Source organism: Streptomyces sp. SolWspMP-5a-2, from assembly GCF_900091845.1.
GTDB classification, from domain to species: domain Bacteria; phylum Actinomycetota; class Actinomycetes; order Streptomycetales; family Streptomycetaceae; genus Streptomyces; species Streptomyces doudnae.
On the sequence record NZ_FMCI01000110.1, the window covers coordinates 1 to 56,194 of the forward strand.

General features: G+C 70.6%; 49 protein-coding genes, 1 tRNA gene and 1 riboswitch (1 of these 51 cut by a window edge). Of the genes, 31 read left to right on the top strand and 19 right to left on the bottom strand.

From position 1 onward, the window contains the following. Together GA0115242_RS10295 and GA0115242_RS10300 are read left to right on the top strand one after the other, a co-directional pair. On the top strand, nt 1-625 hold a 625-nt coding region (locus GA0115242_RS10295), incomplete at its 5' end, for an RDD family protein (protein WP_093826851.1). Between the two features lie 295 nt (nt 626-920). Continuing rightward, complete coding sequence (locus GA0115242_RS10300; protein WP_093826853.1) at nt 921-1,682, top strand: RDD family protein; 762 nt, start codon at nt 921-923, stop codon at nt 1,680-1,682. A gap of 24 nt (nt 1,683-1,706) precedes the next feature. Here GA0115242_RS10300 and GA0115242_RS10305 read toward each other — a convergent pair whose 3' ends face one another. Then, nucleotides 1,707-1,976: a hypothetical protein gene (locus tag GA0115242_RS10305; RefSeq protein ID WP_093826854.1), complete on the bottom strand. Its 270-nt coding sequence runs from the start codon at nt 1,974-1,976 to the stop codon at nt 1,707-1,709. 416 nt (nt 1,977-2,392) lie between these two features. Between GA0115242_RS10305 and GA0115242_RS10310 the strand changes: the two genes are divergently transcribed. Both GA0115242_RS10310 and GA0115242_RS10315 read left to right on the top strand, forming a co-directional pair. Then, nucleotides 2,393-4,741 (top strand): immune inhibitor A domain-containing protein, encoded by a 2,349-nt coding sequence (locus GA0115242_RS10310; protein WP_093826856.1) that lies wholly within the window; start codon nt 2,393-2,395, stop codon nt 4,739-4,741. 120 nt (nt 4,742-4,861) lie between these two features. Beyond that, a complete protein-coding gene (locus GA0115242_RS10315) occupies nt 4,862-5,200 on the top strand; it encodes a hypothetical protein (protein ID WP_093826858.1) in 339 nt (112 codons plus the stop codon). Between the two features lie 117 nt (nt 5,201-5,317). Here the strand turns inward: GA0115242_RS10315 and GA0115242_RS10320 are convergent, their stop codons facing one another. Both GA0115242_RS10320 and GA0115242_RS10325 read right to left on the bottom strand, forming a co-directional pair. Continuing rightward, nucleotides 5,318-5,905 carry an isochorismatase family protein gene (locus tag GA0115242_RS10320; RefSeq protein ID WP_093826860.1) on the bottom strand — a complete coding sequence of 196 codons (588 nt, stop codon included), beginning with the start codon at nt 5,903-5,905 and terminating at the stop codon, nt 5,318-5,320. A 235-nt stretch (nt 5,906-6,140) separates the two neighbouring features. Next, the gene (locus GA0115242_RS10325; protein WP_093826862.1) at nt 6,141-7,487 is read right to left on the bottom strand and encodes a nicotinate phosphoribosyltransferase; all 1,347 of its coding nucleotides are present in this window, start codon (nt 7,485-7,487) and stop codon (nt 6,141-6,143) included. A 108-nt stretch (nt 7,488-7,595) separates the two neighbouring features. On the opposite strand from GA0115242_RS10325, the gene clpS reads away from it, so the two are divergent. The 7 genes from clpS (at nt 7,596) to GA0115242_RS10360 (ending at nt 12,345) form a co-directional block, all read left to right on the top strand. Continuing rightward, the gene (gene clpS / locus GA0115242_RS10330; RefSeq protein ID WP_093826864.1) at nt 7,596-7,913 is read left to right on the top strand and encodes an ATP-dependent Clp protease adapter ClpS; all 318 of its coding nucleotides are present in this window, start codon (nt 7,596-7,598) and stop codon (nt 7,911-7,913) included. A gap of 40 nt (nt 7,914-7,953) precedes the next feature. Next, nucleotides 7,954-8,559, top strand: coding sequence for a DUF2017 domain-containing protein (locus tag GA0115242_RS10335; protein ID WP_093826867.1), 606 nt, complete (start codon nt 7,954-7,956; stop codon nt 8,557-8,559). Between the two features lie 344 nt (nt 8,560-8,903). Then, nucleotides 8,904-10,349, top strand: a complete 1,446-nt coding sequence (locus GA0115242_RS10340) for an amino acid permease (protein WP_093826869.1) — start codon at nt 8,904-8,906, stop codon at nt 10,347-10,349. 77 nt (nt 10,350-10,426) lie between these two features. Continuing rightward, entirely contained in the window at nt 10,427-10,849 is a 423-nt protein-coding gene (locus GA0115242_RS10345) for a Mov34/MPN/PAD-1 family protein (RefSeq protein WP_093826871.1), read from the top strand. Nucleotides 10,850-10,928: 79 nt separating this feature from the next. After that, on the top strand, nt 10,929-11,024 hold the full coding sequence (locus tag GA0115242_RS42450) for a putative leader peptide (RefSeq protein ID WP_311636697.1): 96 nt from the start codon (nt 10,929-10,931) through the stop codon (nt 11,022-11,024). 85 nt (nt 11,025-11,109) lie between these two features. Further along, complete coding sequence (locus GA0115242_RS10355) at nt 11,110-11,388, top strand: MoaD/ThiS family protein (RefSeq protein ID WP_093826874.1); 279 nt, start codon at nt 11,110-11,112, stop codon at nt 11,386-11,388. Between the two features lie 6 nt (nt 11,389-11,394). Further along, entirely contained in the window at nt 11,395-12,345 is a 951-nt protein-coding gene (locus GA0115242_RS10360; RefSeq protein ID WP_093826875.1) for a PLP-dependent cysteine synthase family protein, read from the top strand. Nucleotides 12,346-12,429: 84 nt separating this feature from the next. On the opposite strand, the gene GA0115242_RS10365 is transcribed toward GA0115242_RS10360, so the two are convergent. Further along, the gene (locus GA0115242_RS10365) at nt 12,430-12,888 is read right to left on the bottom strand and encodes a type II toxin-antitoxin system PemK/MazF family toxin (RefSeq protein WP_093826877.1); all 459 of its coding nucleotides are present in this window, start codon (nt 12,886-12,888) and stop codon (nt 12,430-12,432) included. Nucleotides 12,889-13,138: 250 nt separating this feature from the next. Here GA0115242_RS10365 and GA0115242_RS10370 point away from each other — a divergent pair, with 250 nt between their 5' ends. Then, nucleotides 13,139-13,891 (top strand): MBL fold metallo-hydrolase, encoded by a 753-nt coding sequence (locus tag GA0115242_RS10370; RefSeq protein ID WP_093826879.1) that lies wholly within the window; start codon nt 13,139-13,141, stop codon nt 13,889-13,891. 84 nt (nt 13,892-13,975) lie between these two features. On the opposite strand, the gene GA0115242_RS10375 is transcribed toward GA0115242_RS10370, so the two are convergent. Beyond that, nucleotides 13,976-15,244, bottom strand: coding sequence for a PTS transporter subunit EIIC (locus GA0115242_RS10375; protein WP_093826880.1), 1,269 nt, complete (start codon nt 15,242-15,244; stop codon nt 13,976-13,978). A 244-nt stretch (nt 15,245-15,488) separates the two neighbouring features. After that, on the bottom strand, nt 15,489-16,778 hold the full coding sequence (locus GA0115242_RS10380; protein WP_093826882.1) for a PTS transporter subunit EIIC: 1,290 nt from the start codon (nt 16,776-16,778) through the stop codon (nt 15,489-15,491). Nucleotides 16,779-16,884: 106 nt separating this feature from the next. Here GA0115242_RS10380 and GA0115242_RS10385 point away from each other — a divergent pair, with 106 nt between their 5' ends. The 4 genes from GA0115242_RS10385 to rdgB all read left to right on the top strand — a co-directional run bounded on the left by GA0115242_RS10385 (nt 16,885) and on the right by rdgB (nt 19,225). Continuing rightward, nucleotides 16,885-17,187, top strand: a complete 303-nt coding sequence (locus GA0115242_RS10385; RefSeq protein ID WP_093826884.1) for a glucose PTS transporter subunit EIIB — start codon at nt 16,885-16,887, stop codon at nt 17,185-17,187. A gap of 89 nt (nt 17,188-17,276) precedes the next feature. Beyond that, nucleotides 17,277-18,014: a ribonuclease PH gene (gene rph, locus GA0115242_RS10390; RefSeq protein ID WP_093826886.1), complete on the top strand. Its 738-nt coding sequence runs from the start codon at nt 17,277-17,279 to the stop codon at nt 18,012-18,014. A gap of 145 nt (nt 18,015-18,159) precedes the next feature. Next, nucleotides 18,160-18,552: a hypothetical protein gene (locus GA0115242_RS10395; RefSeq protein ID WP_093826888.1), complete on the top strand. Its 393-nt coding sequence runs from the start codon at nt 18,160-18,162 to the stop codon at nt 18,550-18,552. Between the two features lie 67 nt (nt 18,553-18,619). Further along, the gene (rdgB, locus tag GA0115242_RS10400; protein ID WP_093826890.1) at nt 18,620-19,225 is read left to right on the top strand and encodes an RdgB/HAM1 family non-canonical purine NTP pyrophosphatase; all 606 of its coding nucleotides are present in this window, start codon (nt 18,620-18,622) and stop codon (nt 19,223-19,225) included. 56 nt (nt 19,226-19,281) lie between these two features. Here rdgB and GA0115242_RS10405 read toward each other — a convergent pair. Continuing rightward, nucleotides 19,282-19,365: transfer RNA gene (locus GA0115242_RS10405), tRNA-Leu, on the bottom strand. Nucleotides 19,366-19,657: 292 nt separating this feature from the next. Then, nucleotides 19,658-20,125, bottom strand: a complete 468-nt coding sequence (gene bcp, locus GA0115242_RS10410; RefSeq protein WP_093826892.1) for a thioredoxin-dependent thiol peroxidase — start codon at nt 20,123-20,125, stop codon at nt 19,658-19,660. A 93-nt stretch (nt 20,126-20,218) separates the two neighbouring features. Between bcp and GA0115242_RS10415 the strand changes: the two genes are divergently transcribed. From GA0115242_RS10415 to GA0115242_RS10425, 3 genes are all read left to right on the top strand, one after another. Next, entirely contained in the window at nt 20,219-20,548 is a 330-nt protein-coding gene (locus tag GA0115242_RS10415; RefSeq protein WP_093826894.1) for a DUF3618 domain-containing protein, read from the top strand. 97 nt (nt 20,549-20,645) lie between these two features. Then, the gene (locus GA0115242_RS10420; protein ID WP_202555156.1) at nt 20,646-20,948 is read left to right on the top strand and encodes a GroES family chaperonin; all 303 of its coding nucleotides are present in this window, start codon (nt 20,646-20,648) and stop codon (nt 20,946-20,948) included. A 55-nt stretch (nt 20,949-21,003) separates the two neighbouring features. Then, nucleotides 21,004-21,076, top strand: a riboswitch (guanidine-III (ykkC-III) riboswitch). 32 nt (nt 21,077-21,108) lie between these two features. Next, entirely contained in the window at nt 21,109-21,429 is a 321-nt protein-coding gene (locus GA0115242_RS10425; protein WP_093826898.1) for a quaternary ammonium compound efflux SMR transporter SugE, read from the top strand. Between the two features lie 43 nt (nt 21,430-21,472). Here GA0115242_RS10425 and GA0115242_RS10430 read toward each other — a convergent pair whose 3' ends face one another. Continuing rightward, complete coding sequence (locus tag GA0115242_RS10430) at nt 21,473-23,890, bottom strand: transglycosylase domain-containing protein (protein ID WP_093826900.1); 2,418 nt, start codon at nt 23,888-23,890, stop codon at nt 21,473-21,475. Nucleotides 23,891-24,091: 201 nt separating this feature from the next. On the opposite strand from GA0115242_RS10430, the gene GA0115242_RS10435 reads away from it, so the two are divergent. Genes GA0115242_RS10435 through GA0115242_RS10450 form a run of 4 tightly spaced genes read left to right on the top strand, consistent with a single transcriptional unit; the run spans nt 24,092 to nt 27,600 of the window. After that, nucleotides 24,092-24,892, top strand: coding sequence for an ABC transporter permease (locus GA0115242_RS10435; RefSeq protein ID WP_093826902.1), 801 nt, complete (start codon nt 24,092-24,094; stop codon nt 24,890-24,892). Next, entirely contained in the window at nt 24,885-25,715 is an 831-nt protein-coding gene (locus GA0115242_RS10440; protein WP_256089399.1) for an ABC transporter permease, read from the top strand. The genes GA0115242_RS10435 and GA0115242_RS10440 overlap by 8 nt, the downstream gene beginning before the upstream one ends. Before the next feature lie 57 nt (nt 25,716-25,772). Then, the gene (locus GA0115242_RS10445) at nt 25,773-26,807 is read left to right on the top strand and encodes an ABC transporter ATP-binding protein (protein WP_093826904.1); all 1,035 of its coding nucleotides are present in this window, start codon (nt 25,773-25,775) and stop codon (nt 26,805-26,807) included. Nucleotides 26,808-26,817: 10 nt separating this feature from the next. Continuing rightward, complete coding sequence (locus GA0115242_RS10450; RefSeq protein WP_093826906.1) at nt 26,818-27,600, top strand: DUF1707 SHOCT-like domain-containing protein; 783 nt, start codon at nt 26,818-26,820, stop codon at nt 27,598-27,600. Between the two features lie 31 nt (nt 27,601-27,631). Here the strand turns inward: GA0115242_RS10450 and GA0115242_RS10455 are convergent, their stop codons facing one another. Both GA0115242_RS10455 and GA0115242_RS10460 read right to left on the bottom strand, forming a co-directional pair. Next, nucleotides 27,632-29,212, bottom strand: a complete 1,581-nt coding sequence (locus GA0115242_RS10455; RefSeq protein WP_093826908.1) for an eCIS core domain-containing protein — start codon at nt 29,210-29,212, stop codon at nt 27,632-27,634. Between the two features lie 350 nt (nt 29,213-29,562). Further along, complete coding sequence (locus GA0115242_RS10460) at nt 29,563-30,903, bottom strand: SGNH/GDSL hydrolase family protein (protein ID WP_093826910.1); 1,341 nt, start codon at nt 30,901-30,903, stop codon at nt 29,563-29,565. A 187-nt stretch (nt 30,904-31,090) separates the two neighbouring features. Between GA0115242_RS10460 and GA0115242_RS10465 the strand changes: the two genes are divergently transcribed. From GA0115242_RS10465 to GA0115242_RS10475, 3 genes are all read left to right on the top strand, one after another. Beyond that, entirely contained in the window at nt 31,091-32,506 is a 1,416-nt protein-coding gene (locus GA0115242_RS10465) for a DUF445 domain-containing protein (RefSeq protein ID WP_256089400.1), read from the top strand. Nucleotides 32,507-32,559: 53 nt separating this feature from the next. Next, nucleotides 32,560-34,017, top strand: coding sequence for an MFS transporter (locus GA0115242_RS10470; protein WP_093826912.1), 1,458 nt, complete (start codon nt 32,560-32,562; stop codon nt 34,015-34,017). A gap of 140 nt (nt 34,018-34,157) precedes the next feature. Continuing rightward, nucleotides 34,158-34,517, top strand: coding sequence for a VOC family protein (locus GA0115242_RS10475; RefSeq protein ID WP_093826915.1), 360 nt, complete (start codon nt 34,158-34,160; stop codon nt 34,515-34,517). A 242-nt stretch (nt 34,518-34,759) separates the two neighbouring features. Here GA0115242_RS10475 and GA0115242_RS10480 read toward each other — a convergent pair whose 3' ends face one another. Continuing rightward, nucleotides 34,760-35,062: a hypothetical protein gene (locus tag GA0115242_RS10480; protein WP_093826917.1), complete on the bottom strand. Its 303-nt coding sequence runs from the start codon at nt 35,060-35,062 to the stop codon at nt 34,760-34,762. A gap of 126 nt (nt 35,063-35,188) precedes the next feature. Further along, a complete protein-coding gene (locus GA0115242_RS10485) occupies nt 35,189-35,794 on the bottom strand; it encodes a DUF5753 domain-containing protein (RefSeq protein WP_093826919.1) in 606 nt (201 codons plus the stop codon). Nucleotides 35,795-36,463: 669 nt separating this feature from the next. On the opposite strand from GA0115242_RS10485, the gene GA0115242_RS10490 reads away from it, so the two are divergent. Together GA0115242_RS10490 and GA0115242_RS10495 are read left to right on the top strand one after the other, a co-directional pair. Next, nucleotides 36,464-37,705 carry a Twin-arginine translocation pathway signal gene (locus GA0115242_RS10490; RefSeq protein WP_093826921.1) on the top strand — a complete coding sequence of 414 codons (1,242 nt, stop codon included), beginning with the start codon at nt 36,464-36,466 and terminating at the stop codon, nt 37,703-37,705. 2 nt (nt 37,706-37,707) lie between these two features. Continuing rightward, nucleotides 37,708-38,040: a 4a-hydroxytetrahydrobiopterin dehydratase gene (locus GA0115242_RS10495; protein WP_093826923.1), complete on the top strand. Its 333-nt coding sequence runs from the start codon at nt 37,708-37,710 to the stop codon at nt 38,038-38,040. A 384-nt stretch (nt 38,041-38,424) separates the two neighbouring features. On the opposite strand, the gene GA0115242_RS10505 is transcribed toward GA0115242_RS10495, so the two are convergent. The 5 genes from GA0115242_RS10505 to GA0115242_RS10525 form a co-directional block, all read right to left on the bottom strand. Continuing rightward, nucleotides 38,425-38,622, bottom strand: a complete 198-nt coding sequence (locus GA0115242_RS10505) for a DUF397 domain-containing protein (protein ID WP_093826925.1) — start codon at nt 38,620-38,622, stop codon at nt 38,425-38,427. A 157-nt stretch (nt 38,623-38,779) separates the two neighbouring features. After that, nucleotides 38,780-40,645 carry a DUF1998 domain-containing protein gene (drmB, locus tag GA0115242_RS10510; RefSeq protein ID WP_093826927.1) on the bottom strand — a complete coding sequence of 622 codons (1,866 nt, stop codon included), beginning with the start codon at nt 40,643-40,645 and terminating at the stop codon, nt 38,780-38,782. Continuing rightward, nucleotides 40,642-43,881 (bottom strand): helicase-related protein, encoded by a 3,240-nt coding sequence (locus tag GA0115242_RS10515; protein WP_093826929.1) that lies wholly within the window; start codon nt 43,879-43,881, stop codon nt 40,642-40,644. The genes drmB and GA0115242_RS10515 overlap by 4 nt, the downstream gene beginning before the upstream one ends. Further along, a complete protein-coding gene (locus GA0115242_RS10520) occupies nt 43,878-45,782 on the bottom strand; it encodes a UvrD-helicase domain-containing protein (RefSeq protein WP_093826931.1) in 1,905 nt (634 codons plus the stop codon). The genes GA0115242_RS10515 and GA0115242_RS10520 overlap by 4 nt, the downstream gene beginning before the upstream one ends. Then, nucleotides 45,779-50,527, bottom strand: coding sequence for a DEAD/DEAH box helicase (locus tag GA0115242_RS10525; RefSeq protein ID WP_093826933.1), 4,749 nt, complete (start codon nt 50,525-50,527; stop codon nt 45,779-45,781). Before GA0115242_RS10525 ends, GA0115242_RS10520 begins: the two co-directional genes overlap by 4 nt. A gap of 761 nt (nt 50,528-51,288) precedes the next feature. On the opposite strand from GA0115242_RS10525, the gene GA0115242_RS10535 reads away from it, so the two are divergent. The 3 genes from GA0115242_RS10535 to GA0115242_RS10545 are packed head-to-tail and all read left to right on the top strand — an operon-like array spanning nt 51,289 to nt 55,304. Further along, nucleotides 51,289-53,439: a helix-turn-helix domain-containing protein gene (locus GA0115242_RS10535; protein ID WP_093826937.1), complete on the top strand. Its 2,151-nt coding sequence runs from the start codon at nt 51,289-51,291 to the stop codon at nt 53,437-53,439. A gap of 3 nt (nt 53,440-53,442) precedes the next feature. Beyond that, nucleotides 53,443-54,438 (top strand): hypothetical protein, encoded by a 996-nt coding sequence (locus GA0115242_RS10540; RefSeq protein WP_093826939.1) that lies wholly within the window; start codon nt 53,443-53,445, stop codon nt 54,436-54,438. Next, nucleotides 54,435-55,304 (top strand): DUF6339 family protein, encoded by an 870-nt coding sequence (locus GA0115242_RS10545; protein WP_093826941.1) that lies wholly within the window; start codon nt 54,435-54,437, stop codon nt 55,302-55,304. Before GA0115242_RS10540 ends, GA0115242_RS10545 begins: the two co-directional genes overlap by 4 nt. Nucleotides 55,305-55,313: 9 nt before the next feature. Here the strand turns inward: GA0115242_RS10545 and GA0115242_RS10550 are convergent, their stop codons facing one another. Further along, nucleotides 55,314-56,194, bottom strand: partial view of a DNA cytosine methyltransferase gene (locus tag GA0115242_RS10550; RefSeq protein ID WP_093826943.1) — the 3' portion only. 658 nt of this gene lie beyond the right edge of the window; the window shows 881 of its 1,539 coding nt (coding positions 659-1,539); the start codon falls outside the window, past its right edge — the gene reads right to left on this strand; the stop codon is at nt 55,314-55,316.

Below are 56,194 nucleotides of genomic sequence, written 5' to 3' on the forward strand. Positions count from 1 at the left end.
CATGGCCGGTGGTCAGGGCGGCGGCCAGCCGTCCTGGGCGCAGCAGGTGCACCGGCTCGCCGGGGACGACGGCGACCAGCCCGTGGTGCCCTGGAAGCCGCCGGTGGAGGACGTGTTCCAGGCGACGGCGCGGCGGCGTGCCGAGGCCAGGCCCGCCCCGCTCGGCAAGCGGCTCGCGGCCCGGCTGCTGGACACCGTCGTGGTCGCCGCCGTCACGGGCGCCGCCGCCGTGCCGCTCGGCACCCGGGCGGTCGACCACGTGGACGAGAAGATCGACGCGGCGAAGCTCTCCGGCGAGACCGTCACCGTCTGGCTGCTCGACGGCACCACCGCGGTCTACCTCGGGATCGTGCTGGCCGTGCTGCTGCTGTTCGGCGTCGTGTACGAGGCGCTGCCCACCGCCCGTTGGGGCCGCACCGCGGGCAAGCGGCTGTTCGGCCTGGAGGTCCGGGACATCGAGGGGCACGAGCCGCCCGGGTTCGGCGCCGCGCTGCGCCGCTGGCTGGTCTACAGCGTGCCGGGGCTGCTGGTGTTCGGGGTGGTCGGCGTCCTGTGGTGCCTGTTCGACCGCCCGTGGCACCAGTGCTGGCACGACAAGGCGGCGCACACGTTCGTCGCGGGCTGACGACGGGCTGACGACGGGCTGACGACGGGCTGGCGCCGGTCTGACGCCGGTCTGACGCCGGGCTGACGGAGGTCCGACGGGCGGGCCGAGCGCGTCCCGACGGCGTCCTGACGGCGAACCGGACGTGCCCCGCTGACCAGCCCCGCGGACGCGCCCTGCTGACCAGCCCCGCTGCCGCGCCCCGCTGAACAACCCCGCGGACGCGCCCCGGGGGACGAGCCCCGCGGGGACGCCGCGTCCCCCGGACGGACGCTCGCCGGATGCGGAGCCGGGGTGTTCGCGGTCGACTCGGGCCATGAGCACCGAACCGCCCCCCGGCTCCGGCGGGACCCCGGAAGACGACCCGTTCAGGAAGCAGCCCCCGCCGTCCGGCGGCACCCCCTCCGGTCCCGGACCCGAGGGCGGCAGCCCCTGGGGCGGCGGAGCCGCGGGCGGCGGCGATCCCTACGGCGGCGGCGCTCCGGGCGGCGGCAACCCCTACGGCGGTGCCCCGGGCGGCGGCGGTCCCTACGGCAACGACCCCTACGGCGGCGGTCCGTACGGGGGCGGCGGTCCCGGGGGCGGTCCGTACGGCGGGGGCGGGCCCTTCCCCAACGATCCGCTGGCGGGGATGCCGCCGCTGGCCGACAGCGGCAGGCGCACGCTGGCCCGGATCATCGACCTGATCCTGGTCGGCATCGTGGTGTGGCTGGTGACCTGGCCGATCGGCGTGCACGAGTACAACGTCAGCGGCAACAACGTCGCGTTCGGGCGGTCGTTCGTGCAGTCGCTGATCGCCGCCGTGCTCTACGTCGGCTACGACACCGTGATGATCAGCCGCACCGGTCAGACCCTCGGCAAGAAGTGGCTGAAGATGCGGGTCGCCAACCTGGACGACGGCGCGACGCCCTCCGTGCAGACGACGCTGATCCGTTCCCTGGTGCTCTGGATCCCGTTCGCCTTCTGCTGCGCCTGCATCTGGACGGCGATCGCGGGCGGTTGGAGCTTCTTCGACCGCCCCTACAAGCAGGGCCTGCACGACAAGGCGGCGAAGACGGTGGTCGTCAGCACCGCCTGACGCGCACAGCCGTCCGCCCGGTGGTCAGCGCCGGTGCGAGGAGCCCGTGGCCGGGACCGGCACGGGCTTCTCGGCGTGCCGCCCGGCGGGCGCCCGCTCCCCGGCGGGCGCGTCGGCCTGCGCCCTGGGCACGGGGACGGTCATCGCGACGAGCAGCCCGAGCGCGAGCGCCGCGAACGCGATGACGGCGACGCCCACCCCCGAACTCGTCTGGGACAGCAGCAGCATGGCGACCGTGGAGAGCACCACGGTGCACGAACCGTAGGCGAGCTGTGCGGCAGTCGGACGAGGCATGGCAATCGTGTCCTCGGAAGTGGGGGTCACGGGGGTTTGACCTGGCTTTCCGCCGTAGCGCGGGCGTCCGCCAATCGACTCTAAACGCCTGCATGCCCGACTGGGGCGAACAGTAAGCGTGACCTAACCGACCGTACCGGTGCACGGGGGGCGCACGGGTTCATGCGGTCCGCCAGGCGGACCGGCTCACGCGCCTGTTCGAGCCTGGCCGGATGTGGGTCACGTTACGGTCATGTGTCCGCAATGCGAACCCCGGCTCTCGATAATGCACTTGATCTGTTCAAGTCAAGGTCTGTTTTTCTCGTAAACCAGTAGTCAAATGGCGTCACTTGACTACACGCGTATACCGCGCGCGGACCTACCCCCAGAGGGATCCCCCTGTCCGCGCGGACGGACGCGTCAGGGGAGGCCATCAAGTGACCAGCAGATCCTGGACGTTCAGAACGGCGGCCACGGTCGTCGCGATAGCGGCCGCGTCGGCGACGTTCACCACGTTCGCCGTCGCGCAGGCCGCCGAGGGCGGCGCGGCACCGGTGGCGGCCGACCAGCACGACCCGCAGCCGGCCAAGGCCAGGGAGCACGACTTCGACGGGCCGCTCACGCGGACGCAGTCGGCCCAGCGGGAGGAGGCGCTCAAGCAGGTCATATCCGGCGAGGCGTCGGTCAAGAACCGCGGCGGTTCCAAGGTCGTCCAGCTCAAGGGCAAGGACCGCAAGGGCGGCAGCAAGTACGTCGAGCTGGGCCGGGAGAAGACCGACAAGATCTTCACCATCCTGGTCGAGTTCGGCGACCAGGTCGACAGCCGCTACGGCGGCACCCCCGGCCCGCTGCACAACGAGATAGCCGCGCCGGACCGGAGCAAGGACAACTCCACGGAGTGGAAGGCCGATTACAACCAGGCCCACTACCAGGACCTCTACTTCGGCACCGGCAAGAAGACCGAGTCCCTGAAGAAGTACTACGAGAAGCAGTCCTCGGGCCGCTACTCGGTCGACGGGGTGGTGACCGACTGGGTCAAGGTCCCCTACAACGAGGCCCGTTACGGCTCCAACGACGCCCCCACCGGCGCCTGGTACGCGGTGCAGGACGGCGTCAACGCCTGGGTCGCCGACCAGAAGGCCAAGGGCAGGACGTCCGCCGAGATCAAGGCGACGCTGGCCGAGTACGACCAGTGGGACCGCTACGACTACGACGGCGACGGCGACTTCAACGAGCCCGACGGCTACATCGACCACTTCCAGATCGTGCACGCGGGCGAGGACGAGTCCGCGGGCGGCGGCGCGCAGGGCGAGGACGCGATCTGGGCGCACCGCTGGTACGCGTTCGGCTCCGACGCGGGCGCGACCGGTCCTGACACCAACAAGCTCGGCGGCACCCAGATCGGCGACACCGGCATCTGGGTCGGCGACTACACGATCCAGCCGGAGAACGGCGGACTCGGCGTCTTCGCCCACGAGTACGGCCACGACCTCGGTCTGCCGGACGAGTACGACACCTCCGGCGGCGGCGAGAACTCCACCGGCTTCTGGACGTTGATGTCCTCCGGTTCCTGGCTCGGCACCGGCAAGGAGTCGATCGGCGACCTGCCCGGCGACATGAACGCCTGGGACAAGCTGCAACTGGGCTGGCTGGACTACGACGTCGCCACGGCGGGCAAGCGGTCGAGCCACACGCTGGGCGTCGCGGAGTACAACACCAAGAACCCGCAGGCGCTCGTGGTGAAGCTGCCGGACAAGACCGTCACCACCGAGATCGTCGCCCCGGCCGAGGGCGCCACCCAGTGGTGGAGCGGCAGCGGCAACGACCTGAAGAACACGCTGACCCGGTCCGTCGACCTGACCGGCACGTCCTCCGCGAGCCTGACCCTGGACGCCTGGTGGGACATCGAGCAGGACTACGACTTCCTCTACACGGAGGTCTCCACCGACGGCTCCAACTGGACGCCGGTCGACGGCACCCTGGCCGACGGCAGCGCCGTCCCGCGTGACGGCAGCGGCAAGCCCGCGCTCACCGGCTCGGTCGACGCGTACCAGAAGCTGACGTTCCCGCTGGACGCGTACGCGGGCAAGAACGTCCAGCTGCGCTTCCGTTACGCCACCGACGGCGGCCTCGCGCTGCAGGGCTTCACGGCCGACGAGATCAAGGTGACCGCCGACGGCGCCACCGTCTTCTCCGACAACGCCGAGACGGCCGACCCGGCGTGGACCGCCAACGGGTTCTCCCGCATCGGCGCGTCCATCACGGACGACTACCCGCAGTACTACATCGCGGAGAACCGCCAGTACGTCTCCTACGACAAGACCCTCAAGACGGGCCCGTACAACTTCGGTTCGGCGGCGCGTCCCGACTGGGTCGAGCACTACGCGTACCAGAACGGCCTGTTGATCTGGAAGTGGGACACCTCGCAGGCGGACGACAACACCAGCGAGCACCCGGGCGTCGGCCAGATCCTCCCGATCGACGCGCACCCGGCCGCGCTGAAGTGGTCCGACGGCACCCTGATGCGCAACCGCGTGCAGGCCTTCGACTCCACCTTCAGCTGGTACCCGACGGACGCGATCACGCTCCACAAGGCGGACGTCAAGACCAAGATCAAGGCCCGTCCGGGCGTCCCGGTCTTCGACGACGGGCGGTCGACGTACTACGACCCGTCCAACCCGCTCGCGGGCGTCAAGATCACTGACACCAACACGTCGATCAAGATCGTCAAGGAGCCGCTGGACGGCTCGACGATCGGCCTGAAGGTTGGACCTTCCTCCAAGTAGCGACGTTTTAGCAGGTCAGACGCGTATCGGCGGCAACCCCTTGGCGGGTCGCCGCCGATCGTGTTTAGGTGCGTCCTGTGACTTTCTTATTGACACCGACGCACACGGGGGTGTGACCGCATGGCCGCAGGAGGTTTCTGCAAGCTGCCGACCGGCAGTGTCGTGGTGGCGATGAACCTGCCGAGCCCGACCGCCGACGGCACCGGGGTCCGGGTCCTGGTCCACGCCCACAACCGGGCCCGCGCGCTGACCCGGCTGCGCAACCTCGGCCTGCGGTCGGTCTACCTCCGCGGCAACGCGGCCCCGCCCACCCCGGACGAGATCACCGCCGTCCTGCACCATCCCGACGGCCTGATATGGCGCGGCGCCCCGGGCGGGGCGGTGGCCAAGGGCATCACCATGACGGAGCTGTGGCACCCGATCAGAGCCCTGCCGAGAGGCCGGGCGGTCCGGGCCTGAGCCCCGCCGGCGGTCCTCCGCGTCCAGCGGGGGCGATGCCCGTCCCCCTCGCCGCGCGCCCCGGCAGCGCTGCGGCTCCACCGCGGCCGGCGGGCGCCCGCGGCCGCTGACGCCGGGCTACACCACCGGCTTCCCCGTCAGCTCCACCCCCGCCGCGCGCAGCTCCTCCACCGCGCGGTCCGTCGTCTCCTTCGCGACCCCCGCCGTCAGCTCCAGCAGCACCCGGGTCGCGAAGCCCTCGCGGGCCGCGTCCAGGGCCGTCGCGCGGACGCAGTGGTCGGTGGCGATGCCCACCACGTCGACCTCGGTGACCTCGCGGGCGCGCAGCCAGTCGGCGAGCGAGGCGCCGTTCTCGTCGGCGCCCTCGAAGCCGCTGTAGGCGGCCGAGTACGCGCCCTTGTCGAAGACGGCGTCGATCGCGCCGGAGGCGACCGCCGGGGCGAAGTTCGGGTGGAAGCCCACCCCCTCGGTGCCCGCGACGCAGTGCGCGGGCCAGGAGTGGACGTAGTCGGGGTTGTCGGCGAAGTGGCCGCCGGGCGCGATGTGGTGGTCGCGGGTGGCCACCACGTGCCGGTAGCCGGGGCCCGCCGTCTGACCGATCAGCTCGGTGACGGCGGCGGCGACGTCGGCGCCCCCGGCGACGGCGAGGCTGCCTCCCTCGCAGAAGTCGTTCTGGACGTCCACGACGATCAGTGCGCGGCGCATGGTCGGTGTCCTTCGGGTGAGGTTGAGGGGGACGAGCCTATTGACCGGGCGGCCCGCACGGGAGGGGGCGGACGGTACGCGGACAGGAGGCGGGCGGGGGCGGACGGGAGGCGGGCGAGGCGGAGGGGGCGGACGGGGCGCGGCCGGGACGGTGCCACGGCGCACGGGGTCCTGATGCCCGTGCGCCGCCCCGGCACACCCCGGCCCGCGCCCCCCGGGACGCGCGCCGGGCGCGTCAGCCGCCGTCGACGTCCTGGACGTACTCCGTCGGCAGAACCGGTTCTCCTCGCGAGAGCTGCGTCGCGGAGAGGGGCAGGCCCGCGCGGGCCCGGGTGTGCCGGTCACGGACCGCGTCCAGCGGCTCACGGGCCACCACCGTGCCGCCCTTGACCAGCTCGACCAGGAGCTGCCGGTCGGCCAGCCCGGCGGGGACCTCACCGGTGCCGACGACCTCGGCCTCCGCGACCCCGTCCGCGTCCAGGCGGCGGGCCGCCCACTTGCGTCCGCCCATCGACGTCTTGCCGCCGGTGGACCTCTTCGCCACCGGCACCAGCGGCGCCTTCGGGTCGGCGGACTCCGCGCGGGCCACCAGCTTGTAGACCATCGAGCAGGTCGGGTGCCCGGAGCCGGTCACCAGCTGGGTGCCGACCCCGTACGCGTCCACCGGGGCCGCCGCGAGCGACGCGATGGCGTACTCGTCGAGATCGGAGGTCACCACGATGCGGGTGCCGGTGGCGCCCAGGTCGTCGAGCTGCTGGCGCACCCGGTGCGCGACCAGCAGCAGGTCACCGGAGTCGATGCGGACGGCGCCCAGCTCGGGACCGGCGACCTCGACGGCCGTGCGGACCGCCTCGGCGACGTCGTAGGTGTCCACCAGCAGCGTGGTGCCCCGGCCCAGCGAGTCGACCTGGGCGCGGAAGGCGTCCCGCTCGTGGTCGTGCAGCAGGGTGAAGGCGTGCGCCGAGGTGCCCACGGTCGGGATGCCGTAGCGGAAACCGGCCGCCAGGTCGGAGGTGGTGGCGAAACCGCCCACGTAGGCGGCGCGCGCGGCGGCCACCGCGGCCAGCTCGTGGGTGCGGCGGGCGCCCATCTCGATCAGCGGACGGCCACCGGCCGCCGACGACATCCGGGAGGCGGCCGCGGCGATCGCCGAGTCGTGGTTGAGGATGGAGAGGATCACCGTCTCCAGGAGCACGCACTCGGCGAAGGAGCCCTCCACCCGCAGCACGGGGGAGCCGGGGAAGTACACCTCGCCCTCCGGGTAGCCCCAGATGTCGCCGCCGAAGCGGTAGGAGGCCAGCCATTCGAGCGTCGGCTCGTCGACGATGCCCCGCTCCCGCAGGAACCCGATGACGTCCGGGTCGAAGCGGAAGTTCTCCACCGCGTCCAGGACCCGCCCGGTCCCCGCGAGCACGCCGTAGCGCCGCCCCTCCGGCAGCCGCCGCGTGAAGACCTCGAAGACGCTGCGCCGTTCGGCGGTCCCCGCCCGCAGCGCCGCCTGGAGCATCGTCAGCTCGTACTGATCCGTGAACAGCGCCGTGGAGGGAACGTCCACCGGCAGCCCAAGGTCCGCTACATCCACGACAACTCTCCTAGCCATGACTCGCCCGTTCTCCCCCGATCCGGGGGGCATGGCTGGGGATGCTACTCCCTTTTCGTCGGTGTGACGATTTCTGGGTTGCGTGGCAGCATGGGCGATGTGACGTCACCCGCTCCCCTAGAGACCGAACGGACCGAGCCGGCGGAGGAGGTCTTCGCCGTCCCCGAGCCGGACGTCCCCTGGGTCACGATCGTCCACAACGACCCGGTCAACCTCATGAGCTACGTGACGTACGTCTTCCAGACGTACTTCCACTACTCCAAGGACAAGGCCACCAAGCTCATGCTCGACGTGCACCACAAGGGCCGCGCGGTGGTCTCCAGCGGCAGCCGCGAGGAGATGGAGCGCGACGTCCAGGCCATGCACGGCTACGGTCTGTGGGCCACGCTCCAGCAGGACCGCACATGACCCGCACCAGCCAGCAGGACCGGGAGTAGCGACCGTCCCCATGCCAGGACACTTCGAACCGACCTCCGGTGGCGGCGCCGCCGTGGCCCTCGACGACGTCGAGATCTCCATCATCCGCTCGCTCGCCGTCCAGCTCCTCGAACTCATCGGTCCCGGACCGGCCGAGGACGCCCCCGACGACCCGCTGGCCGAGCTGTTCGCCGACGGACCGACCGAGCCGCCCCGGGACCCGGTGCTGCGCCGCCTCTTCCCGGACGCCTACGGCGACCCCGAGCGGGCGCCCGACTCGCCCGCGCAGGCCGAGGAGCGGCTCGCGCACTCCGCCGAGTTCCGCCGCTACACCGAGAACGACCTGCGGGCGGGCAAGCGGGAGAACGCCCTCGCGGTGATCCGCACCCTGGACTCGCTGACCCCGGCGGGCGACGGCGGCGCGATCCTGCGGCTGACCCCGCAGGAGTCCCGGCAGTGGCTGACCGCCCTGAACGACCTGCGCCTCGCGATCGGCGCCCGGCTCGGCATCACCGCCGAGGAGGACACCGACGTCCTCTACGGGCTCCCGGACGAGGACTCGCGCAAGCCGATGGTGATGGCCTACCTCTGGCTCGGCGGGCTCCAGGAGACCCTGGTGGGCACCCTGACGCCCTGAGCCGCGACGCTCCGGCGGTCGCTCAGAGGACACTCAAATCCGGATAACGATCACGTCACCGCCGTCGACCGCTATGGTCCACGGCGGTGCTTTTTGTCCGCTTCTCTCTGTGGCGTGCGCCACATCCGCTCCCGTCGACCATTGTTGCGGGCGTGATAAATCTTCACGATCGCCCGGCGGACACCACCCAGGTCCGGCCGGGTGCGCCACCGAGCCGATGACCGTCGGCCAGGCACGAGCGGGCTCCGAGGAGGCCGCTCAACTCCATCAATCCGGGGGGATCGAGACCGACCACGGGCCGACGAGAGGCCACGGGCCGGTATGGAGAAAGGCGCACCACAGACATGACCTCCGCTCAGGTCGACACGGAACGGACCCCCGAGGAAGAGGGGTACGAACGGGGACTCGGCAGCCGCCAGGTCCAGATGATCGCGATCGGCGGCGCCATCGGCGTCGGTCTCTTCCTCGGCGCCGGGGCGAACATCGCCAAGGCGGGCCCCAGCCTCATCCTCATGTACGCGCTCGCGGGCGCGATCATCTTCTTCATCATGCGGGCCCTCGGCGAACTGCTGCTCTACCGCCCGGTCTCGGGCTCCTTCGCCGAGTACTCCCGTGAGTTCCTCGGCCCGTTCTTCGGTTACTTCACCGGCTGGACCTACTGGCTGATGTGGGTCGTCACCGGCATGGCCGAGCTGACGGCCGCCGCGATCTACGTCCACTACTGGTTCCCGGCCGTCCCCCAGTGGGTGACCGCGCTGGTCTTCCTGGTGGTCCTCTTCGGGGTCAACCTGATCTCCGTGAAGGTCTTCGGAGAGCTGGAGTTCTGGTTCTCCATGGTCAAGGTCACCGCCCTGATCGGCATGATCGTGATCGGCCTCGGCGTCCTCACCTTCGGCTTCAGCAGCGCGGGCGACACCGCCGCCGTCTCCAACCTCTGGGAGTTCGACGGCTTCTTCCCCAAGGGCGTCGGCTCGTCCCTGATGACCCTCCAGGGCGTCATGTTCGCCTACCTGGCCGTCGAGCTGGTCGGCGTCACGGCGGGGGAGTCCGAGAACCCGGAGAAGACCCTCCCCAAGGCCATCAACACCCTGCCCTGGCGGATCGCCCTCTTCTACGTCGGCGCCCTCACCGTCATCCTCTGCGTGGTCAAGTGGACCGAGTTCGCCCCGGGCGTCAGCCCGTTCGTCGCGGCCTTCGCGAAGATCGGCATCCCGGCCGGCGCCGGCATCGTCAACTTCGTCGTCCTCACCGCGGCCCTTTCCTCCTGCAACTCCGGCATGTACTCGACCGGCCGGATGCTGCGCAACCTGGCCGCCAACGGCGAGGCCCCGGCCCGCTTCCGGAAGCTGTCCGGCACCAAGGCGCCCGCCTTCGGCATCACCGTCTCCGTGCTGTTCATGGGCATCGGCGTGGTCCTGAACTACGTCGTCCCGGAGAAGGCGTTCGGCTACGTCACCTCGATCGCCACCGCCGCGGGCATCTGGACCTGGCTGATGATCCTGGTCAGCCACGTCCTGTACCGCCGCGCGGTGGTCGCGGGACGGCTGCCCGCCTCGCGCTTCCCGGCCCCGGGCGGCTCGGTGTGCAGCTACATCGCCATCGCGTTCCTGCTCTTCGTCACCTGCCTGATCGCCTACGACGCCGACGCCCGCGTCTGCCTCTACGTGATGGCGGGCTGGGCCGTCGCCCTCGGCATCGGCTGGACGGTCCTCAAGAGCCGCAACCCGGAGGTCACCGCCCGCCGCGACCCGTCGGCCGAGCAGGCCGAGCCGTCGCAGAAGGTCGGCTGACCGCCCCGCGTCCGGCATCCGGGCCGTTCCGTACCACCCCTCGGTACGGGACGGCCCGTCTGCTTATCCTTGCCCGCATGCTGACCCTCACCCAGGAGCTGTACGACCGGATCGTCGCCCACGCGCGCGAGGACCACCCCGACGAGGCCTGCGGGATCATCGCCGGACCCGAGGGCTCCGACCGGCCCGAGCGGTACGTGCGGATGCTCAACGCCGAACGGTCGCCGACCTTCTACAAGTTCGACGACACCGAGCACAAGAGGCTGCACGACGAGATGTGGGACCGCGACGAGGAGGCGGTCGTCGTCTACCACTCGCACACCGCGACCGAGGCGTACCCCTCCCGCACCGACATCTCGTACGCGAACGAGCCCCAGGCCCACTACGTCATCGTCTCCACCGCCGACACCGACGGGTTCGGCGACTTCCAGTTCCGCTCGTACCGGATCGTCGAGGGCGTGGTGACGGAGGAGGAGATCACCGTCGTCGAGACGTACTGATCTCATACCGTGGATGAATTCGGTCCGAAGCGTGAGATCACACTCCGGGGGCCCGGCCGGGAATCGATACGATGAACCCATGGTTCTGAACGACGTGAGCGAGAAGACGCCGGGCGCCCTGCTCGTGGCGCGGCTGCACGTCGATCTGTGCAGGCTGAACAGCGCCATCTGTTGACGCGTTCCCGCCGCCGGAGGCCGTGCGCCGGGCGGCGGAGCGCCGTGCGCCCACCCTTCCCATCCTTTCGACAGGAGCCGCAACCATGGCCATCGAGGTCCGCATCCCCACCATCCTGCGCCAGTACACCGACGGGCAGAAGGCGGTGGAGGGCCAGGGCGAGACCCTCGCCGACCTCTTCGCGGGACTGGAGAGCGCCCACCCCGGCATCCAGGCCCGGATCGTCGAGGACGGCCGGCTGCGCCGCTTCGTCAACGTCTACCTGAACGACGAGGACGTCCGCTTCGTCGACGGCATCGACACGAAGCTCACCGACGGCGACACCGTCACGATCCTGCCGGCCGTCGCCGGCGGCATGGCCTGATCGTCGATGCGGTACGACTCCCCGCTGGCCGCGGTGGGCAACACCCCCCTGGTGCGCCTGCCGCGGCTCTCGCCGTCCCCCGAGGTCCGGATCTGGGCCAAGCTGGAGGACCGCAACCCGACCGGCTCCGTCAAGGACCGCCCGGCCCTGCACATGATCGAGCAGGCCGAGAAGGACGGCAGGCTCACCCCCGGCTGCACCGTCCTGGAACCCACCTCGGGCAACACCGGCATCTCGCTCGCCATGGCCGCCAGGCTCAAGGGCTACCGCATGGTCTGCGTGATGCCCGAGAACACCTCGCAGGAACGGCGCGACCTGCTCGCCATGTGGGGCGCCGAGATCATCCCGTCGCCCGCGGCGGGCGGCTCCAACACCGCCGTCCGGATCGCCAAGGAGCTGGCCGCCGAGCACCCCGACTGGGTGATGCTCTACCAGTACGGCAACCCCGACAACGCGGGCGCCCACTACGCGGGCACCGGCCCGGAGATCCTCGCCGACCTGCCCTCCATCACCCACTTCGTCGCCGGGCTCGGCACCACCGGCACCCTGATGGGCGTCGGCCGCTACCTGCGCGAGCAGAAGCCGGACGTCCGGATCGTCGCCGCGGAACCGCGCTACGACGACCTCGTCTACGGCCTGCGCAACCTGGACGAGGGGTTCGTCCCGGAGCTGTACGACGCCTCCGTCCTCACCACCCGCTTCTCGGTCGGCTCCGCCGACGCCGTCACCCGCACCCGTGAACTCCTGCAGCAGGAGGGCATCTTCGCGGGCGTCTCCACCGGCGCCGCCCTGCACGCCGCGATCGGCGTCGGCACCAAGGCCGTCAAGGCGGGCGAGAGCGCGGACATCGTCTTCGTGGTCGCCGACGGCGGCTGGAAGTACCTCTCGACCGGCGTCTACACGGCGGCCACGACGGAGGAGGCCATCGCCACCCTCCAGGGCCAGCTCTGGGCCTGACCCGGCCGCGCCGGCCGCACCGCCCCGGTCGCCCGGAGACCCTCCGGGCGACCCGCGCGCAGTCCTGCGGCGGACCGGGCGGGATCAGCGGGTCAGGCGCCTGACCTGGTCCCACAGGGCCCGGTCCACCTCGCCGACCCGCCGCCTGAACTCCCGCACCGGCACCTGGCGCAGCTCGTCCGTCTCCAGGAAGCTCGCCCGCCCCCGCGCGTCGCCGACGGTGCCCGCGGGCAGCGCCAGCACCCCCGGCCGCTCACCGTGGTCCTTGCTGGTGATCTTCGCGACCGTCGCCCGGCCGCCGCGCACCGCCAGCACCAGACACGGCCGGTCCTTGGCGCCCGGACCGTCCTCGAACGGCACGTTCGCCCACCAGATCTCGGCGGGCCTCGGCCGTGCGCCGTCCCCGCCGCGCCGCTCCGGACGGCCCGGCGGCCGGGTCCGGCCGCGCGCCGGCCGCCGTCCCCGCCCCCAGCCGTCGACGAGCGCGGCGATCAGAGCGAGCAGGACGACCGCGGCAAGCGCCAACCACCAGGACGTGTTCATGCCGACGACCGTACCGGCGTGCGCGGGCCGGTGCGCAACCTCCCGCGCGCCCCTCCCGATCCGCTTCCAGCCGAACCGGTGACAGCACAGGTGAGTTCGCCCACAACAGCCCTTGGCGGAGGAGCCGCCGCGCGTTTCGCGCCTTACGCTCGACGGACCGCACGACCCCCGACGCCCCATTTCCCCGACCTTCCGGACGGTCCGGTTCCCGGATCCTCCCGGTCTTCCCGCCAGCGGAGGTTTCTGCTTTATGAAGCTCACCGTCGTCGGCTGCTCGGGGTCGTTCCCGTCCGTGGAATCGGCCTGTTCGAGCTACCTCCTAGAGGCCGACGGCTTCCGGCTGCTCCTCGACATGGGCAACGGCGCCCTGGGCGAGTTGCAGCGCCACTGCGGTCTCTACGACCTCGACGCGATCTTCCTCAGCCATCTGCACGCCGACCACTGCATCGACATGTGCGCCTACTTCGTCGCGCGCTACTACCGGCACGACGGCGGCCGCTGCGACCCGATCCCGGTCTACGGACCCGAGGGCACCGAGCACCGGCTGACCACCGCCTACGCCGACACCCCCTCGGCCTCCTCGATGAGCGAGGTCTTCGACTTCCACACGGTCAAGCCGTCCACCTTCGACATCGGCCCGTTCACGGTGCACACGGAACGCGTGGCCCACCCCGTCGAGGCGTACGGCATCCGGGTCGAGCACGGCGGCCGGTCGCTGACCTACTCCGGTGACACCGGCGTCAGCCCCGCCCTGGACGGACTGGCCCGGGACACCGACCTGTTCCTGTGCGAGGCGGCCTTCACACACGGCAAGGAGGACATCCCCGACCTGCACCTCAACGGCCGCGAGGCGGGGGAGTCCGCGGCCCGCGCGGGCGCCAGGCGGCTGGTCCTCACCCACATCCCGCCGTGGACGGACCCGCAGATCAACCTGCGGGACGCGCGGACGGCGTTCAGCGGTCCCGTCGAGCTGGCGGTGCCCCGCCGGACGTACGAGATCTGACCCCGCGCACGGACGCGGAAAGGGCTCCGGAACCCTGTACGGGTTCCGGAGCCCTTTCCGCGTATCGGGCCCTGTGGCGCGGGCCTACTTCGCCTCGGCCTTCTGCAGCTCGGCGAGTTCCTCGTCGGTCTCCCGGCCCGGGGTGGGCAGGTTGAACCGGGTGATCGCGAACCGGAAGATCACGTAGTAGACGACCGCGAAGCACAGGCCGACCAGCACCAGGCCCCACGGGTTGCTGGCGATGCCCAGGTTCAGACCGAAGTCGACGGCGCCCGCCGAGAACCCGAAGCCGTCCTTCATGCCCAGCGCCCAGGTCAGCGCCATCGAGACACCGGTGAGGACCGCGTGGATCGCGTAGAGGACCGGCGCGATGAACATGAACGTGAACTCGATGGGCTCGGTGACACCGGTCACGAAGGACGTCAGCGCCAGCGAGAACATCATGCCGCCGATGACCTTGCGGCGCTCGGGCCGCGCGCAGTGCACGATCGCCAGGCACGCGGCCGGGAGGGCGAACATCATGATCGGGAAGAAGCCGGTCATGAACTGGCCCGCGGTGGGGTCACCGGCCAGGAAGCGGCCGATGTCACCGCTCTTGCCGTGGTACTCGCCCGCCTGGAACCAGGGGAAGGAGTTCAGCAGGTGGTGCATGCCGATCGGGATCAGCGCGCGGTTGGCGACACCGAAGATGCCCGCGCCGACGGCGCCCGAACCGACCAGCCACTCACCGAAGTTGTGCAGACCCGTGCCGAGCACCGGCCAGATGTAGCCGAAGACGACGCCTATCAGCAGGCCCGCGAAGGCCGACAGGATCGGCACCAGGCGGCGGCCGCCGAAGAAGCCCGCCCAGTCGGGCAGCTTGGTGCGGTGGAAGCGCTGGTACAGCAGGGCCACCACGATGCCCATGACGACACCGCCGAGGACCTTCGCGTCCACCGGGGCGTCCACCATGACGACCTTGCCGTCGACGGCGGTCGCCACCTTCGGCAGGTTCTTGTCGGTGAACGTGGCGAGGACGTTCTTGAAGACCAGGTAGCCGACGACCGCGGCGAGCGCGGTGGAGCCGTCCGACTTCTTGGCGAAGCCGATCGCGATGCCCACGGCGAACAGCAGCGCCATGTTGTCGAGGATCGCGTTGCCGCCCGCGGCCATGAAGGACGCGATCTTCGTCAGGAACGTGGGAAAGGAGGGGCGTCCCAGCATGTCCGTGTTGCCGAGGCGCACCAGGAGCGCGGCGGCGGGCAGCACGGCCACCGGCAGCATCAGGCTGCGGCCGATGCGCTGGAGGACAGCCATCGCGCCGGCGCCCTTCTTCTTCTCGCCGGCCGCGGGAGCGGCGCTGGCCGTGGTCACAACTTCCTCCAGTGGGCAGGGCGCCGCCCGGAGCCCAAGGGGGAGAGGGACGGCGGCGTCTCTGGTCTACACCACTTAGTGGTGTAGACCTGTTGTAGCACGATGAAGGCTGGATAAGGAACCCACTGCCTCTGCGACCGCGGCGCTACCCCGCGTGCCCGCCCGACCGCCCCGGCCGCCCATGGCGAAGGCCCCCCGACCGGTGGCCGGAGGGCCGTGGGAGCCGCGCCGCGCGCGGCCGCCGTCAGGCCTTGGTGACGTCCTCCCGCACGTCCTCCGCCTCCCGGCCGGGCGTCCGCAGATCGAACCGCGTGATCGCGAACCGGAAGACGACGTAGTAGGCGGCGGCGAAGCACAGGCCGATCGGTACGATCGCCCACGGCCGCGTCGCCAGGTTCCAGTTGATCGCGTAGTCGATCAGCCCCGCCGAGAAGCTGAAGCCGTCGTGCACCCCGAGCCCCCACGTCACCGCCATCGACACCCCGGTCAGCACCGCGTGGACCGCGTACAGCGCCGGTGCCACGAACAGGAACGAGTACTCGATCGGCTCGGTGATCCCGGTGACGAACGACGTCAGCGCCACCGACAGCATCAGCCCGCCGATCTCCTTGCGGCGCTCGGGGCGGGCGCAGTGCGTGATCGCCAGCGCCGCCGCGGGCAGCGCGAACATCATGATCGGGAAGAAGCCCGAGGTGAACTGCCCGGCGTTCGGGTCGCCCGCGAGGAACATGTTGATGTCGCCGTGCACCACCGTCCCGTCCGGCTCCGTCCAACTGCCGAACTGGAACCAGATGGGCACGTTCAGGAACTGGTGCAGCCCCACCACCAGCAGCGCCCGGTTCGCCACCCCGAACACCCCGGCGCCCCAGGCACCCAGGCCGTCGAGCCAGTCGGAGAAGCTCTCCAGCGCGTAGCCGACCGGCGGCCAGACCCACAGGCAGACCGCCGCCACCGCGATCCCCACGAACGCCATGATGATCGGCACCAGCCGCCGCCCGTTGAAGAAGCCGAGCCAGTCCACCAGCCGGGTGCGGTGGTAGCGCGCCCAGAAGAACGCGGCCAGCAGCCCCAGCACGATCCCGCCGAACACCCCCGGGTTCTGGTAGGTGAACGCCGACACCGAGTTGTCCGGGGCCTGGCAGCCGATCCCGGCCACCGACTTCGCGCCGCGCACGCAGTCCTTCGGGAACTGGTGCAGCACGTTGTAGTAGACGAGGAACCCGGCCAGCGCCGCCAGCGCCGTCGAACCGTCCGCCTTCCTGGCCATCCCGATCGCCACGCCCACGCAGAACAGCAGCGGCAGCCCCAGCGAGCTGTCCAGCAGCGCGCCGCCCGCGCCCGCCATCACCTTGGAGACGTTCGTCCAGCCGAGCCCCTGGTCCCCGAACACGTCCGGCTGGCCGAGCCGGTTGAGGATGCCGGCCGCGGGCAGCACCGCGATCGGGAGCTGGAGGCTGCGGCCCATCTTCTGGAGCCCCTGGAAGAGGTCGCTCCAGCGGCCGCGGCCGGAGGCGGCGGTGCTGTCGGCGGTCATCGGGCGATCCCTCCGGACTCCGCGTTTGGCGGCCGTACCCCCTCTGGTGTAGACCAGTTGGCGGACGGCTCCGCTGTCGTGAACGCCATCATTCGGCACCCGCGACATGACCGCTCGCGAAGTTGGGCCAACTGTGGGTTACTGCGACAAAGCGGTTCGGATCAGGGAGAAAAGCATGGCCAGCAAGGCTGAGAAGATCGTCGCCGGCCTCGGCGGCATCGACAACATCGACGAGATCGAGGGCTGCATCACCCGCCTCCGCACCGAGGTCCACGACGCGAGCAAGGTCGACGAAGCCGCCCTCAAGGCCGCGGGCGCCCACGGCGTCGTCAAGATGGGCACCGCGATCCAGGTCGTCATCGGCACCGACGCGGACCCGATCGCCGCGGAGATCGAAGACATGATGTGAGCGGCGCGCGCGTCCCGCGCGCTCCGCCGGAAGGGCCCCTTTCCCCCGCGGGAGGGGCCCTTCCGGCTGCTGCGGCTAGGCTCCTCGCCATGTCTCGTATCGACGGCCGCACGCCCGAACAGCTCCGCCCGATCACCATCGAACGCGGTTGGAGCAAGCACGCCGAGGGCTCCGTCCTCGTCTCCTTCGGCGACACGAAGGTCTTCTGCACCGCCTCCGTCACGGAAGGCGTCCCCCGCTGGCGCAAGGGCAGCGGCGAGGGCTGGGTCACCGCCGAGTACTCCATGCTCCCGCGCGCCACCAACTCCCGCGGCGACCGCGAGTCCGTGAAGGGCCGCATCGGCGGCCGCACCCACGAGATCTCCCGCCTCATCGGCCGCTCGCTGCGCGCCGTCGTCGACTACAAGGCGCTCGGCGAGAACACCATCGTCCTCGACTGCGACGTCCTGCAGGCCGACGGCGGCACCCGCACCGCCGCCATCACCGGCGCGTACGTCGCCCTCGCCGACGCCGTCACCTGGGCGCAGGAGCGCAAGCTCGTCAAGCACGGCCGGCGGCCCCTGGTGGGCACGGTCTCCGCGGTCTCCGTCGGCATCGTCGGCGGCGTCCCGCTGCTCGACCTCTGCTACGAGGAGGACGTCAGGGCCGACACCGACATGAACGTCGTCTGCACCGGCGACGGCCGCTTCGTCGAGGTCCAGGGCACCGCCGAGGCCGAGCCGTTCGCCCGCGACGAGCTGAACTCCCTGCTCGACCTCGCCGTCGCCGGGTGCGCCGACCTCGCGGCCGCCCAGCGCGCGGCCCTCGCCGCCGTCCTCGAAAAGTAAAGGAAAGACCAAGAAAAGCGGACGGCGGGGGCAACCCCCGGGTCCGGCACGGCGTCTTCGCCAGTGCGGGCGCACGGCACACCACCGTGCGCCCGACCAGATCACGGGGCCCGCGGGCCCGGGAGACAGGGGAGGGAACACCGCCATGGCCGTGAGCCGCCGTCGCCGTTTCGCCGTCATCGCCGCCGCCGCGGTGGCCCTGACCGCGGGAGTGACCACCGGCTGCGACGCCGTCGACAAGGCCCTGGACTGCGTCCAGACCGCCGACACCATCGCCGACAGCGTCACCCGCCTCCAGCAGGCCGTGGAGAACGCGTCGGACGACCCGGGCCGCCTCGACGAGACCCTCACCTCCATCGACAAGGACCTCGCCTCGATAGGCGACAAGACCGCCAACGCGGACGTCAACAAGGCCGTCGAGAGCCTCGGCGACGCGGTGGACAACGTCCGCGCGGCCGTCAGGGACGGCGACACCACCCCGGACGTCGGCCCGCTCACCGACGCGGCGGGCGAACTGACGAAGGTGTGCACGGCGTAGCGGACCCGCCCCGGCCGCACACCCGCCCCCGGGCTGGGCGGCCCGGGGGGAGCGGAATACTGGTCCCATGACCAGCCGCCTCATCCTCGCCACCCGCAACGCCGGAAAGATCACCGAGCTGAGGGCGATCCTCGCCGAGGCCGGGCTCCCGCACGACCTGGTCGGCGCGGACGCCTTTCCCGAGATCCCCGACGTCCGGGAGACCGGCGTCACCTTCGCGGAGAACGCCCTCCTCAAGGCCCACGCCCTGGCCCGCGCCACCGGCCTGCCCGCCGTCGCCGACGACTCGGGGCTCTGCGTCGACGTCCTGAACGGCGCCCCCGGCATCTTCTCCGCCCGCTGGGCCGGACGGCACGGCGACGACCGGGCCAACCTCGACCTGCTCCTCGCCCAGCTCTCGGACATCGCCGACGAGCACCGCGCGGCCCACTTCGCCTGCGCCGCCGCCCTGGCCCTCCCGGACGGCACCGAACGCGTGGTCGAGGGCCGCCTCACCGGCACCCTGCGCACCGCCCCGTCCGGCACCAACGGCTTCGGCTACGACCCGATCCTCCAGCCCGACGGCGAGACCCGCACCTGCGCGGAACTGACCCCGGCGCAGAAGAACGCGATCAGCCACCGCGGCAAGGCGTTCCGGGCGCTGGTGCCGGTGGTGCGGGAGCTGGTGGGCTGAGCCACGGCACGAGAGACGGCCTGCGCATCGATGGACGATGCGCAGGCCGTTCCCGGTGCGGCGGAAGGGATTCGAACCCTCAAGCCCGATCAGGGGCCACAGATCCTAAGTCTGCTGCGTCGCCATTGCGCCACCGCCGCCAGCCGTCCGACATCGTACCGGGAGCCGCTCACCGCCTTCTGCCGCCCCGGCACCAGGGATCCGGCGGGCGTGATCGGGAGGCAGCTCCACCAGCCCGCGCTCCGGGGTCCGGCGGAACCGCGGTACTCCCCGCCGACCCGGACCCGACCCGCGCCCATCGGCCCCTCCGTTTTCGGCCACCGCGTTCGTTGCTCGTACGGAACAGCGAGGCGGCCGTCGTGCGGACACACGAACGGCCCGCGCCGGGAGGTCGTCCCGGCGCGGGCCGTCGGGGGAGGGGCCGGGGGTCGCTCAGACGCCCAGATCCTTGATGATCTTCGCCACGTGGCCGGTCGCCTTCACGTTGTACAGGGCCCGTTCCACCCGGCCCTCCTCGTCCACCACCACGGTGGAGCGGATGACGCCGACGACCGTCTTGCCGTACAGCTTCTTCTCGCCGAAGGCGCCGTACGTCTCCAGGACCGTCTTGTCCGGGTCGCCGACGAGAGTCACCCGCAGGGACTCCTGCTCGCGGAACTTCGCCAGCTTCTCCGGCTTGTCGGGGCTGACGCCGATGACGTCGTAGCCCGCGTCCGCCAGCAGGTCGAGGTTGTCGGTGAAGTCGCAGGCCTGCTTGGTGCAGCCTGGTGTGAGGGCCGCGGGGTAGAAGTAGACGATGACCTTGCGGCCCTTGTGGGCGGACAGGGTCACCTCGTTGCCGTCGGCGTCGGGGAGGGTGAAGTCGGGGGCAACGTCCCCGGGCTGGAGTCGCTCGCTCATTGGGCCAGCGTAACCGGGGGTCCTGACCGTGCGGCGACGGCTGGAACTGACAGACTGTCCAGAACAGCGACAGCAGACTTCGGAGGCCGAACGGTGGCGGACACGTCGGACACCAGAAACCCGGCGCAGATCGAGGCGGACATCAAGCGCCGCCGCGAGGTGCTGGCCGAGACCCTCGACGAGATCGGGGTGCGCGTGCACCCGAAGACGATCGTCGGGGACACGAAGGCCAAGGTCGTCGGCAACATCGATCACACGGTCGGACGCGCCTACGTCGGCGTGAACCGGGCGGTGAGCCAGGTACGGGCCCAGTTCGTCGACGAGGAGGGCGCCCCGCGTCTGGAACGCGTCGTCCCCGCGGCCCTGGTGGTCGTCGGGGTCGTCGGGCTGCTCGCCCTCGGTGCCCGGCGCCGCGGGCGCTGACCCGGCGGCGTACGCACGCGGTGAGGACAGGTAGGTTCAGGGCGTGAGCGCAAGCAGAGACGACCACAGCACCCACCCCGACAAGCTGCCCATCCGGATGCTGCACGACCGCGTCCTCGTCCGGCAGGACGCGGCCGAGGGCGAGCGGCGCTCCGGCGGCGGCATCCTCATCCCGGCGACGGCGGCCGTCGGCCGGCGCCTCGCCTGGGCCGACGTGGTCGCCGTCGGCCAGAACGTGCGCACGGTGGAGCCCGGCGACCGGGTCCTGTACGACCCGGAGGACCGTGCCGAGGTCGAGGTGCGGGGCGTGGCGTACGTGCTGATGCGCGAGCGCGACCTGCACGCCGTGGCCGCGGACCGGTTCGAGGGGTCCGAGGACTCGACCGGCCTCTACCTCTGAGACGGCCGCGAGAAGGGCCGGTGACCCTGGTCACCGGCCCTTCTCGCGCGCTCGGGCGGTTTGCTAGCGTGGGAGGACCCCGACGAGACGCGCCGTACCGGGCTGCACCACGGCAAAGACGACGCACCCCCGTACCCGTCACGTCCCGGAGGTGCCTCTCATGGCCTGGGTCCTGCTCGTCGTCGCCGGTCTGCTGGAGGTCGGCTGGTCGATCGGTATGAAGTACACCGACGGCTTCACCCGCCTGGTCCCCAGCCTCTTCACCGGCGCGGGCATCATCGCCAGCATGCTGCTGCTGTCCTACGCCACCCGCACCCTGCCCATCGGCACCGCCTACGGCGTCTGGGTCGGCATCGGCGCCGCCGGGGCCGCGGTGCTCGGCATGGTCGTCCTGGGCGAGCCCGCCACCGCCGCCCGGATCTTCTTCGTCTGCCTGCTGCTGGTCGCCGTCGTGGGTCTGAAGGCGACCTCCGGTCACTGACCCGGTCCGTGCCGGTGCCCCGCGGCACCGGCACGGACCGCGCTCACTCCTCGTCCCTGAACGCCGAGCTGAGCGGGCCCGCCGCGGTGCCCGTGGTGCCGGTGCCGCCCGGCCCCCCGGTGCCTCCGGTGGCCGGGCCCGTCGTCCCGCCGGTGTCGGCGCCGGACGTCGTCCCGCCCGTCGTCCCGGTGGCGCCGCCCGTGGTGCCGCCGGTGTCGGTGCCGCCGGTCCCGCCGGTGGTGTCGGTGCCGCCGTCCGTGGGGGTGCCCCCGGTCGGGGTGCTGCCGGTGGTGCCGTCGGTGGTGGCGCCGCCGTCGGTGCCCGTGCCGCCGTTGTCCTGGCCCTGGGTGGCGCCCTGGTCGCCCTGGCCGCCGTCGGTGCCGCCGTCGTCGCCGCTGCCGGGGGGCGAGGGCTCCTCGGACGACGGGGCGACCTGGTCGGCGCCCTCCTGGAGCTGCAGGTCGAAGTCCTTGACGGCCTTCCCCTTCAGCGCGGCCTTCGTGTACTGCGCCCAGATCTGGGCGGGCGGTCCGCCGCCGTTGACGCGGGCGAGACCCATCGCGCCGTAGAGCGGCTTGTGCTGCGCGGTCACCGGGTCCTGGCCCATGACGGCGACGACGGTCGCGAGGTCGGGCGTGTACCCGGCGAACCAGGCGGCCTTGTCCTCCTCCGCGGTGCCGGTCTTGCCCGCCGCGGGGCGGCCCGCGGCCTGCGCGGCGCTCGCGGTGCCGTTCTCGACGACGCTCTGCAGGACCGACGTGGTGGTGTCGGCGGCCTCCCGGGTGACGGCCTGGTGGACGTCGCGCTCGGGCAGCTCGACCTTGTCCCTGCCGTCCCGGGTGATCGAGTCGATCATCGTGTACGTGCCGCGCTTGCCGTGGTTGGCGAGGGTCGCGTACGACTCCGCCATGTCCAGGACGCTCGCGGTCGCGGTGCCGAGCGCGATGGCCGGGCCGGGGCTCAGGTCCGGGGTGTCGGACGGGATGCCCAGCTCGATGGCGGTCTTCTTGACCTTGGCCGGGCCGACGTCCGCGGCCATCTGCGCGTAGACCGAGTTGACGGACTTGTCGGTGGCGGTGCGCACGGTGATCCGGCCGTAGGAGACGTCGTCCTCGTTCTCCGGGGCGTAGGGGCCGCCGTTCCAGCCCTGCACCGGACGCTTGTTGGTGCCGTCGTAGTAGGTGTTGGGCGAGATGGTCTGGCCGCTCTGGGTCCGCGAGCCGTTCTGCACGGCCGAGGTGAACACGAACGGCTTGAAGGTCGAGCCGACCTGGAAGTCGCCGCGGGTCGCGCCGTTGGTGTACTGCTGGACGTAGTCGACGCCGCCGTACATCGCGACGACCCGGCCGGTCTTCGGGTCGACGGAGGCGCCGCCCGCGCGGACGTAGGTGTCGACCTTGCGGCCCTTCTTGTCGAGCTTCTTCATCACCTGGTCGTCGACGGCCGCGACGAAGGCGTCCTGCTTGGCGCGGTCCAGCGTGGTCGTGATGCGGTAACCGCCCGCCTCCAGGTCCTCCTTGTCGACGATCTTGTTCTCGGTGAGGTAGTCCTTGATCGCGTCCACGATGTAGCCGCGCTGCCCGGAGAGACCGGTGGAGATCGTCTGCTCCTTCGGCATCGGGAACTTCAGCCCGGTCCGCTTCGCCTCGCTCAGCCAGCCCTTCTTGACCATGCCGTCCAGGACGTAGTTCCAGCGGGCCAGCGCCGCCGGCTTGTTCTCCGGGTGGGCGACGACGTCGTACTCGCTCGGCGCGTTCACCAGCGCGGCCAGGTACGCGCCGTGCGCCGGGTCCAGGTCGGTGGCGTCCATGCCGTAGTACGCCTGCGCGGCGGCCTGCACGCCGTACGCGTTGCGGCCGAAGTAGCTGGTGTTGAGGTAGCCCTCCAGGATCTGGTCCTTGGACTCCGTGCGGTCCAGCTTGATCGAGATGAAGAACTCCTTCACCTTGCGGGTGACGGTCTGCTCCTGGCCCAGGTAGTAGTTCTTCACGTACTGCTGGGTGATCGTCGAACCGGACTGCTTGCCCTTGCCGAGCGCCGTGTTCCAGCCCGCCCGCAGCATCGCCTTCACGTCGATCGCGGACTCGGTGTAGAAGTCCCGGTCCTCGGCGGCGAGCACGGCGTGCTGGCCGTCCTTGGAGACCTGCGCCAGACCCACGTTCTCGCGGTTGATCTCACCGTCCCTGGCGAGCTGCGAACCGTCCGCGTACAGGTAGACGTTGCTCTGCTTCACGGCGAGCGCGTTGGCGGGCGGGATCTTCACCAGCGAGTAGCCGAGGAAGAACAGGCCCACCAGGACCAGCACCCCCAGCACGAGGGTGCCGAGCACCACCCGCCAGCTCGGGACGATCCGGCGCCACCCGGTGCGCTTGGGCCGCTTGGGCTTCGCCCCGTCCCCCTCCTCGGCAGCCTGCGGCTCTCTCGGTGCCCAGCCCTCGGCCGGCTGCTGCTCGTCACTCATGCGTGCACGGACTCCTGTTTCGCGTCGTACGTTCCCGTACGCCCTCGTAACGCCACTGCGCCCCCTCCTGAAGACTCTCGCACCAGCCGTTCCGTTCCCTTCTCGCGGCGCGCTTCCGGTCCGGAAAACCCGTGGCGTACGTCACCACCTGCGGACTAGGCTCCTGCGCTTCGGTGTCGGAACGGTCTGGGAGGGCTTCTGATGGGCTCGGGACGGTTGTACACGGCCGTCGCGGCGGGCGGCTTCAGACGGTACGCGACCTACCGGGTCGCCACCGCCGCCGGGGTGTTCACCAACACGGTCTTCGGGCTCATCCTCGCGTACACCTACATCGCCCTGTGGGACCAGAAACCCCACCTCGGGGGGTACGACCGGACGCAGGCCGTCACCTATGTGTGGGTGGGACAGGCGCTCCTGTCGACCCTCGCGATCGGCGGCAGCCGGGTCGAGACGGAGCTGATGGAGCGGATCAGGACCGGGGACATCGCCGTCGACCTGTACCGCCCGGCCGACCTCCAGCTGTGGTGGCTGGCCACCGACCTGGGCCGGGCCCTGTTCGAACTGGTCGGACGGGGAGTGCTGCCCTTCCTGTGCGGCGCGCTGCTGTTCCCGATGGCGCTGCCCGGCGGCTGGACGACCTGGGCCGCGTTCCTGGTCGCGGTGGTCCTCGGGATGGTCGTCAGCTTCGCGATCCGCTACCTGATGGCGCTCTCCACGTTCTGGCTGCTGGACGGCACGGGAGTGGCACAGATCACCCTGCTCGCGGGGATGTTCGCCTCCGGGATGATGCTCCCGCTGAACGTGTTCCCGGGGGCGCTCGGCGACGTCGTCCGGCTGCTGCCGTGGTCGGGGCTGCTCCAGCGGCCCGCGGACGTGCTCCTCGGCGAGGCCGACCTGTGGGCCACCTTCGCCTTCCAGGGCGCCTGGGCGGTGGCGCTGCTCGCGCTCGGGCGGCTGGTGCAGTCGGCGGCGACACGGAGGGTGGTCGTGCAGGGTGGCTGAGACGGCGGAGCGGTCCAGGACGGTGACCGCGGTGCGGACCTACGGACTGATCAGCGCGATGTGGATCCGCTCGACCATGGCCTACCGGGCGTCCTTCGCGCTGACCACGGTCACCAACTTCGCGGTGACCGGCCTGGACTTCGTGACGATCCTGCTGATGTTCTCCCGGGTCGGCTCGCTCGGCGGCTGGCCGCTGCCCGAGGTCGCCCTCCTGTACGGGATGTCGAGCGTGGCCTTCGGGATCGCGGACCTCGCCGTCGGCTCCATGGAGCGGCTCGGGCAGCGGGTGCGCGACGGCACCCTGGACACCCTGCTGGTGCGGCCCGCGCCGGTCCTCGCCCAGGTCGCCGCCGACCGGTTCGCGCTGCGCAGGCTCGGCCGGATCACCCAGGGCGCGCTGGTCCTCGGGTACGCGCTGACGGCCGTCGACATCGACTGGACCGTGGCGAAGGCGCTGCTGCTGCCGGTGGCGGTGGTGAGCGGCGCGGGGATCTTCTGTGCGGTGTTCGTGGCGGGCGCGGCCTTCCAGTTCGCGGCGCAGGACGCGTCGGAGGTGCAGAACGCGTTCACCTACGGCGGGACGACGCTGCTCCAGTACCCGCCGACCGTCTTCGGGCGGGAGCTGGTGCGCGGGGTGATGTTCGTGCTGCCGCTGGCCTTCGTCAACTGGGTCCCGGCGGCGTACCTGCTCGGGCGCCCGCTGCCGCTGGAGCTGCCGGGGTGGGTGGCGGCCGGGTCGCCGCTGGTGGCGGGGGTGTCCCTGGCGCTCTCCGGGCTGGCGTGGCGGGCGGGGATCAGGTCGTACCGGAGCACGGGGAGTTGACGCGTGGACGGCGGGCGGAGCGCGCTCGGCGGGGACGAGGGAGAGGACGGTCGGTGCATGGGCGAGGGTGACGGGGGCGGCCGCGCCTTCATCGAGCTGGACCGGGTCGAGAAGGTCTTCGAAGTGCGCCGCAGGACCGGGCTGTTCACCCGCCGGCGGCACGAGGTGCGGGCCGTCGACGCGATCTCCTTCACGGTGGCGCGCGGCGAGATGGTCGGCTACATCGGGCCGAACGGCGCCGGGAAGTCGACGACCATCAAGATGCTGACCGGCATCCTGACGCCCAGCGGCGGGCGGCTGCGGGTCGCGGGCATCGACCCGGCCCGTGAACGGATGCGTCTGGCGCACCGGATCGGCGTGGTGTTCGGACAGCGCACGACGCTCTGGTGGGACCTCCCGCTGATCGACTCCTACCGGCTGATGCACCGCATGTACCGCATCCCGGACGGGCGTTACCGGGAGAACCTCGACCGCTGCGTCGAACTCCTGGAACTGGAGGACCTGTTGAACACTCCGGTGCGGCAACTGTCGCTCGGGCAGCGGATGCGCGGCGACATCGCGGCGGCGCTGCTGCACGACCCCGAGGTGCTGTACCTGGACGAGCCGACGATCGGCCTCGACGTCATCTCCAAGGCCCGGGTGCGGAGGTTCCTGCGCGAGCTGAACGCCGAGCGCGGCACGACGGTGCTGCTGACCACGCACGACCTCCAGGACATCGAGCAGCTCTGCTCCCGGGTGATGGTGATCGACCACGGCCGGATGATGTACGACGGCCCGCCCGCCGGGCTGCACGAGGTGGGGCGGAGCGAACGGACCCTGGTGGTCGACCTGGAGCGGGAGGCGCCGCCGATCGTGGCGCCGCCCGCCCGGGTGGTGCGGGTGGAGGGGCCGCGGCAGTGGCTGGCGTTCCCGGCGGACGCGTCGGCGGCGCCGCTGGTGGCGCGGATCGCCGCCACGTACCCGCTGGTGGACCTCTCGGTGCGGGAGCCGGACATCGAGTCGGTGATCGCCACGATGTACGCGGGCGGGGCGGGCGGGGCCGCTGATCCGGAGCAGGGCGGACTCGTAGCCGACGGCCGGGCGAACTCGTAGGCTGCTGAGCATGACCGACGACGCAGTACCGGAGCTCCGGGCTTCCGACGCCGACCGTGACCGGGTCGCCGAGATCCTGCGGGACGCCCTCGCGGAGGGCCGCCTCGACATGGAGGAGTTCGAGGAGCGTCTGGAGGCCGCCTACCGGGCCCGCACCTACGGCGAGCTGACGCCGCTCACCCGGGACCTGCCGGTGCCCGGGGTGCCGGTGCCGCCGGTGCCGCTCGCGTCGGCGGGGCAGCCGCACCCGTCCGTCGACCTGCGCAAGGAGCCGGTGGCGGACGGGAGTTGGGCGAGCCGGATCGGCCACGACGAGCACTCCTCGTCCTGGGCGGTCGCCGTGATGTCCGGCTTCCAGCGCCGGGGCCGCTGGACCATGCCCCGGCGCTTCACCTGCTTCGCCTTCTGGGGCGGCGGCGAGATAGACCTGCGCGAGGCGGACTTCGCGGCGGGCGAGGTGCAGATCAACTGCGTCGCGATCATGGGCGGGTTGCATGTGATCGTGCCGCCGGGCATCCCGGTCGTGGTGCGGGGCATCGGCGTCATGGGCGGCTTCGACAGCCGCGAGGAGGGCGTCCAGGGCGACCCGGGGGCCCCGCGCGTCGTCGTCAGCGGGTTCGCGTTCTGGGGCGGCGTGGGCATCGAGCGCAAGGTGACGAAGGCGGAGCGGCAGCGGCTGAAGGAGGAGCGCCGCCAGGAGAAGCTCGACCGCAGGGCGGCGGGGCGCGAACTGCCCGCCTCCTCCCCGGCGGACGTCCACCCGCCGGGACCCGATTCGCCCCGGCGGGGGTGAGGCCGCTTCCACCGGGGCGCACTCCAGGGCGTCACTCCGGGTCGGACTCCGATTCCGATCCCATTTCTGGAACCTCCACGCCCCGCTTCGTCACCGTCACGTACGTGTTCTCGACCACGCTGTTGATCTTCTGGAACATCGACCGTGCCCGGGTCTCCTCGCTTCCCAAGTCACCGTGGTCGTACTCGGGGAAGCCGATGTTGGAGACGTCGTCGGAGCGGAAGATCCCCGGGTGCACGTCCGGGTTCCCCGCGGGGTAGAGCGCCGCTGCGCACGACGGGCAGGGGCGCTTGGTTCCGCCGAGGTGATCCGGGGTGACGCCGCCGTTGCGAGCGGCGATCCGGCGCTCCGCGTGCAGACCGGGCTCGCCGTCCGTCGCCACCGTGACCCCGGTGGCCAGCGCGCCCTGGAGGGCCGGGAGGTTCAGGGGCGAGCTGGCCTGCGGTTTCACCTTCGTGTGCTGCCGGATGCCGCGGCCGTGTATCGCCTCCTGATTCCTGGGCTCGGTGGGAAGGCCCTTCTGGCGGGTGTCCTCGATCATGGTGCCCAGGACCTGAGCGCCGCTGGCCCTCGTGAACAGGCCCTGCATGTGCTCGTTCGACCTGGCGTCGTTGGCCGCGACGAGGAGGCCGCCGTGCGTGCCGATGGCGGCCTGCACCTCCACGGGGTTCAGCCTCTGGTTCTGGAGATAGGTCTTGACGGCTATCGACACCCGTCGAAGTTCCTTCACCTCCGGTGTTTCCGAGAAGGACCTGGGCCTCGAACGCTTCTTCGGCCGCTTCGACGCCGTGAAGTGGGTGATGGTGTTGTCGCGTCCTTGCGTGCCGCTCAAGTCCCACTGGTTGGAACGGTCGAACTCTCCGTAGAGGAGGGTGATGAACCGCGCGCGGCTACCATCTCTGAAGTCCTGCTCAGTGACACCATCGTCGCCGAACTCGTCCGAGGAACTGCCCGGCGCACGCTGGACGTGGTGGGTCTGCGCCGCCTGGGGGTGTGCCGCCGACCGCGCCGGTGCGCGGCCATCGGTGTGCCGGTGCTCGCTCACCGGCTCGGACATCACCCGCCGCGCGGTGGCTTCGGCTTCGCGCTCGAAACGGTCGGACGGGTCGCTCACTCGCAGGCCGTGCCCGTTGTCCGTGCCAGCGACAGGGCCCCGGCGCTGCTGGACGACGTGGGTCAGCTCGTGGGCCAACGTGTGCTTGTCCGCGCCGCCTTCGCCGACGACGATGTGGCTTCCAGAGGCATAAGCACGGGCGCCGATCTCGCTCGCCGAGTGCCCGGCAGCGACATCCGAATGCACGCGTACATCGCTGAAGTCCACACCCCCGAAACGGGCCTCCATCTCCGTGCGCAGCCGCTCGCCCAGCGGCTGCCCTGCCGAGCGAAGGACATCGTGCACCGCAGGCCGCGGCGCTGCCTGCTCGTGCCCCCGGCCTGTGCCGCGCCGCTCTGCGATCATCCGTGCCACCGCCGCGTTTCCGACGGTGCGTTGCAAGGACGCGACCACCTGAGCCGACATGCTCCCGACGGCGGGCTGCGCCCTTGCGGCGGTCTGTCGCGTCGGGTCAGGCAGGCTCCGTTGACCGTTCTCCGGCCGCTTCTTGGCGCGCATGCAGGGACGACCCTCCTCACGGCTTGGTACTCCTCCTCTGTACAGAAGAGGAAGCCGTCCGGGAAAGGTACGGACGGGCAGCCCCGGGGGCAGAATGGACCGCCCTTCTCCTCACCGAGGCCGACGGCATCGGGTACGAGCGCCTGCGGTGGCACCGCACAGTGACAAGGTTGCCTCCCCCCTCTCGGTCCCCGTGGACGGTCCGGTCAGGACTTTCCGCCGCAATACCCGCTGATCCGCGAGTTCGCCCAAGAGAGGAGCACGTCGAGCGGCACCGGCGGCGGCGCGAGGAGCGGGAGGACCGCCGCTTCGGCGACCGTTGAGGGTCCGCTCCCCGCGTGCCCCGCGTCCTACAGCTCCGCCGGGGCGGAGCCCTTCAGGCTGGTGAGGTCGAACGTCTGGGCCATCCGCGCGTAGCCCCTGTCGCTGGGGTGGAGGTGGTCACCCGAGTCGTACTCGGGGCGCAGCCTGCGCGGGTCGAAGGGGTCGCGCAGCGCCTGGTCGAAGTCGACGACCTGGTCGAAGACCTTCCCCGACCTGATCACGGCGTTGACCTGGCGGCGGACGTTCTCGCGGGCCGGGGTGTAGCCGCGGTGGCCCTGGAACGGCATGAGGGTCGCGCCGATCACCTTGATGCCGCGGGCGTGCGCCTGGCGGACCAGGGAGCGCAGCCCGGTGACGATGGCGTTCGGGTCGGCGAGCTGCGGGTTGCGCAGGATGTCGTTGACGCCCAGGTCGATGACGACGACCTTCACGTTGGTCCGGCCGAGGACGTCGCGGGAGAAGCGGCCGAGCCCGTTCTGGTTGTCGGCGGGGCGGCCGAGGCCGTCGGCGAGGATCTGGTTGCCGCTGATGCCCTCGTTGACGACGCTGTAGCGGGGCAGGTCGGTGCCGGACTCGATCGCCGTGCGCAGCCGCTCGGAGAGGACGTCGGGCCAGCGGTGGTTGGCGTTGAGGGTGGAGGTGATGCCGTCGGTGAGCGAGTCGCCGAAGGCGACCAGGGTGCCCTCGGAGTCGTTGCTCAGCACGTCGAGCGAGGTCAGGTACCGCCAGTACGGGGTCTGCTCGGTGTACCCGGCGCCGGTGACGTCCTCGGTGAGGTCGCCCTGGCCGAGGTAGGAGAGCTGGCGGGCGTGCGGGTGGTAGGTGACCGGGCCCGAGGCGGTGGGGGAGTAGGTGGTGACGAGGAGGTCGCTGTCGTGCGGGACGAGCAGCCGCACCGCGTCGCTGAGCACCTGCTGCCCGGCCGGGACGACGACCGCGGTGCTGCCGTCGAAGGTCAGCCGCCGCATGGTCTCCGGGGCGGCGGAGGCGGTGCCGGTGCGGGCGGCGACGGCGATGGTGGCGTGTCCGATGGTCAGCGCCGACTGGCCGTAGAGGTTGGAGAAGGTGACGCGGGCGCTGCTGCCGCCGATGCCGGTGTGCACGACGTTGCGGACCGAGCGCCCCGCGTAGCCCTCGGTCTCGGTGCCGGGTTCGGCGCCCGCCGGGGAGGCGGACCAGGCGCCGACCCAGGTGCCGGTGGAGGCGGGTGCGGCGGAGTTGTGGGGCCTGCCGCCTCTGGTGAGGCTGCTCCTGCTGGTGTCGCCACCGTCGTCCTTCGCCGCTGCCCCTGCGTATATGGCGGCCGACAGGCCCACGACCAGCGCGATGATCGCGGAAAGCAGGGCATAACCGTGACGCCTGGTCATGCGGTGCGTGTCTCCTCGAGCGAACGGGAGCCCCAGGCTCCGATGTGATCATCCCATGATGCGTCATGAGATGAGGGGTAGTGGAACAGGACCCCCCATTGGGTCACCGGAGTTCACGGATGAGCTCCCCCTCCAGCATGACGCGGGGAACTCCTGTTCCGTTCCAGTAGTCGGTCAGGAAGGGACAATGTGTGCACGAGATCACGAACGGGTGGAGCGGATGGAACGCACGGAACCAGATCAAACCGGTGCAGGTGAGCAGGGCGGCACGGACGGCGGGCGCCCCGGCGGCCCCGCGCCCGGCGGCCGGGACGGCGCCGCCCCGGCCCCCGTCCGCACGATGACGACGTTCAGCGCGGCCGACGAGGAGAAGCAGCGCGGGGTGCGCCGCATGAAGCTCACGGCGACCGGCCTGCTGCTGTTCGTCGCGCTCGTCTACGTCGTCGCGAAGTGGGCGCAGAACTCCGGCGCGGGCGCCTGGGCGGGGTACGTCGCCGCCGCGGCCGAGGCCGGCATGGTCGGCGCCCTGGCCGACTGGTTCGCCGTCACGGCCCTCTTCCGGCACCCGCTCGGCCTGCCCATCCCGCACACCGCGATCATCCCGACCAAGAAGGACCAGCTCGGCGTCTCCCTGGGCGAGTTCGTCGGCGAGAACTTCCTCTCCGAGGACGTCGTGCGCGGGCGGCTGCGGGCCGTCGGCATCGGCGGCAGGCTCGGCACCTGGCTCGCCGACCCCGAGCACGCGGACCGCGTCACCGCCGAGCTGTCGGCGGCGCTCCGGGGCGCCCTGACGGTGCTGCGCGACTCCGACGTCCAGGCCGTGGTCGGCGAGGCGATCACCCGCAGGGCCGACGCCCAGGAGATCGCGCCCGGCATCGGCAAGATGCTGGACCGGGTCGTCGCCGACGGCGGCCACCGCAGGGTCGTCGACCTGGTCGTCGCCCGCGCGCACGACTGGCTCGTCCTCCACGACGAGCAGGTCATGGACGCCGTCCAGGGCGGCGCCCCCGGCTGGACCCCGCGCTTCGTGGACAAGCGGGTCGGCGAGCGCGTCTACAAGGAGCTGCTGCGCTTCGTCACCGAGATGCGCGACATGCCCACCCACCCCGCGCGCGGCGCCCTCGACCGCTTCCTGGCCGACTTCGCCACCGACCTCCAGTCCGACACCGAGACCCGCGCCCGGGTCGAGCGGCTCAAGACCGAGGTGCTGGGCCGCGGCGAGGTCCAGGACCTCATCGCGTCCGCCTGGACGGCCGTACGGTCCATGATCGTCTCGGCGGCCGAGGACGAGCGCAGCGAACTGCGGCTGCGGGTGCGGGCCTCGCTGCTCTCCCTGGGCGCCCGGATGGCCCACGACGCCAGGCTCCAGGCCAAGGTGGACGGCTGGGTGGAGGGCGCCGCGGTCTACGTCGTCACCACCTACCGGGGCGAGATCACGTCCCTCATCACGGACACCGTGGCGGGCTGGGACGCCGAGCACACCACCCGGAAGATCGAGGCGCACATCGGCCGCGACCTGCAGTTCATCCGGATCAATGGCACGGTGGTGGGATCACTGGCGGGACTGCTGATCTATACGGTGTCACGGGCGCTGGGGGCGTAGTCCCTCCGCTCGGGGGCATCCGGCAGGGGTTCCGCTCAATGAGGAGGGAGCCCATGACCGAGACGCGGGCCGAGCGCGGCCACACCCTCACCACCGACATCCCGGCACGCCTGGACCGTCTGCCCTGGTCGCGCTGGCACTGGACGATCGTCATCGGCCTCGGCACGGTGTGGATCCTCGACGGCCTGGAGGTCACGGTCGTCGGGAACATCGCCGGCCGGCTCTCCGAGCCGGGCAGCGGGCTGTCCATCAGCTCCGGCCAGATCACCGGCATCGCCGCCGCCCTGTACGTGGCGGGTGCCTGCACGGGCGCCCTCTTCTGGGGGCGCCTGACGGACCGGTGGGGCCGCAAGAAGCTGTTCATGATCACGCTGGCGGTCTACCTCGTGGCGACGGCGCTCACCGCGGTGTCGTTCTCCAGCTGGTGGTTCTTCCTCTTCCGCTTCCTCACCGGCTTCGGCATCGGCGGCGAGTACGCGGCCATCAACTCCGCCATCGACGAGCTGATCCCGGCGAAGTACCGCGGCCGGGTCGACCTCGCCATCAACGGCAGCTTCTGGGCGGGGGCGGTGATCGGCTCGCTGCTGGCGATCCTCGCCCTCAACGAGTCGGTCTTCCCCAAGGACCTCGGCTGGCGGCTGACGTTCGCGCTCGGCGCGGTCCTCGCCTCGGTGATCCTCCTGGTCCGCAGGCACGTCCCGGAGAGCCCGCGCTGGCTGCTGATCCACGGGCGGGAGGCGGAGGCCGAGGAGATCGTCACGTCCATCGAACGCAAGGTGGAGGCGGAGACCGGCACGGCCCTGCCGCGCCCCGAGTCGCAGATCACCATCCACCAGCGCGGCAGCGTCGGCTTCGGCGAGATCGCCCGCACGGTCTTCTCCACCTACCGCAAACGGGCGGTGCTCGGCTTCTCCCTCTTCATCGGCCAGGCGTTCCTCTACAACGCGATCACCTTCGGCTTCGGCGCGATCCTGACCACGTTCTACGACGTCCCGACCGGCAACACCGGCTACTACTTCGCCGTCATCGCCGTCGGCAACTTCTTCGGCCCCCTCCTGCTGGGCAAGCTGTTCGACTCGGTGGGCCGCCGGATCATGATCTCCTCGACGTACCTGCTCTCGGGCGTGCTGCTGTTCGGGACGGCCTGGCTCTTCGACCGAGGCTCCCTGGACGCGACGACCCTGACGGCCTGCTGGTGCGTGGTCCTGTTCTTCGCCTCCGCGGGGGCGTCCAGCGCCTACCTCACGGTCTCGGAGATCTTCCCGATGGAGACGCGGGCGATGTCCATCGCGTTCTTCTACGCCCTCGGCACGGCCGTCGGCGGCATCAGCGGCCCGCTGGTCTTCGCCGACCTCACGGAGTCGGGCGTGGTCGGCGACACGGTCCTGGCCTTCCAGATCGGCGCGGGCCTGATGTGCGCGGCGGGCCTGGTGGCGGCCTTCCTCGCGGTGAAGGCGGAACGCCGCGCCCTGGAGGACGTGGCGAGGCCGCTGTCGGAGGTGGGGTCCTAGGAGCCGTCAGCGGGCGGCTCTGAGGCGGTGCGGGAGGCGCACGCGTGGGCGGGCGGACGGGTCGACGGCTGGATGTGCGGAAGGACCGATGCGGTGAAGGGGCCGGCTCAGGTGCCGATGACGAGGAGAAGACCGGGGCGATGACCGTACGCAGAGTGGTGCCGGACATCAGGGTGGGGTCCGAGGAGGAGATGCGGGCGAGCAAGGACTTCTACGCCACGCTGGGCCTGGAGGAGGCGATGGACCTGGGCTGGGTGTCGACGCTGGCGTCACCGTCGAACCCCACGGCGCAGATCACCTTCTCCCTGCGGGACCGCACGGCACCCGTGGACCCGGACCTGAGCGTGGAGGTGGCGGACGTGGACGAGGTCTACGCCCGCTGCCGCGCCCGGGGAGCGGAGATCGTGCACGACCTCCGTGACGAGGAGTGGGGAGTACGCCGCTTCTTCGTCCGGGACCCGACGGGGAGGGTGGTGAACGTGGTGTCGCACCGGGGGTGACGGGCACTCGGGGGAGTGAGGGCGAGGGGGAGTGGGACGGGCCCGAGTTCGTCACCCGCGGCGGTCGGCTCCGGTGACGGTGGCAGCGGGACGGGCTCCGGTGTCAGCCACGGCGGTCGGTGACGGTGGCAGCGGGACGGGCTCCGGTGTCAGCCGCGGCGGTCGGTGACGGTGACAGCGGGACGGGCTCCGGTCTCACCCGCGGCGGTCGGTGACAGTGACAGCGGGACGGGCCCGGGGTGTCACCCGTGCCGGTCGGCGACGGCCCAGGAGGCGAGAGCGACGGCGCCGGTGACCCCGAACACGGCGGGCCAGGCGCCGACCTTCTTCGCGAGGGGATGGGAGACCCCGAAGGCGACGAGGTACCCGGCGGTGAGCGCCCCGGCGGCCCTGACCCCGGCCCGCTGCCGCCACTGCCACGCGGCGGCGGCCCCACCGAGGGCGAGCACACCTCCACCGAGTTCCCGCCGCCCGCTCCACCGGGCGACGCCATAACCACCGATGAGCCCGACGGAGGCTACGAGGGCGGTGGGGATCTTGGGCATGGGGGTCTCCTGGATCACAAAAAACATCCGACTCCAGGCATTGTCCCTCTCGCCTGGCCGCATCCCCGGCAGTCGCCATGCTCGCTGAAGCCGGGCGGCCAGACCCGCAGCACAGCCGACGTGAGGTCAGACGTCCCTCCAGAAGGCCAACGCCTGCCTGATGAGTTCCTCGGCGGCGTCCCCGTAGCAGGCGGCGGCGCTCAGCGCGCCGAACGCCTTCTCATGCAGGTCCACTTCAGCAGGGTCAACGATGTCGACGCTGCCCGACACGAGTTCGTAGTGAGCGCGGCCATCACCGTGGAGGTTGAACCCTGGTGCGGGCACGCACGCCACCTCGGCGGCACGTGGCAGGACCCCGAGCGAGAGAGAGGGCAGACCGATGTCCCGCAGGAGCCGTTCCAACTGCTCTGTCATCACCTTCGGCCCACCGATGTCGGTGTAGAGGGCCTGCTCACCGAGGACCACGTCGTAGTGGTGCTCGCCGTCGTAGAGCACCTGCTGCCGCTCCATGCGCTTGGCCGCTCCAGCGGCTACGTCGTCCGGCACATCGAGGAACGCCACGACGCGCCGCAGGACGATGGTTGCGTACGCTTCCGTCTGGAGGGTGCCCCAGACCATGGCGGGGACGTATCCCTTGCCTCGGGGAGTCTCGCGGTACCAGCCGTTCACCTCCTCCTGTGCGACTGCTGTGCCGGTGGAGAGTCGCTGGCGCCAAGCGTGTGATGCGTGCATGGATCCTCCCGAAGCCGCTGATGTCCCGCGTCGATCAACTCCCGTACCGCCTGCGGTCGGCAGAGGTCACCGTCATAGCGCGGCAGTACAGCCCAGTAGGTTCCTGGTGGCCCTTGGCGGCCGAGAGAAGGAACCCCAAGACAGGTCTCGCCTTCCAGACAAGGTGCCAACTCGTCGCGATCCCAGACCAGTCCGGCGTGCCACTGGATGAGCGCGTAGTAGGTGGGTCCTGCGACACGGTGGTCGTGGATCACCGGACCCCGAAGGCGCAGGGAGAGCGCGACGGCTACGACGAACGGGTCGTCGGACCCCACGGCCGCGTACACCAGGGCGCCCGTGAGTCGGACCGCTGCGAACTGTCGTCCAAGAGGCAGAAGGGCCACGCCTTGGTTCGACCACTCGGCCCGAGCCTGTCCGGGAACGGGATGCGCTCGTGAGAGCCACTCGATGATCGCTTGCTCGGTGGCTCGGTCGATTCGGCTTCTGTCGTCTCCGTACCTTTCGTCGCTCAGATCGCTTGCCGCACGCGCGTCGCGCTGGGGATCTCCAGTGACCATGTGCCGATCATCCTGTTGCGCAGAGTGACGGAGCCAGGTCGCGGTGCGGCCATCCTCGGCCACGTGACGGCCATGACGGAAGAAGTGCCGCTGCACAGGCCAGACTGAACGCATGAGCCACAACGACGCGTTGCGAGCGGCGCGGTTGCATGCGGGCTGGCGGACCATCGAACAGGCGGCGCAGAAGCTCTCGGAGCACGGGCAACGGATGCTCGGTGACCGCCACTTCAACGTCTCCCCGCGCACATGGCGCCGTTGGGAAGGCGCTTCCCCCGGCTGGCCTCTGGAGGAGACTGCGGCGGTCATCCAGGACGCGTTGGGACGCTGGCCGGAGGATCTGGGCTTCTCGACGCCGCCTGGCTGGATTCGTCCCGAACGCCGCGAAGAGGAGCAAGTGAAGAGGCGAGAGTTCCTCTCCGTCACGGCTGCCGCCCTCGTCGCCGGACCCGTTGCCCCGCAGTACGTCGATCCTGCGCTGATTGACTACTTCCAGCAGCAACTTGAGGGCCACTACCGGGCGGACATGTTCCTCGGCCCGCACGACCTGATCGGCACGGTGTCCGCGCAGTACCAGTTGATCGACAAGCTGGTGCGCTCGGCCACGGGAGAAACCCGCCGGGGGCTTCTGCGGGTGGGAGCCGCTTATGCCGCGTTGGTCGGATGGCTGTATCAGGACGCGGGTGACCTGAACGGCTCGGCGTTCTGGCGGGGTGTCACTCAAGAGATGGCGATACGCTCCCGCGACCCTCACCTCATCGGGTACGCCCTCGTGAACCAGGCACAGGTGCGCACGGACATGGGTGACGGTGCCGCGGTCGTCGAGCTCTGTGAGGCGGCACTGGACTCCCGCAGGCTGCTGGCCAAGGTGCGGGTCATGGCGTTGCAGCAGCAGGCCCACGGTTCCAGTCTCATGGGGGACCGGGGGGCGGTGGACCGCTTGATCGACACCGCGGATGGGCTTCTCGATCAGGTGGATGACGACTTGCCTTGGGGCAACGCCTGCCGCCGTACCCCTGGCTATCTGGAGGTTCAGCGAGCCACTTGTTACGGCAGACTCGGGCTGGGCGTGGAGGCCGTGGCGTTGTGGGTCCAAGTGCTGCGCCATGTACCGGAGTCGGCGCGTAGGGATCGCGGGGTGTACCTCGTCCGCCATGCAACGGCGGCGGCGCATGCGGGTGATCCGGACCAGGCCGCCGAGATTGTCGGCGCGGCCGCGAGCATCGCCGTGGAGACCCGCTCCGCGCGCATGTGCAGGGAACTGGACGTATTTCAGCGCTCGATGCATCCCTGGCGGGACTCTCCGGTAGGTCGTGGAATTCGCGAGACTCTCACCCCTGTGATGAATGGAGGCTGACCATGACGGACGCCCCGGTACCGCTGACCGAATCAGAGATCGACGTCGCGCTGTCGACAACCCCCGGATGGCGGCGCGTGGAGAACGAAATCACGCGCACCTACGGCATCCGCTACCACGGGGGCGTGGCGATGATCGTGCACGTCGCCGACGTCGAGCGGCTGATCGGCCATCACGCGGACATCGATCTCCGCTGGGACCACATCCGCTTCGGCATCACCACGCACGACGCCGGTCACAGGCTGACGGCAGCGGACTTCGACCTGGCCCGGCGGATCGACGCCATCGCGACAGCGCACGGCGCCGAATCCGTCGAGGGATCACCCGAGGTGTAGAAGGCGACAGACGTCGGACCTTCACGCGCGGTGGTCGCGATGACGCTGAAGGCGGGCCCGGTCGATGACGCGCTCAGGGCGGACGCGACGCCTCTGACCGACCTCCAGTGGGGGGTGGTGATGCGCAGACCGCGAAATGTGCCGCTCGTGGCCGTGCCGGTCGGCGACGGTCCAGGAGACGAGGGCGACGGAGCCGGTGACCCCGAACACGGCGGGCCAGGCGCCGACCTTCCTCGGGAGCGGACGGGAGACCCCGAAGGCGACGAGACACCCGCGGTGAGCGCGTCGGGCGGCCACGGGGGACGTCACGGCCGACGCGAGGCCACCGCCTGCCGGGACTCGGGTCGGTCGACGCGCCGGGGGCGGCTCGAGCCGCCGGCAGCCCTACCCCGCCACGGACCCCACGAACGAACGCCAGGCGTCGATCCCGACAGTGATCACGGCCTCGTCGCCGCGCTTGGAGTCGCGTATGAGAGTGCGGTGTCCGGCCGGGGCGCACTCCACGCACTCGGTGGTGCCGCCGCCGCTGTACGAGGACTTGAACCAGGCGACGCCGGGCGCGGGCTGCGGGCTGGCAGACATTCACAACTCCTTGCGGGCGCTCTGGATCATGGCTGCTGAGGCTTCCATGTCCAATGCTTGGGCCTGCAGGTACTCGAACGCAAGGTTGCAGGGCCGAGGCCCTCCGCAGGGTCGGCGCGGCGGCTGACGCCCCGTCCGTGCAGCCCCGCCCCTCCCCTCAGAGGTCCAGCACGTCCGCGAAGAACCCCACCTCGGGATCCTCCGGCGTGCCCACGAGCAACGCCCGGTCCAACAGGATGTTGTTGTGCTCGCAACTCGTCTCCGGGAGCATCACACAGGCATGGCAGGCAGCGAGGTTGGTGCCGCCGGCTCCCGACACCTCCGTCTCCATGCAGAGGGGGTCGGACGAGCACCACTCGGCCCGGCGGATCGCCGCACGGACCGTCCGGTCGAGGATCTCCGGTTCGCCTTGGGCGACGAGGCCGCCGAGACTTCCCGCCGAGTCGCTCGTCGCCGTGTGGACGAGGAGGCCGGCCATGTCGTCGGAGGCGTACAGACGCTCGCGCAGAGCCGCCGACGGATACCCCGACTCCAGACTCCACTCGTTGATGAGCACATGGGCGAGGGTGTGCAGCAGCACCATGCGCGGCGTTGCCGGCGAAGGAACGACCAGGCCCGGGTCGTCGGCCCGTTCCTCCAGCACCCGCTGGTGAGCGCGGTGCACACGGTCTGCCCTGGCGGCCACCGCCGTCGCCTTCTCCCAGGCGGCCAGTCGTGTGTCGTCCAGCCTCAGGAAGACGCCCTCCCCTCTCACCTCCATGGCCGGCAGCCAGGGCAGAGGAGAGTCGGAGAGCGACATCTCCCTGGGGCCGTTCGTGGAATCGGGGTCGGCGAGTCGGGTGAACGCCTTCAGGGCGCGCACCTCACGCAGTTTCTTGACAAGCATCGGTCCGACGACACCCAGCGGTTCGAGGATCTTCTGGTCGCCGAGCGGTGTCTCACAGACGAACTGCTCGTCGTGCGCGTGCTCGCTCTCGTCGTTGCCCGCACGCAGGCGCTCGTACTCCTTGTCGCGCAGAGCGCGGTAGCGGTGATCGAAGGTCGGTTCCGTGCCGCTGTCGGCATCCTCCTCCTGCTCCGCGGCGAGCAGTGTCATCACCTCGTCCAGTGGGACCGGGCACCCTCCGGGGAACGCGCCGTACAGGTAGTCCGCGACGCGCTGACGTCCCGCGAGTTCTCGCAGTCGATCCCAGTGCTCGGCGAGAGGATCGGCACGACCGTCGCTCCACGGAGGAATGGAGAGCGCGGACCTGAGCACCGGCTGCCACACCGCCGAGGAACCGCGTTGCAGGGTCCGCAGGGCGAGTCCGCAGTTCGAAGCCTCTCCGGAGGACCCCAGCCAGGGTCGGGTCCCCCGGCAGGAGATGCCGAGGTCTTTGAGGGCCTGTCTCCGGAAGGAACCTTCCATCGACACCTCGTCGACCCGGCCGCAGGTGCAGGAGACCAGGATCGACCGCAGCGACGAAGTGCGTCCGGACGTACGCAGCTTCAGCCTGCCCCCACATCGCCCGACCGACGGGGCGTCGCGGTCGGTGGAGCGGTGCACCCACTGCCAGTAGGGGAACTCGCCGAGGTGTCCTGCCTTGCAGGCGACCACGAAGCGGGAGGGCACGAGGTCGACCTCGCACACACCGCAGACACTTCGACCGGACGGCGGGTTGAAGTCGCGGTGCGGCTGGAGATCCCCGCACTCCGGGCAGGAGTGCATCAGAGGGAAGCGCCGGACCCGTACACCGTCGCGGCTGGTGTCGTCGGAGGCGGGCGGCAGCCGGAAGTGAGAGACACCGAGCAGCCGCGCCAGGCGTCGTTCGTGGATCCGTGGCGACTCGTCGGTGCTCCAGCTCTCCTCTGCCGTGTCCAGCCCCGAGACGATGAAGGACTCCTGGTCGACCGCCATCAGCGATCCCACGCCGTAGGTGGTGATCGCCTGGGCGCGACGGACGGTGCCACGTCTGGGAAAGCTCCGGGCGGGAGCCGTTCCCGTGGAGCCGGGACGACGGCGACGGGCGGGGGGCGGGGTCATCGGGTTCCCTCCATGAACAGGGCGGACTCGGCGTCGACGTCGCGCAGGCTCCACAGGGTGGGCCATGCCTCCGCGTGCTCGAACTCGTCGTCGTACGCCTTCAGGAGCGACGGCGCGCGGGTGCCCCGTCGAGGTTCGTAGCGAAGTCCGCTGTCGTGCTCGGCCTCGCCGTACCACCAGTCGACGAACTCGTCGAAGCCGCGTGACACGGCGTCGGCCTCTTCCGGCATCACCGCCCGGACGCGGTCCAGCAACATGGGCTTGATCTCGTCGCGCAGAGTGCTCTCGTAGGACGCGATCTCCGCCGCACCGTCATCGGGTCGTGCGGCGGGGATCAGAAGGCGGGCGAGGGCGACGATCACCGCGTGCAGCCCGCGCTCCCGGGCGCGGGCGGAGAACGGGGTGACGGAGGTCGACTCGACCTCGCGGTAGAGGGCCGAATGGTAGTGCTGGAAGCTCTCGTAGTGCGAACGGTCGCGGGAACGGGCCGAGTTGAGCATGACCGCGACCAGCCCCGGGTGGGCGCGGCCGACCCGGCTGGTGGCCTGGATGTACTCGGCGGTCGTCTGGGGCTGGCCCATCACGGCCATGAGCCCCAGGCGGTCCACGTCCACGCCCACCGCGATCATGTTGGTGGCCAGAAGGACGTCCACGACGGCCTCGTCGGGGAGACGCCTCTCGATCCCCTTGAGACGCGCCGGGATCTCGCTGGCGTCGATACGGCTCGTCAGTTCCGAATGGTTGGCGACCGGGCGGACCTCCACGCCCTCCCGTGCGGCGAGCAGTTCGAGGTAGGCCATCACGTCGTCGTGGACCTGGAGTTCGGCCGCCGAGAGCAACCGGAGGCTGTTGAAGTACCCGACGAGACTCCAGTAGGCGTCGCGCACCTCCACCTCGGTGTCCGCCTGTGCGGCGCGGTGGAGGAGGGTCGCGTAGGTGCGGATCAGCAGGGTGGACTGGCTGGTGCCGGGGGCCAACAGACCGACGTAGCGGCGGCTGGCCTTCTCCTCGCGAGGTGTCTCCACGGCGAACCATGAGTCGCGGGCGTCCAGTCCCGCGGGTGGGAACTGCCGGACCCCGCGGGCGAAGAGGTGCTTTCCCTGCGCCGCGGCACGGCGGATGGTCGCGGTGGAGGCGATCACCTTGGGCCGGTCGGCGAGAGCGTCCACCGCTGTCTCGTAGAGGCCCGTCAATGTGCCCAACGGGCCCGAGATGAGATGGAGTTCGTCCTGGACGATCAACTCGGGAGGCGGCGTCGCGTCGTTCTCTCGGTCACGGTTGAAGAGGGCGGCGGTCGCAGGCCGCCACGGCATCGAGGCGAACTTGTCGACCGTGGCGACGACCAGGGTCGGACGGGCGTCGTACACCGCCTCGTCGATCAGGTGGACGGGCAGACCGTCGGCGAAGTCACAGCCGGTGCCGGGGCAGCGGACGCGCATCCGCTTGGCGTCCTCGTCGACCTCGTAGGCCCGCGCGTCCAGGCGGGTCCCGCACCACGGGCACGCGTGCAGTTGCACCGGGTTCTCCCTGGCCAGGCGCTTGTCGAGGCTCCTGCGCAGTTCACCGAGCCTCTCCGCGGCGACGGACAGCCTGTTCGGGGTGGCGGAACGGCCCACCCACATTCCCACGGAGAACTCCTCCTGCCCCAGCTCGGGCGTCCCGCGACGCATCATTTCCATGGCGCAGAGCAGGATCGCCGCACGCTCGAACTGCTGGAGCGTGAGCAGCCGCAGGGTGTAACGCATCAGGACGGTGACACCGCCGCCCTCGGCGCCCTTCCTGATCCGGCGCAGGAAGGAAGCGAGCGCGATCAGACCGAGATACGCCTCCGTCTTGCCGCCACCGGTGGGGAACCACAGCAGATCGACCACCCCACGGTCGCGGTGCTCGGGGTCGTGGAGGCCTGCCAGACAGAGGAGCACGAACGCGATCTGGAAGGGACGCCAGCGGCCTTCCGCCGCGTCGGGTCCGCCCACCCGCCCGCCCTTGATCCATGCGCTCCGGGCGCGCTGGTCCGCCATGGCGCGGTTGGCGAGCCGGAACGCCCGCATCAGGTCCGGCTCGGTGCGCAGCAGCGCGATGCCCTCACGGATCCTGTCGAGTGCCTCCGCGCAGGCGCGCACCTGTTCCTGCGCCGCCTCCCCGTGGTTGCCGTCGGTCAGAGCCGCCGCTTCCGTCGCCTTGCGTTCGATCCAGTGGCCGTAGCCCGTGGCGAGGTCCTCCAGCGCCGCCCACACCTCGGAGTCGGAACTCTGCGCCAGACCCAGCATGGACAGGGCCGAGTCGTCGATCTCGGGATTGGAGTCGGTGAGCAGCACCTCGACGCTGGGGACGAACGTGCTGCGCACCTCCGGTACGGCCGCTTCCACGGAGTCGGTCATGCCGATCGGCGGGGCCTGCCAGTCCCACTCCGCGGAGCAACCGTGCCCGACGGCGAACGTCGGGACGTGACGGTGGAGCAGCCGACCGGTGGCGATCTCGGGATCGTGGGCCGTCGCGGGGGCGGAGCGCTCGACGAATGCGGTGGAGCCGTTCGAGGCGCGAACGGTCAGACCGCACTGGAACAGGGAGCACTCGTCCTGGAGCGTGCCCTCTCCCACCTTCTTCCTGTTCACCAGGGTGACCGTGATCGCTACCCGGCCGTGCCGGTCGGGACGGCGCACGTTCACGCGCAGCAACGCCCGGTCGTCGAGAATCTCGCGGAGGTCCCGGGCCGGTGTCGTGACGTCGATCTGCACGTCCCGGAGGGCGAGTTCCTCCCGCCGCCACTGTTCGCGCTGGTCGGCGGTGGTGCGGGCCTCGACACGAAGAGCACGCAGCGGGTTGCCCCCCGCGTCGGTGGGCACGTAGACGGCGGCCCGGGTCGAGACGATGACCGAGGGGCTGACCCTCGGGTCGACGGCGAAGGTCAGGCCCATCGAGGAGGGGCGCCTGTCACCCGCCGTGTTCGACTCCGGCGCCGGGTCCTGTTCCTCCTCGACACCGCCGGAGCCCACCGGAGCGATGTCCAGACCGTCCTGCTCGGCGGACTCCTCGGCTCTCCGCTCCTTGGACACGTGCGGGTACAGCACGCCGGTCAGGTAGCGGTCGAGCGGGGCGTCCTGGGTGAGCACCTCGTGCCGGTCGTCCGGTCCGGCGTCCTCCGCCGGGCCGAGAAGCTCACGACGGAGTCCGGCCAGGAGTTCCTCGTCCCGGACCCGGTAGTGCTCCGAGTGCCTGCTCGCCGTGTTCGTCATGTGCGCTGTCCCTCGTCGTCCCGGGTCCTTCGGTACCGTCCGATGCCGGTGATCCGCGGCGTGATCCACACACCTCGGTCGCCCAGTCCGGCGTTGGCCCCGGAGGCGGTGCTGCCCGCCACGGTCTCCAGGGTGTCGATCCGCAGTTCGTGGATCTCGTCGGGCCACCAGGGGTCCCAGGTGCGATTCACCTTCTGCACCTGGAACAGATCCTCGCGGAACCGTCTAGACGCCTCGCCGATGTCGCGGCCCTCGTGGGACAGGACGTACGGCGGGCTCTGTTCCAGCCCCATCGGAACGTCGTGGCGCCTGCGCAGGACCACGGGGTGACCGGGACGGACCCTCTCCGCCAGGTAGGTCTGGGTCGCCACCGCGTCCCCCTCGTGAGCGGGCGGGTCGTCCCGGGACACGTCGCCGGCCGAGGCGACGATCCCGAATCTGTCGTACGAGCGCCACGACCCGAGGAAACGGCGTCCCCCGTGCCCGTGTCCCGTCCTTCTGAAATGCGGCAGTTCGGGCGGGGGAGCGTGGTAGAGGTCGTGCCGGACCCGGGTCATGGCGACGTACAGGGCGCGCGCCTCCGCCGGGAGGTCCAACATCTCCCTGTGCCGCCGGTGCAGTTCCGCCAGGGTCGGCGGAGCCAGGACGATCACCCGGTCGAACTCCAGCCCCTTGGCCCGGTGCACGGTCGAGACGACGACCCGGGCGGTCTCGGGATCGGCAGCCTCGTCGGGGAACCTGCCGTCCGCGACCGCGTCGCGCAGCCGATCCAGATCGAGTGTCGCGCGGCCGGCACCCCGCGCGGTCCGGCGCAGCACCGGCCACAGGGCGTCCACGTCCGGTGCGTGGGGGAGCGGGATCTCCGCAATGAGCGCGCGGAACCGCTCCTCCGTGAGGCTGCGAGCCTCGGTGCGTCGCAGCAGCTCGGCGACCCAGTGGGGCACCGGACGCTCCTCCAGCGGACGCCGCAAGCGGTGGTCCACCCCGTGGTCGTGCAGGAGGTCCGAGACCACGAGGGCCTCCTGGTTGTCCCGCGTGAGGACGGCGCAGGTGTCGGTGAGGCCCCGCAGGCTCCCCGCCGTCAGTTCGTCGTCGAGGGGCCCCGTGGCGTTCGCCGGGTCCAGCAGGATGTCGCGCAACTCCTCGTAGAGCGTTCCTGCCTCGTCGGGGTCGTCGACCTGCCGGAGGCGCGGGCCGTGCGCCAGAGCGATCCGTGCCTCGGGAGTGGCCGCCCGGAAGTTGTGGGTGAGCGACAGCTCCACCAGGTCGTCCGGGTAGGAACCGCGCAGCCAGTCGAAGAACCGCCCCGTCTCGTCGCGGCGTTCGCCCGGATCCTCGATCTGGAAACCGTAGACGGACTGGGCGGGGTCGCCGACGACGGTGAATCCGCAGCTGTCCTGGTAACGGTCGAGGAGGGTCTCGACCAGTTCGCGACGCCCCGCCAGCAGGTCCTGCACCTCGTCGATCACCACATGGGCGGGCGGTACGGCGTCCCCCGTCTCCAGTGCCCCCTTCTCGACCGCCCGGGTCGCCGCGGCGATCCGGGCGTCGAACCCGACCGATCCCCATTCGCCGTCGGGATGTGCCCGGAGAAGCACCTCGTGGGCCCACGCGTCGAAGGTGCGTGCGCGGACCCGTTGGGCTCGCTCCCCGTGGCGGGCGATGCGTTCACGCAGTTCCCGGGCGGCGGCGCGGGAGAAGGTGAGCACCAGGATCTCGGCGGCCGTCAGCGACTCCTCGGGGTCGTCCCGACCGCACAGGGCGTCGAGCCGCCGTACCAACGTGTGTGTCTTCCCCGCCCCGGCACCGGCTGTCACCAGCACACGGGCGCTCCAGGGCTGGTCGACCACGGCCAGTTGCTCATCGGTGAGGGGAGGACTGTCGAGATAGGCGTCGGTCACTTTCGGCTCCAGAGGTGCTCGAACTGGTTGAAGGCGAGCCGGGTGTCGAAGTTCGCGATGTTGTCGCTGACATCGAGGATCAGACAGGTGGGCTTGCCCCCGTTCCTCGGACCACGCAGGCCACGACCGATCATCTGCTGGTAGACGTTGGTGCTGTAGACAGGGCGGGCCACCACCACGACACGGGTGGCCGGGGCGTCGAACCCCTGGGTCAGGACGCCGTAGTTGGTGAGAACCCGGATGCGGTTCGCGCGGAAGTCCTCCACACGTCGGCGCCGGTCCTGCGCACTGGTGGTCGAGTCCACGGCGGCGGAGGGGACCCCGCGGTCGTTCAGCATCGCGGCCAGGTAGTTGGCGTGGTCGACGGAGGTGGCGAAGAGCAGGGTCGGCCAGTCCTCCGGCAACCCGGCCACCTCGTCGACGATGCGACGGCTGCGCGCGTGGTCCTCGGCGAGACGTTGCTCCGCGGAGCGGGACAGCGTGGCCATGCGCTCGGCCTGCGCCTTCTCGTCGTGGGTCAACTCGATGGTGCCACCCACCAGGGTCCGATGCTCCACCTGGGCGAGCATCCCCCATTCCTGGAGGTCGCCGTACGGGTCCCCGGAAGGGAAGACCCCTTCGTCCAGGCGGCGTCCCCCGAACCTGTTGACGAGACGACGGGTCTCCTCCTCGTTGGTGTTGCGGAACGGGGTGGCGGTCAGGCCGAGCAGATGCCGTTCGGTCCCGTACTGGGTGAGCCCCAACCTGCCCAGGACGTGCGTGTAGCGCGGGGACACGGCGGTGTGGGCCTCGTCCACCACGACCAACGCGGCGTTCCTCAGCCACGCGTACGCGTCGTCCCCCAGGCACCGATCGAGCTTGGCGTCCGTGGCGACCACCAGATGCGGATGACCGACGACGTCGCCCACCTCGTTGCCGCCCCACAACCTGCTCAGGGTGAGGGGACGCTCCGCACCCACCTTGCCCCAGACGAACTTCCAGCTCTGCACCGCTTGTTCGCAGAGTTCCTCGGTCTGCGCGATCCAGAGCAGCGGACCCCGCAGATCGCCCACGCGTTTCACCCAGCGGATCACGGCCTCCGCGGTGACCCGGGTCTTTCCCGCGCCGGTGGGCAGCGACAGCATGGCCCGCTGCGGCGCCAGCCGGTCCAGCAACGTGGTGATGTTGCGGACCAGATCCTCCTGGTAGTCGTGGAGCCGGGGGAAGTCCTGCGGACCGTCGATGGTCTCGAAGGCGGGCGGCGACGGTGTCCGCGACCCTGCGAACGTCACCGGCAGGCGAAGGCTCGACACGAAGGCGACGGCGGCGGACGAACCCGTGTAGCCGACAGGCGCGTGGGGGAGGACGGCCTGGATGTCGCGGGCGTGATGGTGGAGCAGTCTGTCCCCTCGGGCGTTGAAGGCCATCTGGGCGATGCGCCGCCCTGACGGCGTCGCTCCGTCGAGAGCCTCCAGCTCGGCCTCCATCAGTCCTTCCGGCAGACCTGATCGCAGGGCGTCGGCACCGATCAACAACTCGATCTTGGTGACGACGTCCTCGGCGTCGCGCACGGCCTTCAGCGCCGCCTCGGTCCTGCTGTCCCGCGCCATGCGCTCCTGGTGCTCGAGCACCGCCCTGCAGCCGGCCGCACCCAGCCCCAGTTCCAGCTCGCGATCGATCAGACGGAGCATCGGCTCGGCCTCCAAGGGGCCCCGGACCTTGACCGTGAGGCCGTGGCGCACCGCGTCCAGCGGGCGGCTCCTCGCGGCGTTCCGGGTCCGGGTCACCTCCTCCAACTCGGCGCACCGCTGCACCGTGGCGTTGCGGTTGCCACTGTTCAACCTCTGGCGCAGGGCGGGGTACAGCTCCAGGAGCGGGACGGGATCGCCGTCCAGGACCTCGCGGGTCTCCCGGGTGATCGCCTCGGAGTAGCGCTTCATGCCCCACTCGTCGACCATCAGATCCGCGTCCGTCGTACTCGCCACCAACAGGGCGGGGAGCTGCTCCGCCCGCAGCGCCCGGTACTCCACCGCGCCCACGGCGACGGTGATCTCCTCGTCGGGACGGGTGCTCCAGGTGTCGCCGACGCGGCAGCGGGTCAACGAGTTCTCGGGGAAGGCCGCCTCGAACCGGGTCAGCATCACGTAGGTGTTGCCGACGAAGGCGTCGTCCTCGCTGCGGCCCACTTCGGCCAGAAGACTCTCCCAGAGCTTGGGGGGGACCTCCTCGACCGTCGTGGGCAGACGCAGTTTCCGGGCTTTCTCCGCCGAGATGTCCGCCACCGGCAGTATCCCGCTGTAGGCCGCGAGCTGGGGACCGACCGCCTCGCCCAGTGACCTGATCCCCTGGGAGGTCGCGACGGCACCGTACTTCCGGAGCATCCACCGGATCGGGGACATCACGGCGCGGCGGGTGCTCGCCTGGGCGCCGATCTGACGGGTCCAGTTGTCCACCACCGCCTCGTCCGGCAGCGCCTTGAGGAAGGCCGCGCGGGACTCCTCGGACAGCGATCGGAAGAGGTGCAGCGGGCCTCCTACGGGGGATCCCTCCAGCTTGAGCCGGTTGAGGCCGGTGCGTGGCGCGTCCGGATGGCTGCGCAGATAGGACGCGTGCACCGCCTCCCGGTACTCCTCGAACCATGCCTCCCCCTCCGGACGGGCGGAGGACGACGGTCGTTCCCGCAGCCCCATGTCCCGAAAGAAGGCGAGGTCGTCGGAGTGGAAGCGGGTGTCGACGGCGACACCGGGGTCCCGACCGGCGTCCACCACCGCACCCGGGAGCATGCAGTCGCGGGCGGGGCGGAACCTTCCGTCGGCCGTCCGTACCCGCAGGCTCTCCCGGGCGTCCGGTACGCGTTGGAGCAGGGTGTGGGTCAGGCGACGCCCACCGGCCTGCCGGAACAGGTCCCAGAACCGCTCCCATTCGGCTTCCCCGTAACCGCCGAAGCCTCGGTCGAGAATGCTGATGAACCGCCCCTCCACGTCCGCCTCGCGGATGCCGAGGAGATCGAGCGCTGCCGCCAGGCGGGCGTCCCGGGCGAGGTCGGAGACCACGTGGACCAGTGATTCCCGCAGGCCGTCCTCGTCCGTGCGACGGAACACCTGGCCGGGGACCGCCGGGACCAGGCCGTGTTCCTCGGTGAGGACGATCCGCGCCCTGCGTGCCTCCTCGGCGTGCGGGGACCGGGCCTCGACCATGTCGGCGAGAATGTGGATCGCGGCCGCCGAAGCCTCGGAGGTGCCGCACTCGACCAGCGCCTCCAACCACTCACGGACGTCCGCACGTCGGTGACCGGCCGCGCCGAGAATGTGCTCGACCTTGCCCGAACGCAGCGGGTCGGCCTCCGCGTTCGGGTGCAGCCAGTCCGAGGGGCGGCCGGGGGACTCGCTCCACATCCGCAGCCACGTCGCGTTCCTGTCCTTGTCGAGACGCGGCGGGACACGCAGCTCGGTCGGGACCCGGAGCCGCCCCTCCTGGTCGGGCAACGAGGGTCGGGTCGCGGCGCGGTCCCAGATCTCCCCGGTCAGCAGCGCGTCGGCCCAGCTGATGGCCTCCTTCACGCGACCGGGCAGCAACGGCAGGTGAGCTGCCGGGTCCTCGGCGGGAGCGAGCTGCGGGAGGGAAGCGACCACCAGCTCCGCGGAGACCTTCACCATCTCCTCGTTGAAGGCCGAGGAGTCGAGAAGGTTCTGGCGGTCCTCGTTCGTCTTCCAGGCTCCGTTGAGGATGCCGCTCAAGGACATCTCGTACTTGGTGGGGAAGAAGGACCAGAAACGGCCGCGCCCTCGTGCCTGCGGACTCACCTGCAGTCCGGTCCTGGGGTCCCGCTCGAACGCGGGCACCGCCCAGGCCAGGTCGAGGACGAGGCGGTCGTGCAGCTCGCCGGCGTCGGATCGGGCCGCCGGGCCGGGTTCGTGCGTGGTGGTGAAGACCCGCCAGCTCGTCCCGGTCGGTGGGCGGCCCGTCCGCTCCTCGACCACGGTGTGCAGGTCCCCCGACCGGCTCGCGGTCAGCACGCGCCGGCCCGCGGGAAGGTGACGACGATCCTCGAGGACGACCTTCGCCACGTGCGGGGCCAGGAGTTGGAAGCCGACGGGGAACTCCTCCCGTGTCGACCCGGCGGAGGTCCGCCCCCCGAGCATGTCCGATGCCAGCCTGCCCGCCGCGCCGTCGAGCAGGGGCAGACGGACGACCGTGGTGGCCCACCCCAACAGTTCGTCGAGGACGGGATCCTGAGCGCGCTCGGTCGCCGGATCGAGGGGACGGGCCATCCGGAGAACCGGGGCGTCGAACCGCTCGCCCATGCGTTCCCGGACGCCCGGAACCGCGAGGATCTTCTCCAATGCCCATTCGCGATCGAATCCGAAGTCACCTGTGCGGCTGAAGAACTGAGGAGCGTCCGTCACCACCAGAACGGATTTGAAGCCCACGCCGAAGCGGCCGATCTGGCCACCTCGCTTGCGCGACATGCTCATCCGGAGAATGGTTTCCGCCCCCTCCGGTGTCATCGGAGTCCCCTCGTTCGCGCAGTACAGATACGCATCCGTGAGAACGACCTGTACGGTGCCTCCGGGCTCGGCGGAGATCTCGTCGGCAGCGTTCTGGACGAGTTCGAAGAGTTGGCGATCGCCGTATCCGCCCTGTGTGATTCGACGTTCACCGTTCGCGTGCTCGGGGATGAGGCCGGGGTCGACCTCGTACGTCTGCAGAACGCGGGAGGACTGTTCCACGACAGTACCGACGACCGTTTGCGGGGAGGCGGACATTTTTTTCACGGCTCCTGCCATGGAGTGTCTGGTGCCGGGGAGACGAAGAAGTCCTGGCCCAGCGCTCGAGAACCTGTTTCGACCGGGGCCGTGCGATCCGGTGGACCACCCGCACGGCCTGCCGTCAACTGGCTCCGGAGCCCGGGAGATCGAGGGGGCCGCGAGGGAGGTCGTCGAACTCCCCGGGGGTGACCCCGTGAACGTCGAGGATCTCCTTGATTTCCGATTCCGATCGGGCCAGCCCCACCGCAAGGAGCAGTGAGTTGATTTCCCGTTGCGAGAAGGGGGCAGGGACGTGCGGATTTCCGGATTCCTCGGGAGGGTCGTCCATGGGGACTTCTCGTCCTCCGATCTCTTTCGATCCTCCTCGTCCCGTGAGAGCGTCAGAGGGTTTGCGAGAACTGCAGAAGGCACAACTCACCCGTTTCGCGCGGCATTTCCCGAGCGATACGGACAGGTCCGCTGTGGTCGATCCTAGAACGCTTCACTCGTTCGTGTCACGCTGAATTCTGCTGCCGATTAACGGAGTTGACGCCACCGCTTTTGTCGAGATCTCTCCCTCGCGCGGCGGCGGGGCGGATGTCAGTGGTTCGCGTATTGGATATAGTGCGCAAACTAAACTTATTGGTCATATTGACTGTCAGGGTCGAACGGTGCGCCGGATCCCTGTCGGTCAAGCGTCAGTTGACGGGTGCATGGATGTCAAATTAGCCTGTCCGGGACCGGATGCACAACGGCGGACCGGAGAGTGTGGAGGCCACATGGAGGTCGGCGAGGAGTTCGGGCCCTGGTTGTCCCGTCAGCTCAAACTCGCGGGCAGGACGCAGGCGGAGCTGGCCGACGAACTGGGACTGACCAGAGCGGCGGTCTCGGCCTGGATCACCAAGCGCTCCGTTCCCCGTCCCACGGTGATGGGCGAGATCGCCAAGGCGCTCGGAACGGATCTGGGCACCGTGCACACACGGACGACGGACACCCAGGCGGGACTGCCCGTTCGCTGGTACCACCGCCCCGGTTATCAGGACGGCGGTCGGGACGGAGGCAACGCAGCCGCGTTCGCCTTCGACTCGGACGTCCAGGTGCTGGCTCGGGAGACCTGCCAGAACAGCCTGGACGAGCGGATCGTGGAGAACGGCCGCCCGGTGCGGGTGCGCTACACCATCCACGAGCTGACGGGGGAGGCGCTCGACGCGTTCCGGGCCGCGGTCCTGTGGGACGACCTCCAGCCGCATTACTCGGCGGTCTCCGAATCCGCCGCCGACCAGAAGGTCGGACGTGTGGTGGACGCCGGTGTGCGCGACATGTTCGAGAAGAGCAGACTGATCCTGCTCCGCGTAGACGACTACAACGCGTCGGGCCTCACCGGTGACGACTACGAGGACGGCAAGTTCGCCGCCGTGGTCCGCCGGCAGTTGGAGAGCCTCAAGTCCGGTCGGAGCGCAGGCGGTTCCTACGGGCTCGGCAAGGCGACGCTCTGGGCGACCAGCTCGCTCGGCATGGTGCTGATCAACTCGACCCTCTCCGTCCCCCACGAGGGTCGTACCGAACGGCGTGTCATCGGACGGTTGGAGCTGCCGTGGCGGTCGGTCGACGGAACCGCCTACGCCGGTCCCGCGTGGCTCGGGCGTCCCGACCCGGGGACGCCCGGCGCCGATGTGGTCCGTTCCTGGTGGGCGGACGAGGAAACGGTCGAACGACTCCACCTCACGCGTGAGAACGACGAGCCGGGCACGTCGTTCCTGATCGTCGGCGCCCACGACGTGGCCAGCCTGGACCAAGGACGCCCCGACTCCGTCATCGACGAGGGCGACGACGGGATCGACGACAACGGCACCCGTGACATCGAGGTCATGCACCGACGCCTCGTCGAAGCGCTGGGACGGGACTTCTGGGCAGCGATGACAGGCGGCGGCAGCCGGCTTCCGCTGCTGGAGACCTCGGTCCGCACTCTCCGCAACGGCGTGGTCGTCAAGGAGGAGGAGAGGGTCGACCCGTCCGAGAACCAGCCTTCGCGCACCCGGGCGCTACGGGCCTTCTACGAGGGGACGACCGTGGAACGGCTGACCGAGGCCGGTCAGGTCGCGCTGCGGACCGTCCCGCTCCTGCTGCCTCTGTCCGGGGGCCGACGGGGAGCACTCGGCGCCCACCCCGGGGTGCTCCTGGTGACGGAGGCCGAGGACAGCGACGACGGGGGACCGAACCAGGTCCACTCGCTGCGGGGCAATCTGATGACCATCAAGAGATCGGGCGTCCACGGTCTTCCGTTGGGCGTCACCGCGTTCCAGGGCGTTCTCCTGGTGGGCCATGCCGCCGGGCGCTCGGCGCCCTTCGCCGACGAGGCCGAGGACTTCCTCCGCGCCGCCGAACCGCCCGAGCACGACAAGTGGGGCCAGACCGAGGAGTTGACGCTCCGCTGGTCGCACACCGCTCACCAGCGCATCTCCCGATTGACGACCGAGGTCAACACCGCGGTCAAGGAACTGGTCGTCCGGAGGAAGGGCACCGGTGGGCAGGAGAGCGCGAAGCTGCGCAAGAAACTCACCCTCCCGGCGAAGGGCGCCGCACCCGGGCGCGCCTCCGGGTCCGCCGTGCCGGAGCTGGACACGCTGTCCGCCGAGATCGGCGAGAGCGGGGAGTGGCGGATCACCGCAGAGGTGAAACTGCCGCGCGCCGGCGAACTGCCGCTCATGACGCCGGTCGTTCTTCTGGACGTCAGGTCGGGCGGCCGTCCCCGGCTCGCCTGGGCGGAACTCGTCGCCGGGGAGGGCTGCGAGATCGAGAACGGGATGTTGCGCTTCCTGCCGGGTGCGCGCCGTGCGGTCTTCCGCGGATCGACCGACGTCACCGGACATCCGGTCCGCACCGAACTCACACGGTTGGTGCTGGAGCTCCGCAACGGCACGGGGGAATGAGACATGAAGTTCTACCCGTACAAGCGACTCAACCGACCGATCACCCTGCGGGTGACCTCCGCCTTCCTGAGACTTCCGGACGACACCCGCGACCACCTGGACACGTCCGCGTGGTCCGTCCCCCAGCGCACCGTCGCCCTGGGTGTGGCACAACACGAGGACTGGGTCTCCGCCAGGATCGGTCTGTCGGCCACGCTGCCGCCCGGAGCCACCGCCCCCGACGCCCCGTGGGAGAAGCTGCGGGTCCTCGCGGTCCTCACCGACGGCGACACCAACGTGCGCAACACGGTGGACCTCAGGCAGGACGCTCCCGGGAGCAAGGAATGGGCCGGCGAGATCGAGGTGTTCCGGGACGACCACGTGGGTCGTGCCGCCCTGGCCGTCCACGCCGTCGCCGAGATCGACGGTGTCCCCGGTCGCTCGATCGCAGAGACCGCAGCCGACTGGAGCGTCGACGTCACCGCGGTGGAACCGCTCGGCGGCCTGCGTCTCGATGTGAAACAGGCGAGTTTCTCCAAGAGCGCCAGGGAGTGGCTGCGTGCCTACACGGACGCGCCGTGGGCCGTCGACGCCTCCGGCCGCCTGCCGTTGGTGATGGTCAACACCGACGTCGAGGGTTTCTCCGATCTCCTCGGCGGGGACGGCGGCGGGATCGAGAACAAGATCCATGAACTGCTGGTGTCCCAGATGGCCACCGACGTGTGGACCGCGGTGTTCCACAGTGCCCTGGGCGATCTGGAGGTGGAGTCCGACGGCACACCCGTCTTCCCCGACGACTGGCGGGGAGAGGTGCTGCGGGAGATGCTCCCCGACGTCGTGCCCGGATTCCAGGTCGAGGAGGCACTGCGGAGGGTGCACCGGCGGCGGACCGGTGACGCGGGATGGGTGGAGCTCCAGACACGTGTCCACCACGCGGCGGTGCGCCGCGCAGGCGCGAGGAAGGCGGTCGCCAACATTCTGCGCGCACTGCAGCAGATCAACCGAGAGGACAGCGCGTGATCGAGAAGCCTCACCACGTCCCGGAGCGGCTCGGCCTGCTCCCCGCCACGGCTGCCGATCTCTTCCTCACCGAGGATCTGTTGAGATGCGTCCAGGGACATGCCGGTGTGAATCTTGCCAAGGTCGTCGAATCCCTCCCCGAGGAGGACGCGCGCTGGGCGGTGGAGCCCATCCGGGACCTCGTGGACGACGCGATGTACCAGTTCAAGGACAACCGGACCGATGCCGACGGCTGGCTCGCGCCCCGGTTGCACGCCACACTGCGGCTGACCCGCCGGGAGGCCGCGGACAAGAGGATCTGGACCCATCTCGCGCTCGCCGTCGCTCCGGACTACGTGGCGTGGCGACATGTCCTCAAGCAGGGCGACGATTCCCGGATCAGCTCGGCCCGGTTCAAAGGAGTGCTGGACCGACAGTGTTTCTCACGCCTGTGGTGGGTCGCGGAGATGTTCCGTGACGGTCCGGACTACTCACCGGTGGTGACGGCGTGCGCCAACCAGGAGTTCCTGCACAGCGTGCTGCGCATGGGCCTGGTCGACCACCGGCCCACGGCACAGGCGCTGGTCCGGGTCCTGGAGCGGGGCGTCGCCGACACGACCCGTGAGGTGAACGGGCTCGTCGCCGCGATCAACGTGGCGGGCGCCACTCTGGTGTACGACGCCTTGGCCGAGGACGGGCCGCGCGATCCGACCGCACTGCGCAGGTGGATCGCGGAAGCCGAATCGGCTCCCCCGGTGCCGCGGCACGACCTTCCGGAGGGCCCCGACGAGGAGCCCGTCCCGGGGGAGTCGGTGGAGGCGCTCGCCGCGTATTTCACGGAACTCTTCGAGACGGCCCCGGTGAGAGGGCGCGAGCCCGAGGACTGAGGCGACGGGTCACCTGCCGGTGAGCGGGTGCCCCGCCAGATCTCCGTGCGTACGGGCTCGCACCGGTTCGCTCGGCGGTCGCCAGTTCTCCAGGTCCGAGACGGCCTGTTCCGCCCTCGCGCGCGCCTCCTCGTGCCCCAGTCCGGGTTCGAGGACCTGGCGCAGGACGTGCAGGGCGAGCCTCGGCGGCACGGCGTTGCCGATCTGCTGCGACCGGTCGCTCCCCCGCCAGGGGTAGGACACGGGGAACGACTGGAGAACGCCCGCCTCCGCCGGAGCGAATCGTTCGAACCGAGGAAGATCGATGTCGGTGCCCTTGTGGCACAGACGGTTCCGGGACACCTTGCCCGTGATCGTCGAGGACGGGACGTCGTGGTCGCGTCGACCGCGGGCACCGGGATCCCCGCCCGTCCCGTAGTTGGACACCACGGTGAAGGCCGGGCGGTCGGGCAGCTCGGGGTCGATGCCGCGCGCCTTCTTGAGAGCCGCCTCCATGGACACCCAGGCGGCCTTGGGGGACCTGTCCGTGCTCTGCTCCCCGAGATCCCAGAGCGGCGGTTCCGCCCGGCCCCTGGTCGGGGCCCCCGACGGGACGTTCCGGGAGCGGTAGCGCTCGTGCGTCTCGGCGACCTCGCTGACCTCGGTCTCGCCGAGGCGAGCCATGAGCACCGCTCGCTTCCGTGTCTGCGGGACCCCGAACGCCTCGGTGAGCATCAACTGGGTCCTGGTGCGGTATCCGAGGGTGCCGAGCACCTCGGCGTACTTCTCCCACACCGGCATCACGGCCTGCACCTGTTCGAGCACGACGGCCTCGTAGGCGTTCGAGCCGGGTCGTCGACTGCGCTCGATCACCCACCACAACGGTTGCAGGACCAGCCCGGTCCGTTCGT

What these genes read in the sequence shown, in the direction of transcription:
- GA0115242_RS10525 (WP_093826933.1), bottom strand. Translation starts at nt 50,527, where the DNA reads ATGTCCGCCTCCCCGCAAACGGTCGTCGGTACTGTCGTGGAACAGTCC.
- GA0115242_RS10490 (WP_093826921.1), top strand. Translation starts at nt 36,464, where the DNA reads ATGAGCCACAACGACGCGTTGCGAGCGGCGCGGTTGCATGCGGGCTGG.
- GA0115242_RS10495 (WP_093826923.1), top strand. Translation starts at nt 37,708, where the DNA reads ATGACGGACGCCCCGGTACCGCTGACCGAATCAGAGATCGACGTCGCG.
- GA0115242_RS10480 (WP_093826917.1), bottom strand. Translation starts at nt 35,062, where the DNA reads ATGCCCAAGATCCCCACCGCCCTCGTAGCCTCCGTCGGGCTCATCGGT.
- GA0115242_RS10420 (WP_202555156.1), top strand. Translation starts at nt 20,646, where the DNA reads ATGCTGCACGACCGCGTCCTCGTCCGGCAGGACGCGGCCGAGGGCGAG.
- GA0115242_RS10435 (WP_093826902.1), top strand. Translation starts at nt 24,092, where the DNA reads ATGGGCTCGGGACGGTTGTACACGGCCGTCGCGGCGGGCGGCTTCAGA.
- GA0115242_RS10370 (WP_093826879.1), top strand. Translation starts at nt 13,139, where the DNA reads ATGAAGCTCACCGTCGTCGGCTGCTCGGGGTCGTTCCCGTCCGTGGAA.
- GA0115242_RS10455 (WP_093826908.1), bottom strand. Translation starts at nt 29,212, where the DNA reads ATGCGCGCCAAGAAGCGGCCGGAGAACGGTCAACGGAGCCTGCCTGAC.
- GA0115242_RS10385 (WP_093826884.1), top strand. Translation starts at nt 16,885, where the DNA reads ATGACCGCTCGCGAAGTTGGGCCAACTGTGGGTTACTGCGACAAAGCG.
- GA0115242_RS10300 (WP_093826853.1), top strand. Translation starts at nt 921, where the DNA reads ATGAGCACCGAACCGCCCCCCGGCTCCGGCGGGACCCCGGAAGACGAC.
- GA0115242_RS10460 (WP_093826910.1), bottom strand. Translation starts at nt 30,903, where the DNA reads ATGACCAGGCGTCACGGTTATGCCCTGCTTTCCGCGATCATCGCGCTG.
- GA0115242_RS10335 (WP_093826867.1), top strand. Translation starts at nt 7,954, where the DNA reads ATGCCAGGACACTTCGAACCGACCTCCGGTGGCGGCGCCGCCGTGGCC.
- GA0115242_RS10345 (WP_093826871.1), top strand. Translation starts at nt 10,427, where the DNA reads ATGCTGACCCTCACCCAGGAGCTGTACGACCGGATCGTCGCCCACGCG.
- GA0115242_RS10365 (WP_093826877.1), bottom strand. Translation starts at nt 12,888, where the DNA reads ATGAACACGTCCTGGTGGTTGGCGCTTGCCGCGGTCGTCCTGCTCGCT.
- GA0115242_RS10450 (WP_093826906.1), top strand. Translation starts at nt 26,818, where the DNA reads ATGACCGACGACGCAGTACCGGAGCTCCGGGCTTCCGACGCCGACCGT.
- drmB (WP_093826927.1), bottom strand. Translation starts at nt 40,645, where the DNA reads ATGACCCCGCCCCCCGCCCGTCGCCGTCGTCCCGGCTCCACGGGAACG.
- GA0115242_RS10475 (WP_093826915.1), top strand. Translation starts at nt 34,158, where the DNA reads ATGACCGTACGCAGAGTGGTGCCGGACATCAGGGTGGGGTCCGAGGAG.
- GA0115242_RS10485 (WP_093826919.1), bottom strand. Translation starts at nt 35,794, where the DNA reads ATGCACGCATCACACGCTTGGCGCCAGCGACTCTCCACCGGCACAGCA.
- GA0115242_RS10515 (WP_093826929.1), bottom strand. Translation starts at nt 43,881, where the DNA reads ATGACGAACACGGCGAGCAGGCACTCGGAGCACTACCGGGTCCGGGAC.
- GA0115242_RS10355 (WP_093826874.1), top strand. Translation starts at nt 11,110, where the DNA reads ATGGCCATCGAGGTCCGCATCCCCACCATCCTGCGCCAGTACACCGAC.
- bcp (WP_093826892.1), bottom strand. Translation starts at nt 20,125, where the DNA reads ATGAGCGAGCGACTCCAGCCCGGGGACGTTGCCCCCGACTTCACCCTC.
- GA0115242_RS10360 (WP_093826875.1), top strand. Translation starts at nt 11,395, where the DNA reads ATGCGGTACGACTCCCCGCTGGCCGCGGTGGGCAACACCCCCCTGGTG.
- GA0115242_RS42450 (WP_311636697.1), top strand. Translation starts at nt 10,929, where the DNA reads ATGGTTCTGAACGACGTGAGCGAGAAGACGCCGGGCGCCCTGCTCGTG.
- GA0115242_RS10465 (WP_256089400.1), top strand. Translation starts at nt 31,091, where the DNA reads ATGTGTGCACGAGATCACGAACGGGTGGAGCGGATGGAACGCACGGAA.
- GA0115242_RS10505 (WP_093826925.1), bottom strand. Translation starts at nt 38,622, where the DNA reads ATGTCTGCCAGCCCGCAGCCCGCGCCCGGCGTCGCCTGGTTCAAGTCC.
- GA0115242_RS10305 (WP_093826854.1), bottom strand. Translation starts at nt 1,976, where the DNA reads ATGCCTCGTCCGACTGCCGCACAGCTCGCCTACGGTTCGTGCACCGTG.
- GA0115242_RS10470 (WP_093826912.1), top strand. Translation starts at nt 32,560, where the DNA reads ATGACCGAGACGCGGGCCGAGCGCGGCCACACCCTCACCACCGACATC.
- GA0115242_RS10430 (WP_093826900.1), bottom strand. Translation starts at nt 23,890, where the DNA reads ATGAGTGACGAGCAGCAGCCGGCCGAGGGCTGGGCACCGAGAGAGCCG.
- GA0115242_RS10340 (WP_093826869.1), top strand. Translation starts at nt 8,904, where the DNA reads ATGACCTCCGCTCAGGTCGACACGGAACGGACCCCCGAGGAAGAGGGG.
- GA0115242_RS10380 (WP_093826882.1), bottom strand. Translation starts at nt 16,778, where the DNA reads ATGACCGCCGACAGCACCGCCGCCTCCGGCCGCGGCCGCTGGAGCGAC.
- clpS (WP_093826864.1), top strand. Translation starts at nt 7,596, where the DNA reads ATGGGCGATGTGACGTCACCCGCTCCCCTAGAGACCGAACGGACCGAG.
- GA0115242_RS10425 (WP_093826898.1), top strand. Translation starts at nt 21,109, where the DNA reads ATGGCCTGGGTCCTGCTCGTCGTCGCCGGTCTGCTGGAGGTCGGCTGG.
- GA0115242_RS10395 (WP_093826888.1), top strand. Translation starts at nt 18,160, where the DNA reads ATGGCCGTGAGCCGCCGTCGCCGTTTCGCCGTCATCGCCGCCGCCGCG.
- GA0115242_RS10535 (WP_093826937.1), top strand. Translation starts at nt 51,289, where the DNA reads ATGGAGGTCGGCGAGGAGTTCGGGCCCTGGTTGTCCCGTCAGCTCAAA.
- GA0115242_RS10315 (WP_093826858.1), top strand. Translation starts at nt 4,862, where the DNA reads ATGGCCGCAGGAGGTTTCTGCAAGCTGCCGACCGGCAGTGTCGTGGTG.
- GA0115242_RS10540 (WP_093826939.1), top strand. Translation starts at nt 53,443, where the DNA reads ATGAAGTTCTACCCGTACAAGCGACTCAACCGACCGATCACCCTGCGG.
- GA0115242_RS10445 (WP_093826904.1), top strand. Translation starts at nt 25,773, where the DNA reads ATGGGCGAGGGTGACGGGGGCGGCCGCGCCTTCATCGAGCTGGACCGG.
- rdgB (WP_093826890.1), top strand. Translation starts at nt 18,620, where the DNA reads ATGACCAGCCGCCTCATCCTCGCCACCCGCAACGCCGGAAAGATCACC.
- rph (WP_093826886.1), top strand. Translation starts at nt 17,277, where the DNA reads ATGTCTCGTATCGACGGCCGCACGCCCGAACAGCTCCGCCCGATCACC.
- GA0115242_RS10320 (WP_093826860.1), bottom strand. Translation starts at nt 5,905, where the DNA reads ATGCGCCGCGCACTGATCGTCGTGGACGTCCAGAACGACTTCTGCGAG.